The sequence below is a fragment of the Mucilaginibacter sp. SG538B genome (assembly GCF_013376065.1).
Classification (GTDB): Bacteria; Bacteroidota; Bacteroidia; order Sphingobacteriales; family Sphingobacteriaceae; genus Mucilaginibacter; species Mucilaginibacter rubeus.
The window spans coordinates 2015702-2073372 of record NZ_JABMJI010000001.1 but is presented as its reverse complement, the minus strand read 5'-3'; the positions used below and the strand labels follow the sequence as shown (position 1 = coordinate 2073372).

38 protein-coding genes (2 of these 38 running past the window's edge) are annotated in these 57671 nt (G+C 41.9%); 20 read left to right on the top strand and 18 right to left on the bottom strand.

Translation table 11 applies throughout. The features are described from left to right. On the top strand, positions 1-243 hold the 3' portion of the coding sequence (locus FHW88_RS08295) for an MFS transporter (RefSeq protein WP_176624555.1). Its footprint begins 966 nt before the window's first position; 243 of the gene's 1209 nt are visible here — the last part of the coding sequence; the start codon falls outside the window, past its left edge; the stop codon is at positions 241-243. 70 nt (positions 244-313) lie between these two features. Here FHW88_RS08295 and FHW88_RS08290 read toward each other — a convergent pair whose 3' ends face one another. The 6 genes from FHW88_RS08290 to FHW88_RS08265 all read right to left on the bottom strand — a co-directional run bounded on the left by FHW88_RS08290 (position 314) and on the right by FHW88_RS08265 (position 10297). Further along, positions 314-1558, bottom strand: coding sequence for a DUF4998 domain-containing protein (locus tag FHW88_RS08290; RefSeq protein ID WP_176624553.1), 1245 nt, complete (start codon positions 1556-1558; stop codon positions 314-316). A 34-nt stretch (positions 1559-1592) separates the two neighbouring features. Beyond that, entirely contained in the window at positions 1593-2798 is a 1206-nt protein-coding gene (locus tag FHW88_RS08285) for a DUF5000 domain-containing lipoprotein (protein WP_090525436.1), read from the bottom strand. 37 nt (positions 2799-2835) lie between these two features. Then, the gene (locus tag FHW88_RS08280; RefSeq protein ID WP_176624551.1) at positions 2836-4812 is read right to left on the bottom strand and encodes a RagB/SusD family nutrient uptake outer membrane protein; all 1977 of its coding nucleotides are present in this window, start codon (positions 4810-4812) and stop codon (positions 2836-2838) included. Positions 4813-4831: 19 nt separating this feature from the next. Next, positions 4832-8344, bottom strand: a complete 3513-nt coding sequence (locus FHW88_RS08275; protein ID WP_176624549.1) for a TonB-dependent receptor — start codon at positions 8342-8344, stop codon at positions 4832-4834. 239 nt (positions 8345-8583) lie between these two features. After that, entirely contained in the window at positions 8584-9729 is a 1146-nt protein-coding gene (locus tag FHW88_RS08270) for a FecR family protein (protein WP_176624547.1), read from the bottom strand. A 37-nt stretch (positions 9730-9766) separates the two neighbouring features. Next, positions 9767-10297, bottom strand: a complete 531-nt coding sequence (locus FHW88_RS08265; RefSeq protein ID WP_176624545.1) for an RNA polymerase sigma factor — start codon at positions 10295-10297, stop codon at positions 9767-9769. 447 nt (positions 10298-10744) lie between these two features. Here FHW88_RS08265 and FHW88_RS08260 point away from each other — a divergent pair, with 447 nt between their 5' ends. After that, entirely contained in the window at positions 10745-11140 is a 396-nt protein-coding gene (locus tag FHW88_RS08260) for a hypothetical protein (protein ID WP_176624544.1), read from the top strand. Between the two features lie 427 nt (positions 11141-11567). Here FHW88_RS08260 and chrA read toward each other — a convergent pair whose 3' ends face one another. Together chrA and FHW88_RS08250 are read right to left on the bottom strand one after the other, a co-directional pair. Next, positions 11568-12767, bottom strand: a complete 1200-nt coding sequence (gene chrA / locus FHW88_RS08255) for a chromate efflux transporter (RefSeq protein WP_176624542.1) — start codon at positions 12765-12767, stop codon at positions 11568-11570. A 139-nt stretch (positions 12768-12906) separates the two neighbouring features. Next, positions 12907-13248: a tetratricopeptide repeat protein gene (locus FHW88_RS08250; RefSeq protein ID WP_090525421.1), complete on the bottom strand. Its 342-nt coding sequence runs from the start codon at positions 13246-13248 to the stop codon at positions 12907-12909. A gap of 45 nt (positions 13249-13293) precedes the next feature. Here FHW88_RS08250 and FHW88_RS08245 point away from each other — a divergent pair, with 45 nt between their 5' ends. The 4 genes from FHW88_RS08245 to FHW88_RS08230 all read left to right on the top strand — a co-directional run bounded on the left by FHW88_RS08245 (position 13294) and on the right by FHW88_RS08230 (position 17114). Then, complete coding sequence (locus FHW88_RS08245) at positions 13294-14031, top strand: electron transfer flavoprotein subunit beta/FixA family protein (RefSeq protein WP_090525420.1); 738 nt, start codon at positions 13294-13296, stop codon at positions 14029-14031. 29 nt (positions 14032-14060) lie between these two features. Then, complete coding sequence (locus FHW88_RS08240; RefSeq protein WP_176624540.1) at positions 14061-15038, top strand: electron transfer flavoprotein subunit alpha/FixB family protein; 978 nt, start codon at positions 14061-14063, stop codon at positions 15036-15038. Positions 15039-15061: 23 nt separating this feature from the next. Further along, positions 15062-15661, top strand: coding sequence for a bifunctional nuclease family protein (locus tag FHW88_RS08235; RefSeq protein WP_091164922.1), 600 nt, complete (start codon positions 15062-15064; stop codon positions 15659-15661). A gap of 193 nt (positions 15662-15854) precedes the next feature. Further along, a complete protein-coding gene (locus FHW88_RS08230) occupies positions 15855-17114 on the top strand; it encodes a nucleoside permease (RefSeq protein WP_176624538.1) in 1260 nt (419 codons plus the stop codon). A gap of 116 nt (positions 17115-17230) precedes the next feature. Here FHW88_RS08230 and FHW88_RS08225 read toward each other — a convergent pair whose 3' ends face one another. Both FHW88_RS08225 and FHW88_RS08220 read right to left on the bottom strand, forming a co-directional pair. Further along, on the bottom strand, positions 17231-17944 hold the full coding sequence (locus FHW88_RS08225; RefSeq protein ID WP_176624535.1) for a ThuA domain-containing protein: 714 nt from the start codon (positions 17942-17944) through the stop codon (positions 17231-17233). Positions 17945-18084: 140 nt separating this feature from the next. Further along, positions 18085-19794 (bottom strand): GMC oxidoreductase, encoded by a 1710-nt coding sequence (locus FHW88_RS08220; protein WP_176624532.1) that lies wholly within the window; start codon positions 19792-19794, stop codon positions 18085-18087. Positions 19795-19985: 191 nt separating this feature from the next. Between FHW88_RS08220 and FHW88_RS08215 the strand changes: the two genes are divergently transcribed. From FHW88_RS08215 to FHW88_RS08180, 8 genes are all read left to right on the top strand, one after another. Continuing rightward, positions 19986-20831, top strand: coding sequence for an MOSC domain-containing protein (locus tag FHW88_RS08215; RefSeq protein ID WP_176624530.1), 846 nt, complete (start codon positions 19986-19988; stop codon positions 20829-20831). Then, positions 20828-21112, top strand: a complete 285-nt coding sequence (locus tag FHW88_RS08210; RefSeq protein ID WP_090525410.1) for a SelT/SelW/SelH family protein — start codon at positions 20828-20830, stop codon at positions 21110-21112. Before FHW88_RS08215 ends, FHW88_RS08210 begins: the two co-directional genes overlap by 4 nt. Before the next feature lie 117 nt (positions 21113-21229). Further along, complete coding sequence (locus FHW88_RS08205; RefSeq protein ID WP_090525408.1) at positions 21230-21664, top strand: RrF2 family transcriptional regulator; 435 nt, start codon at positions 21230-21232, stop codon at positions 21662-21664. 240 nt (positions 21665-21904) lie between these two features. Further along, positions 21905-23995, top strand: coding sequence for a HEPN domain-containing protein (locus FHW88_RS08200; protein ID WP_176624528.1), 2091 nt, complete (start codon positions 21905-21907; stop codon positions 23993-23995). Further along, complete coding sequence (cobA, locus tag FHW88_RS08195; protein WP_176624526.1) at positions 23995-24780, top strand: uroporphyrinogen-III C-methyltransferase; 786 nt, start codon at positions 23995-23997, stop codon at positions 24778-24780. Before FHW88_RS08200 ends, cobA begins: the two co-directional genes overlap by 1 nt. A gap of 22 nt (positions 24781-24802) precedes the next feature. Beyond that, complete coding sequence (locus FHW88_RS08190; protein WP_255485227.1) at positions 24803-26266, top strand: TSUP family transporter; 1464 nt, start codon at positions 24803-24805, stop codon at positions 26264-26266. A 1-nt stretch (position 26267) separates the two neighbouring features. Beyond that, entirely contained in the window at positions 26268-26978 is a 711-nt protein-coding gene (locus FHW88_RS08185) for a phosphoadenylyl-sulfate reductase (protein ID WP_176624522.1), read from the top strand. A gap of 200 nt (positions 26979-27178) precedes the next feature. Next, positions 27179-29164: a DUF262 domain-containing protein gene (locus tag FHW88_RS08180; RefSeq protein WP_176624520.1), complete on the top strand. Its 1986-nt coding sequence runs from the start codon at positions 27179-27181 to the stop codon at positions 29162-29164. Between the two features lie 49 nt (positions 29165-29213). Here FHW88_RS08180 and FHW88_RS08175 read toward each other — a convergent pair whose 3' ends face one another. Continuing rightward, positions 29214-32162 (bottom strand): TonB-dependent receptor, encoded by a 2949-nt coding sequence (locus FHW88_RS08175; protein ID WP_176624518.1) that lies wholly within the window; start codon positions 32160-32162, stop codon positions 29214-29216. Between the two features lie 334 nt (positions 32163-32496). Between FHW88_RS08175 and proB the strand changes: the two genes are divergently transcribed. The 6 genes from proB to FHW88_RS08145 all read left to right on the top strand — a co-directional run bounded on the left by proB (position 32497) and on the right by FHW88_RS08145 (position 45477). Beyond that, positions 32497-33576: a glutamate 5-kinase gene (gene proB, locus FHW88_RS08170; RefSeq protein ID WP_090525396.1), complete on the top strand. Its 1080-nt coding sequence runs from the start codon at positions 32497-32499 to the stop codon at positions 33574-33576. A 5-nt stretch (positions 33577-33581) separates the two neighbouring features. Continuing rightward, positions 33582-34829, top strand: coding sequence for a glutamate-5-semialdehyde dehydrogenase (locus tag FHW88_RS08165; RefSeq protein ID WP_176624516.1), 1248 nt, complete (start codon positions 33582-33584; stop codon positions 34827-34829). 758 nt (positions 34830-35587) lie between these two features. After that, positions 35588-36676 carry a tRNA 2-thiouridine(34) synthase MnmA gene (gene mnmA, locus FHW88_RS08160; protein WP_090525391.1) on the top strand — a complete coding sequence of 363 codons (1089 nt, stop codon included), beginning with the start codon at positions 35588-35590 and terminating at the stop codon, positions 36674-36676. Positions 36677-36910: 234 nt separating this feature from the next. Further along, the gene (topA, locus tag FHW88_RS08155) at positions 36911-39304 is read left to right on the top strand and encodes a type I DNA topoisomerase (protein WP_176624514.1); all 2394 of its coding nucleotides are present in this window, start codon (positions 36911-36913) and stop codon (positions 39302-39304) included. Between the two features lie 96 nt (positions 39305-39400). Beyond that, positions 39401-39805, top strand: coding sequence for a hypothetical protein (locus tag FHW88_RS08150; RefSeq protein WP_090525388.1), 405 nt, complete (start codon positions 39401-39403; stop codon positions 39803-39805). 65 nt (positions 39806-39870) lie between these two features. After that, positions 39871-45477: an alpha-2-macroglobulin family protein gene (locus FHW88_RS08145; protein WP_176624512.1), complete on the top strand. Its 5607-nt coding sequence runs from the start codon at positions 39871-39873 to the stop codon at positions 45475-45477. 120 nt (positions 45478-45597) lie between these two features. On the opposite strand, the gene FHW88_RS08140 is transcribed toward FHW88_RS08145, so the two are convergent. From FHW88_RS08140 to FHW88_RS08110, 7 genes are all read right to left on the bottom strand, one after another. Beyond that, positions 45598-47367, bottom strand: coding sequence for a glycoside hydrolase family 9 protein (locus tag FHW88_RS08140; protein WP_176624510.1), 1770 nt, complete (start codon positions 47365-47367; stop codon positions 45598-45600). Positions 47368-47617: 250 nt separating this feature from the next. Next, the gene (locus FHW88_RS08135; protein ID WP_176624508.1) at positions 47618-48208 is read right to left on the bottom strand and encodes a porin family protein; all 591 of its coding nucleotides are present in this window, start codon (positions 48206-48208) and stop codon (positions 47618-47620) included. 172 nt (positions 48209-48380) lie between these two features. Next, positions 48381-49811, bottom strand: a complete 1431-nt coding sequence (locus tag FHW88_RS08130; RefSeq protein WP_176624506.1) for a TolC family protein — start codon at positions 49809-49811, stop codon at positions 48381-48383. A 13-nt stretch (positions 49812-49824) separates the two neighbouring features. After that, the gene (locus FHW88_RS08125; RefSeq protein ID WP_176624504.1) at positions 49825-50502 is read right to left on the bottom strand and encodes an ABC transporter ATP-binding protein; all 678 of its coding nucleotides are present in this window, start codon (positions 50500-50502) and stop codon (positions 49825-49827) included. Between the two features lie 373 nt (positions 50503-50875). Next, complete coding sequence (locus FHW88_RS08120; protein ID WP_176624502.1) at positions 50876-53296, bottom strand: ABC transporter permease; 2421 nt, start codon at positions 53294-53296, stop codon at positions 50876-50878. 86 nt (positions 53297-53382) lie between these two features. Then, complete coding sequence (locus FHW88_RS08115; RefSeq protein WP_090525374.1) at positions 53383-55779, bottom strand: ABC transporter permease; 2397 nt, start codon at positions 55777-55779, stop codon at positions 53383-53385. A 90-nt stretch (positions 55780-55869) separates the two neighbouring features. Beyond that, a protein-coding gene (locus FHW88_RS08110) for an ABC transporter permease (RefSeq protein ID WP_176624500.1) crosses the window boundary here: on the bottom strand, positions 55870-57671 show its 3' portion. 565 nt of this gene lie beyond the right edge of the window; the window shows 1802 of its 2367 coding nt (coding positions 566-2367); the start codon falls outside the window, past its right edge — the gene reads right to left on this strand; its stop codon occupies positions 55870-55872.

Below are 57671 nucleotides of genomic sequence, written 5' to 3'. Positions count from 1 at the left end.
CTTGACTTTGTAAACAGCCTGCTTCCCTCCTTCTTTAACGCCGGTATTACATTGGGTACTTTACTGGGTGGTTTTGTGATTGCCCATTATGGTATCCACCAGGTAATCTGGATGACAGTACCACTGCTTTTACTTGCATTTGGCATGAGTTTTATTACCTCAAATGCAATAAAAAAATCAATATCAGCTCAAATTAAGGAAATACCTGAGGACGAACCTGTACAGGTAGCCATTTATGAATAAGCTCAATTGTAAACGATAGCTAAATTAAAGTAAAAAGTCCCTGGCTTACACCGGGGACTTTTTATCATTTTTAATTTTTAAACAGTTTAATATTAAACACCGTAAAATAATTGCCTGGGTTTCCATTACCAACCAGGTTACCCAGAAATCCTATGGACACAACCTGCGGTGAAGAAAGTGTAAAAGTAAAAGTTTTCACATCCCTTGAACTCGGACTGGTTGTACCAGCCTTTGCGCCGTTATACATCTTTACAGATCCCAGCGCTGTTGAAAGGTCTGCGAGTATCGGGATGCCGTTCCCTCCGGCGGCTGCCACACAGTAAACCGATGAATTTGATTGCACTTCCGAATAGGCATCAAATGACACAGTATAACTTCCTGCCGATAGCTGCGAAGACGTAGCCTGATATACTATACCGTTTACAACAGGTGTATTGTTCCATGTTTCCCAGTTAATAGTACCGCCGCCATCAGAACTATAGCCCCCATTGGTACCGCCATCTTTATTTTTGGCCGCCGCATTAGTTACCCAGGGCGCAGCGAGGGTTCCCCAACGGCCATCAAAGGTGTTTCTTTGAAAAGGCCCTGTGTTTAAAAGGTACGCATTAGTTACATCGATTACTTTCTGATCTACGTAATCTGCATAAAAAGTATCGATGGCCGTTTTATTTGGTTTAAAACCTGTGCGGTAACTAAGCGTTTTTCCGGCATTAAATTTAGGCAGAGAGGTGCTTAAACCAGTTGGCTGTGATACAATTACTGTATCGCGTTGTTTATTGGCAGCATCTGTGTATTTTAGTTCCATTGAAACCAATCCGTCATCAGCATTAACGTCAGCCCAGTTAATTAACGCGGAGCCATCTGTTTGTAATTTGACCGCGATTATACCTCTGTTGATAAGTGAACTTTGGTAAAGAGTACCATATACATTAGCAGCCAATGTAACCGGAACGGAAATATGGCCCCCGTTATCAAAAGTGCGGACCTCGAAGGTCATTGTACCTTCAGGTAAATTAGGTATGACCAATTTAGCCGTGTCAACCCCTGATGTACGGGTTACAGGCGTTTCTATCGAATCTTGTTTACTGTTCCAGTATACCCGGTATTTCACAATTTTAGGATCAGATGTAAACAGACCAGTTAGCAAAACACGGTTCTTGCCAGAAAACACCTGAACGGAATCCAGTTTGCCCGGATATATTATTGCCCCATTGGGCTCATATTTCTTTTTATAATCATCCATTTTTGTACAGGCGCTCATAGTGAAAGCAGCCAGCACTAAAAGATAGCATGATGTTATTTTATATAGTTTCATAATTGTAATTAAATTGATAAATGCATCGGCCTTGTTACTTTCCAAACATGGTAAATTCACTGATACTCATAAAGTACGATCCTGTCCAGTTACGCAAGCTCCTGATCCTGATGTATCTGTAAGCACTTAATCCGGCCGGAAAATCAAAGCCCCATCCATCGTGTGCGTATTTATAATCAGCGGCTGTTTCCGTACCTGAAGGTGAACCAGATGGTTTTACTATGTTACAGGTTAACAATTTCGTCCATGAAGCATCCAGCGCGCCATTCACATTTGGCGAATTTGATCCCCATATTTCAAAATCACGCAAATTACCCCTTACATAATATACATTACCGATCTCGATGAATGGATTGAGAATAAAGCGGCTGAATACCCTTTGTTTACCAAGATCGATTGTTACCATTTGCGGGCTTCCGGCACTTTCAACCGTAAAGAGGCAATTTGGCCAACCGCCGGTAAAGTTTCCATCAAAAATTTTGGTTACATCGGTATATGAATACAAGTTGGTTGCGTCGCCTGGCAGCTTGTAAACCGACCAATCCGATTTTGAAAACTGCTCCTCATAAAAAGGTGTAAGATTTAAAAATAAAGTATCGGATTTATTTAAAAATCTATCCCTTACAAAGAATGCGTACTTACGCTCAATAGCCGGCTGACCTCTTACAGCAGCTTTTATTGAGATGCTGTTACTGTAAACATTATCCATACCCTTTGGCTGCACATATAAACCATTGTTAGCGGTATCAACCATTGGTACAATAACCAGGTTATCTTGGGTAAGGTTATCACAAGCAATGTTAAAACCACCGAAAGTAGCAGTTATTTTAAGTGACCGGTAAGCAAGAAGATACGGTGGCGTTAAAGGGTTTGCTGTGACACTAACAGGTGCCGAAACCTTTTCGCTTGAATTTACCGCGTAAAGTTTTATCACATGTGCCAGGGTATCGCCAAAGCCATCAACAGTTAATGTATTGGTGTAGCGTGATGCAATTACCTCGCGTGTTTTACCCGGAGAGGTTTCGTAAACTGCTTTTACGTAAAACAGGTCATTATCTCCGGGTAACGTATAAGTTAAACTGGCTTTACCGTTTTCGTTTTGTACCTGCACGTTGGTAACAACTCCAGGCGGGTTGTTATTAGTTATAGTAGGTTTATTAAGTGTTTCCTGCTTACAGCCTGTTATTATTGTCGCTAACAACCCGATCCAGAAAGCAGCACGTAATTTTATTGTTTCCATGTGAATGTTTTTATTGTTAAACATATTATCGCTATATCTACCAGTTAGGGTTTTGAACCAGGTTTTGGTTAACCAGTAAATCGCTTTCTTTTATTGGCCATAAGTAATCGCGCGGAATCACAAAATGCCGCGAAAAAATCAACCGTTCGCGGTAATATAACTGAGGTGAATTTTCGCTTATTGTCCATCCTGTTACGTTTCCGTTAAGTTCAATACCGGCTGTTTTCCAGCGCAAAAGATCCCAAAACCGGTGACCTTCAAAACAAAGCTCAAGGCTACGCTCGCGCTGAATGATTGCCCGCATTCCCTCTTTCGTAGTATATTTAGTTGGATTAATACTGTAATTAGTCCAGGCATCCTGAACCGTAGGCAGGCCGGCCCGCGCTCTCACGCGGTTTACGTAGGTATATACATCAGCTACAGGCCCCTGAGCTTCATTTAATGCCTCTGAATAAAGCAAATACAGATCAGACAAACGCATTTCGGGCCAAGGGTAATTGATATAGGTAACCGTTGCCCATTCGTAGTGCCAGTTAAGGGCTTTTTTCATATAAAAACCAGCAATTGGTATAGGTGACGATTGCCCAACTTCGGCACCGCGGGCCTTCATCCACCAGGTATCTTCATCGGTTTTAGTTGGGCTGTTGGCCATATACCAAACACCGCGGTCAAATCCAAGGTCGGCATAATAACGTGGCTCCCGGTCAAAATTAAGCCTTGCAGTTGTTTCCCCTTCTTTGATGTTAAAACGCTCGTCATGTGTACCAACCCTTAGCTGAGCTATATCACTAAAGTCAAGCGTTTTATCTTCGTTAATCGGCACCCCGTTTTTAGTGTAGAACATCTTAGCCATTTTTAAGGTAGGGCCAAGTAACGGGCGATTGGCTGACTTTGCGGCATCGGCATTGTTAAAATCGTATTGCCCGGCGCACATCGACTGGAAGAATGAATTATAGTTGATGTTATTATTGGCAGTTAGCCCCCATATCAGCTCTTCATTCCACTTTTCGCTCATCGCGTTTCTTATACCCATTTGAGTCATAGTAGTTTGACTAAGTGGATTAGTAGGTGTAGGAAACGTATAAAGGCGTATATTTTGCGACTCGCAAAAATCAATGGCTGCTTTGCAGGCATCGGCAGCGCGCTGCCATTTTTCGGCACTAAAAGTGGGGTTAAACAACTGCTCGCCATCCTTATTCTTGAATGAATTATAATCCGGGTTGCCATTAAACAACGGGCTCGCCGCCGTTACTAACAATTTGGCTTTCATACTCAAAGCAGCCGCCTTGGTAACACGCCCCAGTTCACTTCCTTCATTCCTGATTGTTAAGGGTAATTTTGCGGCAGCCTGATCATATAACCCGGCTATATAATTTACTACTTCATCAACCGGCCGGCGTTTTACCCGTATATCGTCAATGGACGCGTCAATAGGCAGATTTTTATCGATAATGGGTATTGGCCCATACGCTCTGAAAAGTTGAAAATGATAAAAAGCCTTTAAAAATTGGGCTTCTGCTATCCAGCGCTCACGTGTGTCAATATCCAAGTCCAGCACTTTGCTTTTGTCGCTGACATTTTCAATAAAGACATTACAATCCCGTATAGCCTTATAATTCGCAGCCGCGTCCCTGGTACCATTCATATAATTGGCTATAGGGTCAGACGAGTTTTGGAATCCTCTGGGCAGTTGCAGTACGTTTGTTGACCGTATGTGATTTGCAGGGTCTTCCACCCAAACTTCATCACTGGCGGTAAGCCCAACATTATAAGTGGGATCTGTTTCCGTTGGCAGGTATGAGTAGCAGGTAAACAAATACTTCTCTGCCTCGGTTTGTGAAACAAAGGCGTTGGCTATTGTTGATACGTTATCAGGAACAACATCCAAAAATGATTTTTTACAAGATGTTACCGGTACAATCATTATTAAGGTCATTATTACCAGGGAGATATTCCTCTTTGGTGTTTGACTTAATACCGATTGCTTAATTTTTTGTATAAAATTACTTTTCATATAATTAATTTGAAAGCTTTTAAAATTCTACCCGCAGGCCCACGTTAAATACTTTTTGAATCGGGTAACCCAATCCTGAGGTTCCCATTTCGGGATCCCAAAGCTTGAAGCTACTGAAGGTTAACAGGTTTAAGCCGTTTAGATAGATACGTGCGCTATTCAAATGGATAAACTTGAGTTGACTCTTATTGAAATTGTATCCAAGTTCTGCCGACTTCAGGCGCAGGAACGAGCCATTTCTTAACCACCATGTTGATGTTGGAGAATTTGGTGTAGCGCTGTTGTTGGCTTGTATGGTATTACTTAAGCGTGGCCAAAACGCGTAAGGGTTACGATTATCCTCAGACCAGTGATCATCGGCAATTGATTTTAACAGACCGCTTTGGTTACCTGTATTAAGGCCGTTGTTCTGCAGGCCGCTCACTAAATAAAACGGAGAAATATCTGCTGAATTGATGACAAAAGAAGACCTTGCCGAGCCCTGGAAAAACGCGCTGATATCAAAGTTTTTATACCCAACAGAAAAACCGAAACCGTAGATAATTTCCGGCACTTGCGGATACCCTATCGGCACTATATCCGAACTGGTTATTTTTCCATCGCCGTTCATATCACGGTATTTAATATCGCCGGCTTTATAGTCGCCAAAGCTTTGGACGGGCGAGTTGGCTACCTCTACATTGTCAATAAATAACCGCTCGGCTATAAGGCCATATATCTGGCTTAAGGAATTACCTACTTTGCTCAGGTATTGAAGGTTATTTGGATAAACAGGTTCTTCATTTTTCAACAGCTTGCTCTTAGCATAAGTAAGCGTACCGCGCGATTGGATCCAGAAAGAGTTGTTAAAGTTTTTCTTGTAATCCATAGCAATGTCCACACCTTTACTGGATGATTTACCTGCGTTTGAAGATATATCAGCTTGCAAACCCATAGAGGTTGGGATGGTGCTGCGTACCATTAAAATATTGTCACGTTTTTGTTGGTAGGCATCAACTGTTAAGGTGAAGTTTTTGGCCACAGTTAAATCCATACCGAGGTTAGTTTGCCTTGATTGCTCCCAGGTAATATTCTGATTTTCATAACGTCTGGTAGCTACGCCCGGCCTGCTATATAGGTAGTTGGTACCAAACTGGCCATAGGCGCCATTATTTAAACTAACGTCAGACAAATAGAAAAACCGATCTTCCGGCTTTCCGATCTGATCATTACCTACTAAACCATAGGTAACCCTGAATTTAAGATTATCAATAGTTGAAAGCAATGGCTCAAAAAACTTCTCGTTCGACACTACCCAACCCGCACCTACAGACGGGAAAAAACCAAAACGATGATTACTTGCAAAACGCTCAGACCCATTGTAACCAAAGTTAAACTCAAACAGATACCGGTTATCATAACCATAGGTAAACCTGCCCGATACCCCTTGATTACGTGACGGCAATGATAATTGTAATGTTTTGGCATTACCTGTAAGATAGTTACGCATAGTCCCGATCAGTAACCCGCTAACAGCATGTTTTTGAGCAAAGGTGCGGTTATAGGTTACCGCCGTTTCAATGTAAGCTATGGAATTAGAAACATTTAACGCCGGATCTTGATTATAAGTCAAATATTCGGTTGGCGTATTGCCAATGCTGCTGCCTGCCAAACCGTTATTAAGTAGCGTTAAGCCATTAAACGTTCCGTTAACTACATCTGATTGGTAATAATAAGGACTATACTGACGTGAAACAGTGAAGTATGAATAACGCGTAGTATACGCCATTGCCCTTGCCGATAAACCCTGCGTTATAAAATCAAGCTTTTGACTTAAGCTTAATTGCGCTGTCAGTGTGCTGGTATTTGAGCTTTGGAAACCAGACAGGGATTGCGCATAAGGATTCATATACAAACCGCCACCAGGTATAATGGCATTACCGAAAAGCGGGTGATTTACATATGGCAGCAAATTACCCGGATAAATTGCCGGAAAAGCTACAGGGTTACTCCAAAGGGCGTTTAAAAAAGTGTAACCACCACCGCCGATAGGGCCATGATAACTATCAAACTGGCCTTTTAAGCTCACCACCGCCTCAGTGGTTTTAGTAAGGTTTAAAGTTGTATTTGATAAAAGAGAATATGATTGCAGCTTAATGTTGTTGCTGAAATTGTTAAGGCTGTTCTCGGCCAGGTTGCCATTATCAATATTATAGGTCATGGCCAGATAGTACTTAGCTTTTTCTGACCCGCCGCTGGCGTTCATATTAAACCGTTGGTTATTGGTTTTGGTTTTGATCAACTGCTTGATCCAATTATTACTGGGATATAACAGCGGGTCATCACCTTTTGCAGTATGGTCTATTTTATTTTGCGAATAAGGCAAGATGCCCAGCGGATTACGGGTAAGTACCGCTTCATTAGCCAATGTCATGTAACTAATATTATCGGCCAGATCAATATTCTTAACGTTTGATGATGTTGAATTTTCACCGCGGATATTGAATTTTACAGCCCCCGTCTCACCACGCTTAGTTGTAACCAATATTACACCGTTTGCCCCCCTTGCACCATATAGTGATGAGGCTGTAGCGTCCTTCAGCACCGAAAAGCCCGATATGTCATCCGGTTGAAGCCTTGCCAGATCGGTGGTGCCCATTTCAATACCATCGATCAATATCAGCGGATCAACCTTACCAGCTCCAAACGTACCCACGCCCCTGATAAAGAACTGGGCATTATCAGCACCCGGTTCACCGCTTCTTTGGTAAGAGATCATCCCCGGTACAACGCCTGCCAACATGGTGGTAAGGTTACTTGACGGCCCCTTGAGCTGTTTAGGGTTTATAGAGGTAATCGAACTAACAAGGCTCGCCTTTTTTTGCGTACCGTAGGCAACTACGGTAACTTCTTCAAGGCCATTTTTATCAGCGCCCATTTGCACATTAATTTTATAAACGCCGCCGGCTGATGGAGAATAGTTTGCAAGATCAAATTCCTGCGATTTTGATCCCACAAATGAAAATACAATAATTGAACCTCCGCCTTCCTTTAAATTAAGAGTGTACTTTCCATCCATGTCTGACTGTGTGCCGTTCATGGTTCCCTTAACCTTAACACTTACACCTGGTAAAGTAAGGCCTTTGTCGTCAGAAACAATCCCCTGCACTTTTTTAGGAACGACGGCTCCTGCAGGTTCTTTTTTGGGAGGGTTTACAACGGACGCGGGTTCGCTCTTTTCAATAACAACGAGTTGGTCACGCACTACATAATTCAGGTTTTTTCCTTTCAAAAGAACGCCGAACACTTCTTTCAGTTCAGCGTTTTTAAAATCAACAGTAACCAATTCTTTGTCATTCAAAAGAGTGTTACTGTAAAAAACGGTTAGGCCCGTTTGCTTTTTGATTGATTTAAATACATCGGCCAAACTGATGTTAGCCTTTTTAAGTGTTATTGGTCCAGTACCCTGCGCTTGTACAGCGCTATACCGGGTTACCAATAAAAGAAAAATAAAGGGCAGTATAAGCCGCCGGCTGAATAGAATTCTCTCCATATTTATTGGGTTTACGATTGGTTTTCTCTAAGACCTGTTCCTGCTAAAACGGGTGAACGGAAACAAGAAAAATTGTATTTTTTTTATTACAATGAAAAACAAACATTGTTAATCAACACTATTTCAATGCATTACTAATGCTACCCATTTGACAAACAAGGGCAAATGATTCCCATGGCGCTTAAGGGCCAGGCATTAAATAACCGGGAAACAGGTTGTGGTTTAACCGTGGCGCTTTCTTACCTGATGTGTAAAACCCCTTCCTTTAAAAGGGCCGAAACTCCTGCAGATGCTTTAATATTTTGAATGAAAACTTCAATTGGTTTGTTTTTTTGAATAGCACCACTAAATGCTTCGTCGGCTTTCGCTGGATCGTCAAAAACCACTTTTACATCAAACCAGCGGAGCAGCACATCGCTTATATCGTGAAGTTTAATGTTATGGAAATAATAAATATCATTCATCCAGGCCAGTTCAACAGCAGAATCAAATGGTTGGGTCCGAAACCCAGCCCCCGATGTATAAACAGCTTGGTAGCCAGGTTGTAAAAGCATTTTTTGTTTATCCTGACCGCTTGTTGATACCGAGCCTTCAACCAACGAAGTTACTGTTTCACCGGCATGATAAGTATTTACGTTAAACTCAGTACCTAAAACTTTTACATCAGTTTGGCCTGTATGAACTATAAACGGGTGGGCAGCATTTTTTGCAACTTTAAAAAAAGCTTCGCCTGTTAAGTACACTTCCCTGGTTTTGCCTAAAAATGAAAACGGGAAGCGCAGGCTCGATACAGAATTTAACCAAACCTGTGTACCGTCTGAAAGTACTATCCGGTAGTTTAATTTTGAAGGAATAACGAGTGTGCTCCACTCTTCACTTTTACTATTATCCACCTGGTAACTTAAACCGTTAACACTTTTCTTTAAATGAGCAAACGACATATTGATCACCTTTTTGCTGGTATCAGACAGGTTGATATGCTGCCCGTTTGCCAATCGTAGCTCAATGGCCGGTGTTTTAAGATTCTTTTTTGCAGCAACAAGAGCATTAACAGGCATTTGCCGCCAATAATATCCTGCGGTAAACGCGATGCATAATAAAGCTGCTACAGAAAGCCATTTTACTGCGCCTGCCCAGCCAGGCCTGATCGATCGCACCGGCTTTATTTCGGCCTGGATTGTATCCCAGGCTTTATTTTCATCAATATTATTAAAGAAGGTTTGAGCTTTATTTGAAGTAAGTACCTGTTGCATTTCATCCCACAGTTGTTTAATCCGGGGATCATTTTGTATAGCCTGTTCAAGCAAATGACTGTCTTCCTCACTTATTACGCCTGTAATTTGCTCAATTATCAGTTCCTGAAAATACGCTTTATTGTATGTCATTATTTATAAGACCTCATTATGGATAAAAAGGGTGAACTTATTTGGCACTCTTTAACCCTTCTTTTAAAGTTTTTATTGCCAGTTTTAAATGAGTTTTCAAAGAATTTATGCTAATGCCCATTTCAAGGGCCGCATCTTTATACTTTTTATGCTCATAATGCACCAGCGTAAAAGCCTGCATCCGCTGTATCGACAAATCGGCCAGCACTTTTTCAGGATAAATTTCCGGTACAGGTGTTTCTTCCTCCTCTATTTCGGTAAGTGTATATTTGTAATCTACCAATTTTTTTTGCGTTCGTGTTTCGCTTTCAACTTTTTTGAGGCATCTGTTACGGATTGCTGTAGTTAAATAAGCTTTTAATGACGAATTAATATTGGTATATAATTGTCTTTCCCAAAGATCAACAAAAAAACCCTGAACGGTATCTTCAGCTTCCATTTCATCCCGTAAAATATAAAAGGCCGATACATTAAGCAGCTTATAGTATTTTTTAAATACTGCTTCAAAGGCTTCCTTGTTCCCCAATTTTAATTGCTCAATAATATGAGCATCGTTCAAAATCTCCATGAATTGGTCTTAACTGGTTTATAATTAAATAGGTTGGGCTACTATAGAAAGCTAAATGTAAAAACTTTTATTGTCAAAACAACAATTATTAAAAAAATATTAAAAAATCATCACTTTACTCAAAACCAGGATCTCTAACAAGCCTTTTTTACTAAACGGGCCATTTAAAAGTTAAGATTTATAGCGGAGACATTCTTGATACATCCTAAGAAACGGGACATACTTTGGTTTTGAAAAATATTCAAAAGCAATCGATTTCATTTAGTAATTATTGTAATAAAAACAATTAAAAAATAAAAATAAGGCATTCCTCTTTTAATTCTTTTTAACTTAGGATATCCAGTTCGGCATCAAAATTTATCCGGCTCTTTTTTTTACAAAATGCGCAAAAACACTCGTTCTATTTCGCATTTCATTTAATCCGGCTTTGTTTTTAATTTTGTTTTGATGATAAACAGCTTGCAAATTAAACTTCACAAAGGGCAGCTCGATGAGCTAAAGGATGAACCTGCCAGCTTGTTAAGTTTTCTGAATGTTATATTTAAGCCTCTTTCAGCAAACTACGAACAGCTTAAACATGCGCTTGAGCGCGAATTCAGGCCGGAAGGTTCGCCGGAAGTAACCCGTTTAAATTTCGACAGGATCAAATTTGATGAGAACACAGGCCAGGGAAGTTTCCGGATAGTATTAGATATCGACTATGCGTTCGGCTGCGAAGACCTGGTTACCCATAAAAAAAATCAAACATCAGAATGGACTTTCATCGTTGATTACAAGCTTTTAATTATAAATCTTTGTAGTTCGCCCTTTATTGACAGCCGTAGCACGGCCGAAGAGTTTTAGATCCTCATTTCAGGCCTGCAACAGCCCGGAGCTATAGCGCTTATAAAAAAGGAATAACAAGTGAACATCCACAATGCTGTGCAGATCCGGGTTACGAAAACGGCATATTTAGGTTTGCCCTTGCAAGCTTGCTGCCTCCGGAAAGTTATATTACAGCCATCAACAAAACACAACAACATTTTCCTGCGTTTAGTGATGACGTCAAAATAGATTTCAGAAAAGTCGATTTTGTAAATGAGCAGATCGGCGTTAGGTTGCTGAATGGGGTGCTTATGGCAAATTCACTGCATTTTGTAGCTGATAAACCAAAATTGATAAAACAGTTGGAGAAAGGATTAAAGGTAATTCTCAATTGCTGATTGTGGAATATGATGCCGTTAAAAGTAATCCCTGGGTTCCCTAACCTCCCCTTTAGGGGGCCAGGAGGCTAAAATATTATTCCTAAAACCACGCCGATAATGATCACTATCGGTGTTTTTATTTTGGTAAAATGCAGCACCAGGAACGTACCGACCATTAAGGCATAGGCTGTCCAATTTAAGCCAAAAGGCCTTACCAGTAAAATCAGCGCAGTAGCCATAAAACCTACAGCTACTGCATTTATACCGCTCAGTGAGTTTTTTATACGTGTAATCTTCTTCAGATCCTCCCAAAACGGCACAATAAAGAGGATCAGGATAAGGCCTGGTGTATTGATGCCAATAACAGCAACCAGGCTCCCAATTACCTGCCCCCAAATGCTGTTTCCTTTGTTGCCAAGCGTTATGCCGCCCAAAAACGAAGTAAATGAAAATGTAGGCCCCGGCAAAGCCTGCTGCAAAGCATATCCCGACAAAAACTCCGACCGGCTTAAGTAATGCTTAACCTCAACAAATTCGGTATACATGAGTGGTACCAGCACTTGTCCCCCTCCAAAAATAAGGATGCCGTTGCGGTAAAAGTTTTCAAATAAACGGATTGGTAAACTTAATGGGGACGTTTGATTTACAACCGCACCTAAAGCAGCGAAAAAAAGCAGAATCCCTATAAAGTATGCTACTTTATTAGGATTTACATTTGAATATAGTTTTACCCTCAATTCGTTTTCATGCTGCTGGGTTTCCATGGCCGACGATATAATGCCGCCAAGCAATATGAGTATCGGAAAGGCATAAGCATTTTGAAGGATGAGTGTCACAATCAGTGAACCAATTGCCAGCATGGTGCTGATCCTGGTTTTTAAAAATTTGTTGGCAAATGTATAAGTGGCATAAGCAACTATGCCTACCGCTATAGGCTGTACATAACTGATTACATGAGCAAATTTGGCCTTATTAGCAACCATACTGTAGCTGATAGCCGCCATACACATAATAGTGGCCGAGGGTAGGATCCAAATTAAAAATGTAATAATAGCCAGCCTAAGTCCACCCACTTTCCAGGCTATCCCAACCAGTGTTTGGGTTGACGAAGGGCCGGGCAATACCTGCGATAAGGCGTTAAGCTCCATCAACTCATCTTCGGTAATATATTTTCGTTTTTCAACAAATTCGCGCAGCAAAACAGCAATGTGGGCCTGCGGTCCGCCAAAAGCGGTAAAAGTATAAATTAGCACATCCCGCAGAAATAATAGTTGCCGTTTCTTCATTTGTATATTCGCAGATAGTTTTTTGCAGATAGTTCATAGATCATGGTTCATAGCAGGCAGATCATAGATATGTTCACGAAAAATGGACGAGCCAATACTGCGGAGCTACCATGAACTATTAACCATTAACTATGAACTACTAATAATCGTCATCGTCTTCTTCAAAACCCATTGCCTGCCTATATACTGCCTGCAATTCAGAAAAAGCATGGTTATCGCGCTTTTCTTTTGTCACTTTCATACCGGCTTCATAAGTTTTAATGGCGTCATCCTTTCGGTTTAGCGCTTCATAAAGCTTACCCAAATGATAATAGGTACCTGTATAGCCGGGGTGGTTATTTACCAGGTCTTCATAATAAGCAAGAGCCTTATCTGTCTCATTCAGACGCAGATATTCTGTTGCCAAGGCATATTTCAGAAACTCATCATCCGGTTCATTTTTTATAAATTCCAACAGCTTATTCAATCTGCTTAACTCCATTTTAAACTCTATCTTTTTTAACTAAATTTGCAAAAACCTATTGATATGAAGATTCTGGTATGTATAAGTAATGTTCCTGATACCACCACAAAAATAACTTTTACTGATAATAACACGCAATTTAATACAAACGGCGTTCAGTTTATACTTAACCCTTATGATGAAATTGCACTTGCCCGCGCCATTGAACTAACAGACGGCGGTAAAGGTACAGTAACTGTAATAAATGTTGGGGAAGCAAATACAGAAGCCACTATACGTAAAGCCCTGGCCATTGGCGCTACCGATGCGATACGAATAAACGCTAAACCGCACGATGCCTGGTATGTAGCATATCAGATTGCGCAATATGTAAAATCAAATCCTTTTGATCTGATCCTGACAGGTCGTGAATCTATTGATTATAATGGATCAAAAGTTGCTGGTATGCTTGGCGAACTGCTTGATCTGCCATCGGTATCCATCATTAAAAAATTAGATGCCGCTGACACAGAAGCAACCGTTGAGCGTGAGATTGAAGGTGGTAAAGAGGTTTTAACTATTCCCTATCCTTTTGTAGCCGGTACGGCCGAAGGTGTGGCCGAACCCAAAATACCCAATATGCGCGGCATTATGTCTGCCCGAACCAAGCCACTTACAGTTGTTGAACCGGTTGAGATAAAAACATTTTCGGAGATCATTAGTTATGAAACACCTGCTCCACGCGGCCAGGTGAAGCTTATACCTGCTGATGATACTGCTAAACTGGTTGAGCTGCTGCATACCGAAGCGCGTGTTATATAAATTATGATCTAAATCATTAACAGATAAATATGTCAGTTTTAATATATGCGGAAAATACCGGGGGCAAATTCAAGAAATCAGTTTTTGAAGCCGTTTCTTATGCAAGCGCCATTGCCGATCAAAATAATACTTCCCTTACCGCTGTTTCAATAGGCAACGTTGACGCCACCGAATTAGCTTTATTAAGTAAATACGGTGTAGATAAAGTGCTTAATGTATCAGGAGATAAATTGAAGGAATTTGTAAACCAGGCCTACGCCTCTGTCATAGCCGAGGCGGCCAAAAAAGAAGGTTCGGCTGTTGTGGTACTATCAAACACATTTTCGGGTCGTGGTTTAGCGCCCCGGATAGGTGTTAAACTGGAAGCCGGTGTTGCCGACGGAGCGGTTGCTTTACCTGAACAGACAGGCGGCTCGTTTAAAGTAAAAAAGACAGCATTTTCAGGTAAAGCTTTCGCAACTGTCGAGCTTACCTCCGCCATAAAAGTTATTGCGCTTGTGCCCAACTCTTATAAAGTTGTTGAAACTGGCGGTACTGCCCAGGTTGAGGACTTTAGTGTTGAAACTAAAGCTTCAGACTTTAAGGCGATGATTAAAGAAATCGTTCGTTCAACGGATAAAGTTTCATTGCCTGATGCTGAAATCGTTGTTTCGGGCGGTCGCGGTTTAAAAGGCCCCGAAAACTGGGGCATGATAGAAGAACTTGCCGAACTTTTAGGCGCAGCTACTGCATGTTCAAAACCTGTATCAGATGCTGGCTGGAGGACGCATAGCGAACACGTTGGACAAACCGGTATAGCTGTCAGTCCAAATTTGTATATTGCAGTCGGTATTTCAGGTGCAATTCAACACCTGGCCGGGGTAAGTTCATCAAAAATTATTGTAGTCATAAACAAAGATCCCGAAGCACCGTTTTTTAAGGTAGCAGATTACGGAATTGTGGGCGACGCGTTTGAAGTACTCCCTAAATTAATAGCAGCCGTTAAAGAATATAAAGCTTCAGCATAAATACAGGTGTGATGGGGAATAACATGAAAAAAATAAAGCTTGATATTGTCGGCTTATCGTACAGTCAAACTCAATCGGGCGCCTATGCACTTGTTTTGGGTGAAGTTAGCGGCCGTCGTCGCTTACCTATTATCATCGGAAGCTTTGAAGCTCAGGCTATCGCTATCGAAATAGAAAAAATGACCCCAAGCCGCCCGCTTACGCACGACCTGTTCAAAAGCTTCGCCCAGGCTTACCAGATTGAAGTTCAGGAAGTGATCATCTATAATTTGGTTGATGGGATATTTTATGCCAAACTGGTTTGCAGCGACGGAAAGCGTTCTGTAGAAATAGATGCCCGCACTTCTGACGCTATTGCAGTAGCTGTACGCTTTGACTGTCCTATCTTCACTTATGAATTTATTCTTTCAACTGCGGGCATTGTTATAGAAGGCAACGATTTTGTTTACCTGGAAAATATCAACGAAACGCCCGAAGAAAAATCGGTGAGCGCATCAGTGAGCGGTTATGCTTCTATCAGTACCGAGGAGCTGAAAACCAAACTCCAGGAAGCCCTGGCCGAAGAATCATACGAAAAAGCCGCCAAGATCCGCGATGAACTGAACAAGCGTAAAGCATCCTAATGATTTCGGATTTTCGATTTCGGATTTGCCAAAAGATAATTTATCACAAATAATAATATTAAACAGAAATCCAACCCCGGATTTCTGTTTAACAATCGTAATTTCTACACTTGTAGCTTTCTGATTTACATTTATTTCACTACTTTCCGCTTTTAATTTAACACTGACTAAAATTATTTAAACCCGGTACCATATGAATATTAAGTTCCGCTTAATACTGATGAATTTTATGCAATTTTTTATCTGGGGTGCCTGGTTGCTTACCATTGGTGCATACTGGTTCCAGGATAAACATTGGTCGGGCGCACAATTTGGGGCAATCTTCAGTACCATGGGTATTTCGGCAATATTTATGCCTGCCCTTACCGGTATCATAGCCGATAGGTTTATCAATGCTGAAAAGCTTTACGGTATCATGCATATTTTAGGGGCGGCATCCTTATTTACCTTGCCTTTAATTACCAGTCCTTCCGCCTTTTTCTGGGTAATGCTGATCAACATGATCTTTTATATGCCAACCCTTTCATTATCAATAACAGTGGCATATTCGGCGTTAAAAAGTAACAACAAAGATGTAGTTAAAGATTATCCCCCTATCAGGATTTGGGGAACTATCGGGTTTATAGCCGCATTATGGACAGTGAGCCTCACACATAACGAAACCTCTCCCAACCAGTTTTATATTGCATCGGCCGTAGCTCTTGCACTTGGCATTTATTCTTTTAGTCTTCCTAAATGCCCGCCACTTTCGGCCAAAGCAAATAACAAATCGTTTGTTGATTCATTGGGGCTAAATGCCTTTAAACTATTCAAAGATCCAAAGTTTGCTATTTTCTTTGCATTTTCGATGCTTTTGGGCGCAGCACTGCAACTTACCAATGCGTACGGTGATACCTTTATACAAGACTTTAAAAATATAGCCATTTATAAAGATTCGGTCGGCGTAAAATATCCGGCCATTATCATGTCCATCTCCCAGTTTTCTGAAACGTTTTTCATTTTACTGATCCCATTCTTCCTGCGTAAGTTTGGTATTAAGTATGTAATGCTGTTCAGCATGCTGGCCTGGGTGCTGCGTTTTGGCCTTTTTGCCTTTGGCGATCCGGCAGGTGGTTTATGGATGATTGTTTTATCATGCATCGTTTACGGCATGGCTTTCGACTTCTTCAATATATCGGGCTCGCTGTTTGTTGAAACACAGGCTACTCCTGATATCAGGGCAAGTGCACAAGGCCTGTTTATGATGATGGTAAACGGTTTCGGGGCATTCTTCGGAAGCATCGCAAGCGGCCTTATTATCGATCATTTCTTTTTGCTGCCGGGCGGTGGTAAAGATTGGCATGGGATCTGGCTTACGTTTGCCGGGTATGCTCTTGTAATTGCAATTGTTTTCCCTTTCGTATTCAGATATAAGCACAATAAGGCACTCGTTGAAGCGATACAACATGCCTAGGAACCATAATTTGGGGATTGCCATGATAGTACAAAAGAGAAGGCCCGCGAATTCGCAGGCCTTCTCTTTTTATAATATAATAGGATCAAGAAATCCTTAAATCCTAAAATCATGGTTCATTTCCAACCCATTGCATATTTGATACCACCTAACAGATGGTTCAAATATAATGGATCAGCATATGATTCATCAGTATGACCTAATTCGGTATAAAAAGCCCTGCCGCCATCGAAGTTATGATACCATGCCATTGGGTGATTGTCACCATTTTCGCCGCCGGTGTAACTTTTCTCATCAATTTTAATCAGTACGTGCAGATCATCGCCTATCCATTTATAGTTATACCATTCGTCCCATCGCTTCCAGGTTTCGGGCAGATGTTTAGTGGCAATAAAATTACGGTCGACCACATGTAATGTTGCTTCCTGTTGTTTTGGATGACTTTTAAAATAAGCCCCTACCAGTTTACCATACCATGGCCACTCATACTCGGTGTCTGTTGCGGAATGAACACCAACAAAACCGCCGCCGGCCTTAATATATTGCTCAAATGCAGTTTGTTGGGCATCATTTAAAACATCGCCGGTGGTGTTTAAAAATATTACCGCCTTATATTGTTTTAAATTATCGGTAGTAAACTTTGCGGCATTGGTGGTGCTGTCTACATCAAAATTATTCTCCTGCCCGAGTTTAATTATTGCAGGCACACCTACCGCTATGGAATTATGATGAAACCCTGCGGTTTTACAAAATATCAGTACCTTATCTTTAGCAAGTACCTGGCTTATTAGTGCGCCTATTAAAAGGCAAATGGTAAGTAGTTTTTTCATAGTTGGTGAGTGGTTGATATATTGATTAAGTGAGTATTGAGTTTTATGTTTGATGAATGGTTGATCAAGTGAGTGGTTAATTAAAACTTGACAATTCGTGCCAAACCATTCACCTAATTAACCACTCACTAATCACTAAATTATAAATTCCCTTTCTTCAATTCATCTACAGCAAAATGAGCGGCGCGGGCCGTCATTGCCATGTACGTTAATGATGGGTTTTGACACGCTGATGAGGTCATAGCTGCGCCATCGGTAACAAAGACGTTTTTGGCGTCCCATACCTGGTTGTTGCCATTCAATACTGATGTTTTGGGGTCGCGTCCCATCCTTGCAGTACCCATTTCGTGAATTCCATCGCCAACGTTGTGGCCGCGGTCGTGGGTTTCAATGTTTTTTACACCAGCACTTTCAAGCATCGCTTTGGCTTCTCTTACAATATCAAAGCGCATTTTCTTTTCGTTTTCTTTGATCTCAGCATCCATCGCTAAAATAGGCAACCCCCATTTGTCCTTGCGGGTTTTATCAAGGGTAATTTTATTTTCGTGATAAGGCAGCAATTCACCAAAACCGCTTAAGCCTATAGTCCACGGACCTGGCTCTGTAAGTGCGTCTTTATAGTCGGCTCCAATGTTCAATTCAGCAATCTCACGGCTCCATCCCATACGGCTTGCCGCGCCCTGGTAACCGAAACCACGCAGGTAATCGCGTTTATCACCAAACAGGTTGGCAAAACGCACAACATAAATACCGTTGGCCCGGCGACCGTAATAATATTTATCTTCAAAACCTTCAACCAATCCGCTTGCGCCGAGATTGTAATGATGATCCATAATGTTATGGCCTAACTCTCCGCTGCTGCTGCCCAAACCATCAGGCCAAATTTCGGTAGCCGAATTCATCAATACCCAGGCGCTGTTCAAAGCAGAGGCGTTTACAAAAACGATCTTTGAATAATACTCATAAGTTTGGTTGGTTTCGGCATCAAGCACTTCCACCCCTCTGGCCTTTTTAGTATCTTTATCATACAATATTTTAGTGACGATAGAATATGGCCTCACGGTTAGATTGCCTGTAGCCAAAGCCGCTGGCAATGTTGACGATTGCGTGCTGAAGTATCCGCCAAAAGGGCAACCCTCCCAGCACCTGTTCCTGAACTGGCAAGCCGTACGTCCCGGAATAGCAGCAGTTAAATTGGCCGAGCGACCAATGATCATATGCCTGGTGCCGTTGTAATTTTTCTTGATGCGGGCAGCTACATCTTTTTCCACCCAATTCATATCCATCGGGGGCAAATAATGACCGTCGGGCAGTTGTGGTAAGCCTTCCAATGAGCCGCTTATACCTGCAAATTTCTCTACATGATCATACCAGGGTGCAAGATCTTTATAGCGGATAGGCCAATCAATAGCCCAGCCGTCCTTAGCATTTGCTTCAAAATCAAAATCGCTCCAGCGATAGCTTTGCCTTCCCCATAAAATGGAGCGACCGCCAAGCTGATATGAACGCCACCAGTTAAAGGGTTTGATCTCGGTATACGGAGCGGCTTGCTCGTCGGTCCAGTAATCCATAATAGGTTCGGAAGCTCCCCAATTACGTGAAATTACGGGGCGTTGTTTACGTTGGGCTTGCGTTGGCTTTCCGGCATGATGTCGGTCCCAGGGGTCCTGATTAGCAGTTTTATAATCTTTAATGTGCTCAAAGTTTCGGCCCCGTTCAAGCATAATGGTTTTCAAGCCAAGTTCGGATAACTCTTTTGCTGCCCAGCCACCGCTGATGCCTGACCCTATTACAATGGCATCATAGGTATTATTAGCCTTAGCCTTGCCGTTTATATTACTTAATGGCATAGTTTATAAATTGGTTTTGAGATTGGATAAAACAATTATATTAATTAAAAATCGATATAGCAATCGATTGTGAAGAAAAGTGTGAACCACGATTTATGGGATTGATGGATTACCTTGATAATAAGTTTTATTCAGCCATCATGAAATCCTCTAATCCTGAAAATCATGGTTCTTTTATTTATTTTTACCCCATGCTACAAGTAAGCGAATTATACATCTACCCTATTAAATCATTGGGCGGCGTTGCGGTACAAAATGCGGAGGTTACCCGTCGCGGTTTACAACACGACAGGCGTTGGATGCTGGTTAATGAACACGGGCACTTTATAACCCAACGGGAGTTTCCGCAAATGGCACTGATCAAAACGACAGTAGAAACTGATGGTGTAGCTGTACATCATCATTCGGGCGGGTCATTATTAATTCCATTTAATGGCGAAAGAAACCCCTTACAACAATTTACTGTATGGGACGACACCTGCATGGGACAATACATAAATAATGGATTTGACCAGTGGTTCAGCGAAGCACTCAATATGAAATGCCGCCTCGTTTACATGCCCGATGACAGTGAACGCGAAGTTGACCAGCGCTACGCCAAACCCGGCATTATCACTTCATTTGCAGATGCCTATCCTTTCCTGCTTATTGGGCAGGCTTCGCTTAATGACCTTAACAAACGAATGCCATTGCCTTTGCCAATGAACCGCTTTCGTCCCAATATAGTTTTTACCGGCGGTGATGCTTATAGCGAGGACCTGATGAACCAGATAACAATAGCAGGGATAACCTTCTACGGGGCAAAACTTTGCGCACGTTGTGTGTTAACCACCATCGATCAGCAAACAGCCCTGAAAGCTAAGGAGCCTCTAAAAACCCTGGCTTCTTACCGTATGAAAAACAATAAGATCATGTTTGGACAAAACCTGGTACATGAAAATACAGGCATAATTTCTGTGGGTGACGAACTTAAGGTTTTAAGTACCCATACTGAGGATAGATTTATTGTAGCAAAGCAACCAATCACAACAGCATGAAACCAACTATAATTATTGAATATTGCCCAAAATGCAACTGGATGATGCGTGCCGCTTATATGGCCCAGGAACTGCTTACAACCTTTACCGATGACCTAAATGGGGTTACCTTAAAACCAAGCGAAGTGAGCGGCAGATATACGATAAGCATTGATGAAGAAACGCTGTTTGACCGCAAGCTTGATGGCCATTTCCCAGAAATCAAAGAGTTAAAACAGGCCGTTCGTGATAAAGTTAACCCGGGTAAAAGCCTCGGTCATTCAGACAGGCATCAGTTGTAACTTTTATATAACAATGTCTGTATAAAATATCCTTTCTATATAATCTATAATATTACTCGAAAAAATAGTTAATTTAGAGAATATCTTTATTTACCTTTGTGAGTTTTATTTTAGAAAATGCTTTCAAAAAAAACTAAGTATGCTATAAAGGCACTTGTGGTTCTTGGCAAGAACATGGACCAGCCGCCTATGCAAATTTCGAAGATTGCCGAAATTGAACGAATCCCTAAAAAGTTTCTTGAGCAGATACTGCTTGATCTGCGCAATGCGGGGTTTCTTTACAGCAAAAAAGGAGCAGGTGGTGGCTACAGCCTTAACCGCGATCCCAAAGAAATATTCCTGGTAAGTATCATGCGTATAACCGACGGACCTATTGCCATGGTGCCCTGCGCCAGCTTAAACTTTTACCACAAATGCGATGAATGCCACCAGGAAAGCACTTGCGGCATAAGGGATGTATTTGTTGATGTAAGAGATGCCACACTTAAAATATTAAGCGAAACCAGCATCGCCGATATCATCAAACGCGAAACCACCCTCATCAGCGTTTAATTTTAAAACTTCATAAAACTGTCATAACACAGTTTTTTTAAATTAAATGCTACTTTTTCCGTATACTATATATATATTTGGGAAATGAATCGTGAGAGCATTAATATTACTTGTCTTAACCAGCTGACTTATTGCTATATGTGCAATGAGAAAACGAGGCTGTAAACGTAATATTTAACCATATATGCCTCTTTAGCCACAGCCAAAGGGGCTTTTTTATAAAAGATTAATACATAGAATATGCAGAGCTTCAGAACGGAACTGGAGAACCCTATTGTTGAGAAGGATATTATAGATCTTGAAAAAAAGATCCATGCTTTTCGTGAAGGTAAAATTCATGATGAAAAATTCAGAAGCTTGCGCTTGGCGCGCGGTGTTTATGGCCAGCGTCAGCCAGGCGTGCAAATGGTACGTATTAAACTACCTTTTGGTAAAGTTAGCTTTAAGCAACTATTGAAGATTGCCGAGATTTCTGACGAGTTTGGGAGCAGTAATCTCCACCTTACCACCCGCCAGGACATCCAGATCCACTATGTAAGTCTTGACCGTACACCCCAGCTTTGGGCTAAGCTTGCACAGGATGACATCACCCTGCGCGAAGCATGTGGTAATACCGTGCGTAATGTTACAGCCTCTCCTACTGCAGGTATCGACCCAAAAGAACCATTTGACGTTTCCCCTTACGCATATGCTACGTTTGATTATTTTCTGCGTAACCCGATATGCCAGGAAATGGGCCGCAAATTCAAAATATCTTTCTCGTCAAGCGATGAGGACACAGCGTTTTCATACATTCATGATATCGGTGCTATCCCTAAAATAAACGCCAATGGCGAACGTGGGTTTAAGATCATGCTTGGCGGCGGTTTAGGTGCACAGCCAATTTTAGCCAGTATTGTTGAAGAATTTTTACCAGAAGATCAGCTGATCCCTTATATCGAATCAGTAATCCGTGTTTTTGACCGTTACGGCGAACGCAATAACCGCAACAAAGCCCGTATGAAATACCTTATCCAAAAATTAGGTTTGGATGAGGTATTGCGTTTAACCAAAATCGAGCGCACCGCCAACAAAGTAAAATCATACCCTATCAACTTGGATGCTGTTGATGTCCCGGCTTTACCACCAACTGACAGCTATCCTGAGGTAACCATCAGTAACCCTTTGCGCTATGAGCAATGGCTGGCTACCAACGTTTTTGAGCAAAAACAAAAAGGTTTTTACGGCGTGTATATTAAAGTGCCTGTAGGTGATATCTCATCGGATACTGCCCGTGCACTGGTTAAAACATTAGAACCATTGGTTGGTCACGAGATCCGCATTACTCAAAACCAGGGATTGCTTTTAAAATATGTTCAAAAGGAAGCATTGCCTGCTTTATATGAAGGCCTGGCTAAGCTTGAACTGGCTGCGCCGGGCTTTGATAGCATTGCTGATGTTACTACCTGCCCGGGTACAGACACCTGCAACCTTGGTATCTCCAACAGCATGACCATGGCCCGCGTACTGGAAGATCTGATCTATAACGAATACGAAGACTTTATTTATAACCGCGAAATCAAAATCAAAATAAGCGGTTGTATGAATTCATGTGGCCAGCATGGTTTGGCCCACATTGGTTTTCACGGCAGTTCGCTTAAAGCGGGTGCTAAAGTATTACCTTCTGTACAGGTAATGTTAGGCGGCGGTACCGTTGGCGACGGCGTTGGCCGCGCTGCCGAAAGGGTGATCAAAGTACCTACCAAACGTGCTACCGATGTGCTAAGGTGGTTATTGAACGACTATAAAGAGTTTTCGCCCGAGGGTGAAACTTACCATGAATATTATGACAGACAGGGTAAAGATTATTTTTACCGTTTGCTGAAACCACTTGCCGATTTAACTACTCTTACCGATGACGAATATATTGACTGGGGGCACCAGGAAACATTTGTTACCGCTATAGGCGTAGGTGAATGCGCCGGTGTGATCATCGACCTGGTAGCTACCCTCCTGTTTGAATCGGAAGAAAAATTAGGCTGGGCTAACGAAGCTTATGCTGATGGCCGCTGGGCTGACGCTATTTATCATGCTTATAATGTCTTTGTTAGCTCAGCAAAAGCGCTATTGCTTGACAAAGCCGTTAACAGCAGTACGCAAATTGGCGTGATCCGCGAGTTTGATGCGCAATACGTTGAAAAAGGCGAGTTTGAATTGAACGGGAGCTTTAATGATCTGGTATTACAACTCAACCAAAATGAGCCGTCGCAAGAATTTGCCACAACATATTTAGCACAGGCTACAGAATTTTTAAGCAGAAGCAAGGATAAGAGAGAGGCGCTTGTACAATAATGACTGAAACTAATAAAAATATAAAAGAACCACGCATCACACTGGTGGGTGCCGGTCCCGGCGACGCCGACCTGATAACCGTGAAAGCCATCAAAGCTTTAAAAACAGCTGATGTTGTTTTATACGATGCGTTGGTTAATGAAGAACTGCTTGAATACGCTCCCGAAACATCAACAAAAGTTTACGTTGGCAAACGTTCAGGCGATCACACCTTTTCGCAGGAAGCTATTAACAACCTTATGGTTGATTATGCCAAAAACTATGGCCATGTGGTTAGGTTAAAAGGCGGCGATCCATTTGTATTCGGTCGCGGATACGAGGAACTCATTATTGCTGCAGCGCATAAGATACCGGCTTCAGTTATTCCTGGCATCTCAAGCTCGATAGCCGTGCCCGAATTACAGCAGATCTCTGTTACGCATCGTGGTTTAAGCGAAAGTTTCTGGGTTGTTACAGGCACTACTGCAAACGGCAAGATCTCTAACGATCTTATTGATGCTTCACGCTCAAATGCTACAGTGGTTGTATTGATGGGGATCCATAAGCTGGCCGAGATCGCTGAAATATTTAAGCTGCAAGGCAGGAACAAACTACCTGTAGCCGTTATCCAAAGCGGATCGACAGATGATGAAAAAATAGCTGTTGCTACAGTAGATACAATTGTTAATGCTGTTGAAGAAAGCAAGATCTCATCGCCCGCAATTATTGTTTTAGGCGAGGTAGTGTCGCTTCATCCAAAATTCCAACTGATACAAGAAGTTTATGACGTTGTTGCCCGGGGATAGGAGTTTAACCAATATTCAGGATATGAAACAGGAAGGCAATCAGCTTTTCCCTGTTTTTTTAAAACTGAATGACTTGCATACTGTGCTTATAGGCGGCGGTAATGTTGGTTTGGAAAAACTTACCGCTGTGCTTAATAACAGCAACAGCGCGAGGGTAACCGTTATTTCGCGCGAGTTTTTGCCCGAGGTACACACACTTGCATCGCAATATCCGGGCATCCGCATTATACAAAAATCATTTACCGACGACGACCTGAACGACGCCGATATTGTTATCGCTGCTACTAATGATAGTGAGCTTAACAGCTATGTCCGCAGCGCAGCTCACGACCGAAAGCTACTGATCAATGTAGCCGATAAGCCTGCATTATGTGATTTTTACCTGGGATCGATAGTGCAAAAGGGTGACCTGAAATTAGCCATATCTACCAATGGAAAATCACCCACTGTGGCAAAACGATTAAAAGAAGTATTAAATGAAAGCCTCCCTGCTGAACTCGACATTACTTTGCAGCAAATGAGCGAACTAAGAAATACCCTTGAAGGCGATTTTGCCGACAAGGTAAAAAAACTAAATAGCGTAACCTCCGTATTGGTTGAACCAAAACCTGTTAACCGGAAAAATTTCATTTGGCTAATTTGGTCAACCATTATCATATCGCTGGCCATTGGTATAACGGCACTTTATTTCAAGGAGCCGAACTTTAAGCACTTCGTAACCGGCATCGATCCTATCTTTTATTATTTTTTAGGTGCCGGGTTTGTATTTGCAATGATCGACGGCGCCATTGGTATGTCATACGGAGTTACTTCAACCACATTCTCTCTTTCTATGGGTATCCCTCCGGCCTCGGCCAGCATGGGCGTACATCTTTCCGAGATCATGAGTTGCGGTATAGCCGGTTGGATGCATTACCGAATGGGAAACATCAATTGGAGATTATTTAAATTACTGGTTATTCCGGGTATTTTAGGCGCGGTTACCGGAGCGTATTTGTTATCATCACTTGAGCATTATAGCATGTATACCAAGCCTGTTGTGTCGGTTTATACGCTAATATTAGGTATAGTGATCTTCAGAAAAGCATTTAACACACAAAAGAAAAAATCGGCAGATAAGGTAAAACGCATTTCGCTGCTTGGTTTAGGCGGTGGCTTCATTGACGCTGTTGGCGGCGGTGGCTGGGGATCAATCGTGCTATCAACCCTGATAGCCGGTGGCCGGAGCCCACGTTTTTCGTTAGGCACTGTTAAGCTTTCACGTTTTTTTGTGGCAATGATGGGCTCAATAACCTTCATAGCCATGGTAAGCAGCGATCACTGGCAGGCTGTCGGAGGGCTTATCTTAGGCAGTGCGCTTGCTTCACCAATTGCGGCTAAGATCTCTAACAAGATCTCAGCAAAAACTATCATGGTGGCGGTATCGGTAATCGTTATCCTCATCAGTATCCGTTCTATTATAATGTTTATTACTAAGGTTATATAAAATGAGCACCGCATTACAACAACTACAAGGTGTAACCACCGGACTCTCGCCCGTTGAAGCCCTGACTAAACTGGCAGAGCTTTTCCCCGGCGAAGTTGTATTTTCAACCAGCTTTGGTTGGGAAGACCAGGTGATCAGTCACATGATATTTGCCAATAACCTGCCTATAAAAGTATTTACTCTTGAAACCGGCAGGCTTTTCCGCGAAACGTATTCGGTTTGGGCGGCCACAATGAACCGGTACCAAAAGCCTATACATGCCTACTATCCGAATAATGAACTATTGGAAGAGATGGTAAGCAAAAAAGGCCCAAACAGCTTTTACGAGTCGGTTGAAAACCGTAAGGAATGCTGCGGGATCCGTAAAATAGAACCGCTTAAACGCGCTTTAAAAGGCAACAAAATTTGGATTACCGGCATTCGCGCAGAGCAGTCGGTTAACCGCCACGATATGCACGACCTGGAATGGGACGAGCAAAACCAACTGGTAAAGTTCCACCCTATTTTTAGCTGGACGCTTGACGAAGTGAAAGCTTACATTAAACAATACAATATTCCATATAATTCACTGCATGATAAAGGCTTCCCAAGCATCGGCTGTATGCCATGTACCCGTGCCGTAGCCGAAGGTGAAGATTTTCGTGCAGGCCGCTGGTGGTGGGAAGATCAATCCAAAAAAGAATGTGGTTTGCATGAGACAGCAAAACTTTGATTTTAGGATTAAAAGATTGCCTTGAAAACTATGCAAGTTGAAGTAATCAACCAATTCATGAAAATCCTCTAATCAGGCAAATCAAGGTTCAAGACGCTTTTTTTATACGTAGGTCAATTGGTTGAAAAATCAGTTGGCCTTTTTTATTTAATAAATTAAACGCACTATCTTAGATTAAGATTAACCTAATCTCTTATTTCATGCAAGCAAAAGAAACTAAACTCCAAGACATTATAGAAGGCACTAAACAGTATGTAATTCCATTATTTCAACGTACTTATAGTTGGACAATTAAAGAATGGGATACATTATGGAAAGACTTATTAGAAATTAATGAGTTAGAAACTCCAAGGACTCACTTTATTGGCTCTATTGTTAATATGCCTACAACCTCCGTACCAGAAGGAGTTGCGAAATATCTGCTTATTGATGGTCAACAAAGAATAACAACCATATTTATATTGCTTATTCTTTTAAGAAATAAGGCACGGGAGAATCAAAATAATAGATTCGCTGATGAGATAAACAACACTCTTTTAGTAAATCAGTATAAAGATGGAGTAGACTATTTTAAGCTACTGCCAACCCAGGTTGATAGAACAGCTTTTCAAAATTTAATCAATGGGAGTCCAAACGAGATTGATAATCAACTAACAAAAGCGTATGTATTCTTTGACAAAAAATTTCGCCAACAAGAAATAGAATCGGATAAATTAAAAAAAATAATTACAACTTATTTTTCCGTCGTAAGTATCGTGCTTGACTCTGATGATAATCCGTACTTGGTATTTGAAAGTTTAAATGCTAAAGGACGCGCATTATCTCAGTCGGATCTAATAAGAAATTATTTTTTCATGAGAATCCATATCGATAGCCAAGAAGAAATATACAACACCTATTGGCTTCCAATGCAAAAATCTTTAGATGATAACTTAACCGAATTTATCAGACACTTTTTAATGCGAAATGGAAATACAATAAAACTGGGAGATGTCTATTACTCTTTAAAAGAAAGTGTTTCTGTCTCGAATGCGATAGATTATTTACGAGAGCTAAAAAAGTTTTCTGTTTATTACAAACGTCTCATAGAACCGGATGAAGAGCCAGAAAATAATTTAAAAAAATATTTCAAAAGGTTAAATAGAATTGAAGTAACTACCGCATATCCATTACTTCTAAATTTTTATGACGATTATGAAAAGAAAATAATATCAAGAGGCGAATTTGTAGATATTTTAAAAATTCTTGAAAATTATTTGATCAGACGATTTGTTTGTAATGTTCCCTCTAATCAATTAAATAAAATCTTTCCGTCAATATACCCACAAGTTATACCTAAATATTCAGAAAACATCGTTGAAGGACTTAAAACAGTTTTGCAAGGTAGAGGATATCCAAAAGATAATGAGTTTTCTTTGAGATTCAAAGATGCAAAATTCTATGGAGCAGGTGATAGGCAGATAAAAACGAAATTGATATTAGAAACCTTCGAAGAAGGTTTCGGCCATAAAGAAGTAATTCCTTTCAACAATCTATCAATTGAGCATATAATGCCTCAGACAATTTCTGAGTGGTGGCAAAATGCCCTTGGTGACGATTGGCAAGAAACACACGATTTATATTTACACACTATTGGAAATTTAACATTAACCGGGTATAATTCAGAGCTGTCAAACGAGTCATTCACAACAAAAAAGCAAACTCTAACTGAAAGTCATCTTGAATTAAATAAATATTTCGAGAATAATTTGACTTGGACGAGGAAGGATATCGAAGAAAGAGCTGAAGTTTTAACACAAAGAGCTTTAACCATTTGGGGTTTCTTTGGAAGTGACAATTCTTCACCCACTGATTTAACAGAAGTTACGGGAACAAGCCCAATTTCGTTAACTATTCTCGGTCAACAAATTCCGGTGGAAAGCTGGAGGGACGTAATGGAAAAAACTTTAAACGTCGTGGCCGATCTTGAACCTGCCAAATTTGAAGTATTGGCCTATAATTTTCCACGATACATTGGCAAAGACAAGAGTAGATTTAGAGCAATCAGAAAACTCGAAAATGAGTATTTCATTGAAGTGAATTTATCGGCCCAAAGTATTCAACGCCTATGTTATCAGGCTATGGAAACAATTGAGCTAACATCAGAAGATTGGAATGTAAATGTAAAACCAACGCAAAACGGGTGAAGAAGTTCCCCACCCGTTCACAAACTAATATAAAAGGTAATAAAAGCGCTTATTTGTTATTATTATTGCCAGCAAGTAATCCATCAAGCGTTACCGATACATAATACAAGCCACCGATGGTTGGCCCGCCGGCGTATTGGTAATACCTTTTATTAAAGATATCGGTAGCACCTAATTTAAAGGTTGCGTAGTATGAAGGTACGCGGTAAGTAACCTGTGCATCAACTGTTTTAATTGAAGGCACGGTACCTGTAACCAGCGGACTCTCCCACAGGTATGACTGCTGCCATTTGTAAACCACGTTGAAGCCGAAGTTTTTAACCACCTCACGGTTACCGAATGATACATTGCCCGACCACTCAGGGGTATTGAAGCCTGTAACAAAAATATCTGAAGCTGTTTGGGCTTTCAGCTTATTGAAGCTCACGTTACCTGATACTGTATAGTGCTGGTAGAAATTGTAAGTGATACCTGCCGAAGAACCATAATTATGATAGATGTTTTTAGCATTGGTATAAACGCGGTATCTGCTTTGCCCCTGGCTGGCTGCGTTACTTGATGTGCCTGTCGTGGGATCACGGTTAATGTCAAGCATGGCTAATACAGCTGCGTCTGAACCTACGGTAGCACCGTTTGGCACAAAAACTTGTACCTGGCCAAGGAAACCATCATAACGGTTGGTGTAAGCGTCAATATCGATGAACACTTTATTGTCGGCTACGATACCTTTATAACCTACCTCGAAAGAAGTAATTTGCTCCGGGCGGGCAGGTGGCAGGTCCGCTACTTTTAACAGGTTGCGGTTAGCCAAAGCTGCCTGGTCTGAGCCGCCTGCAGCGTTTACTGCGGCATTGAATGCCACTACAGATGTTTGGGTATAGCTATTACCAAGGTATCCTAAGCCTTCGTTAATGAATGGTAAACTACCCACACGTTTTACGCGACCGTTATTTACATATGATAAAGCCTCAAACAATGAAGGGAAACGATAACCATTCTGGAATGTAAACCTGAAGTTATGGTTTTGATTAACGGTGTAAACAGCAGCTAAACGCGGTGTAAACTTAGGATCGAAGTATGGATTGCGGTCCCAACGGATAGAGCCGAATACTTTCAGTTTTTCGTCAAAAAAGGTTTTGGTAATCTGGGTAAATGCACCGTATTTTTTATAGATAACGTCTTTACCGAAAGAGCCATCAGCCAATGGGGTATTCCTGTCTGCAATAGGACGGCTGAAATCAACGAAGTTATTGCCATCAGGTGTAATACTGTACACACGTACATCAGCACCAACCAACAGGTCAACAAATTTAACCTTCCTGCTCAGGTCCCACTGGGCCTCGCCGTTGTACATATGGCTTTTTTGCCATAGAGCTGCACCGCCTGTTTCCGGGGCGTTGGGGATCAGGCTCGACTTAATATCCCAGTTATTGATACCAATGATGGTTTTGCGTAACGCGTCAAACTCAGGAGTGCCTGGTTCAACCCGGCCTTTATCGGCGGCAGCACGTGCAGCTTGTTCTGCCGCAGCAAGATTTGCGGAAGTAAGCACACCGCCATTGTAGGCTTTTAAAGCATTACCATATAGAGTGGCCCAGGCCGAGTTACTTGCATGTTTAAGATCAAGGTTATCAGCAAGCGGTTTTACGTTAAATGAGTTGCCGGTATTTTCTATTGATTCATAACCACGAACCAGGAAATCTTTTCCTTTTAACTCAATTTTATGATTCTGAACTGTTGCGCCTTGTAACGAGATTTTGTTACCGCGCTGAAACACGCCATCAAGTCTGCCATAGCGATAAGTATACGACAAGATGGTGTTTGGCGATAATTTATAAGATAAAGTTCCATCCAATTTTAAGTTTTTCACGTGTGGGTCAACCAGGTCAACTTCATTGTAGCCTGTACGGGCAACGGTAAGATTAGGGCGGGCTTTACCATCAACGGTGATACCTTTTATTGATACGGTATTACTACCTGCAAGGGCATCATCACCATATTTGTTCCAGCCATCATAAGCAGCGTTACTGGTACCGGTTAATTCAGGATAAGCAGGATTAGCTGATTTAAGGTTGGTTGGGTTTTGATCATTACGGGTATCTGATTGCCAGTCCTGACCTTGCATATAGCTAAAGTTTACTTTCACCGCAAACTTATCGTTAAAAGCTTTGGCATAGCGCAAAGCATCCTCGGTAAGTGAACTTGCCCCTAAGCGGTCTTTACCAACATGGTTTAAACCCTGGCGATGGTAAAAGCTTAAGCCCTGGTATTTGAATGGATCTTTAGTAAACAGATTTGATAAACCATTGATAGCGTTGGTACCATAAAGGGCAGCAGCAGCGCCCGGGGTGATCTCCACACTGGCAATATCCAGTTCAGTCGGCCCAATGGCATTGCCAAGCGGTACACCTAATGTAGCCGACTGCATATCAACACCATCAACCAGTTGCATAAACCTGAAGTTGTTGGGACTGTTGAAGCCACGGGTATTAGGCACTTTGAGGGTGATACTGGTGGTTGTCATCTGTACGCCTTTCACGTTCTCCAAAGCATCATAAAAACTTGGGCCGGGCGATTGTTTTAACGCCGTGATACTCAATTTTTCGATAGCTACGGGCGAGCGAAGCAATTTTTCCTCCTTACGGGATGCCGTTACTACCACCTCATTAACCAACAATGATTGCGTAGTAAGCGTAATATTTACGGCACTATTGGCATTTTTAATGTAAAACTCCTGCGGCTGATAACCGATCGCGGTAAAAACAAGTGTATAGGGCAATTTGACACTGGTAGTTAATGAAAACTTACCGGTAGTATCTGTTGATGTTTTATTGGTTGTGCCTTTAATAGATACGGTTGCCCCTATCAGCGGCTTACCCTGATCGTCGTTCACTTTTCCGCTCAATATATATGAGCCGTTAAGCTGTGCATAACTTATACCCGGCAATAGTACCAGGAAGAGCACAAGTATTCTAACTAAGTTTGTAAAAATTTTCATGAAGTAATTTGTGGTGGTGGTAATTAAAATTGTGATTTTGGGTTGTGTATTATCGTTGATGGAGGTTATGGCTCAACAACAACACATTGCAGTTAGGAGCTGCATTTTTAACTTGGACAGAGCGGCACTAAAATGATACATTGTCTATAGAATTAGTCGACAAAAATATAAATTTAATACTAACTGTCAAGCTTTTCTGTCTGTTTTTTTAAATTTTTGATGGCTTTCGCATCATTTCACTATAAAATCCATCACTTTACTGGATATTTCAAAATAAACAACGCCTAATTTCTCCCAAATTTGTAATATTGAAGCCTCAATCTGTACTGCACTAATGGCTTTCAATTATCAACGCATCGTTATCAAAATCGGCTCAAATGTTATTACCCAGGAAAACGGGCTCCCCGACCTTCCGCGAATAACCCATTTGGTTGACCAGATAGCTGCGATAAAAAAGCAAGGCATTGAAGTGATACTAGTTTCATCAGGCGCTGTAGCATCCGGTCGCAGCCTAATTACGGTTGCCGAAAAATCAGATGCTGTTGCGGCCCGGCAGGTATTGGCCTCCATTGGGCAGGTAAAATTGATCAATACCTATTCACATTTGTTTGAGCAGTTTCAGATATTATGTTCGCAGGTTTTGGTTACCCGCGAGGATTTCAGGGACAGGATGCATTACCTCAATATGAAAAACTGCCTTGAGGCGTTGCTGCAATATGAGGTGATCCCTGTGGTAAACGAAAACGACGTGGTATCGGTAACCGAGCTTATGTTTACCGATAATGATGAATTGGCAGGCCTTATAGCATCTATGCTAAACGCTAATGCGCTCATCATCCTCACCAACGTTGATGGTATTTACAATGGCGATCCCAAAGCAGCAGGTTCGGCAGTAATAGACGAGGTTAGCGGTAATGAACTCGATTTTTCAAGCTTTGTATCATCGGGACGTTCGCAATTTGGCAGAGGTGGCATGATCACGAAGTCAACCATGGCGCAAAAAACCGCCCAGCTTGGTATTTCGGTGCACATCGCCAATGGCAAACGGGACCAGATTTTAACCGATGTTTTGGAAAACCAGGTTACACATACCCGCTTCATTCCCAATAAAACAGCATCAGGCAAAAAGAAGTGGATTGCCCATTCCGAAAAATCAGCAACGGGCAGTGTACTCATTAACGCCGGCGCAAAAGCCGCGCTCATCTCAAACAAGGCAACCAGCTTATTGCCGGTTGGCATAGTGGGAGTAATAACCGACTTTAAAAAAGGCGATATTATTAAACTGATAGATGATACCGATAAGCTTATTGGTTTAGGCATTGCCGAATATGGTGCCGATAAGGCCCGCGAACGTGTAGGCCAAAAAAACCAAAAGGCACTGGTACATTATGATTATCTTTACTTACAAGGCTAAACACCATGAATTATAACAGCTATTTTGATAAAGCACGTGAAGCAAGCCGCAAAGCCTCCCTCGCCCCTTCCGCAATCAACGGAATTTTGGAGGATGTTGCTGGCGAGGCGATAGCTCAAACCGAATATATCCTGGCCGAAAACCAGAAAGATCTTGACCGAATGGATCCGGCTGATCCTAAATATGATCGCCTGAAACTTACCGCCGATAGGATAAAAGGTATTGCAAGCGATATGATAAGCGTCGCAAAATTGGATAGTCCGCTTGGAAAACAACTTTCGGCTACCGAAATGCCTAATGGCTTATCGATATCAAAGATACGCGTACCGCTTGGCGTTGTTGGTGTTATATATGAAGCCCGCCCCAATGTTACTTTTGATGTTTTTGCTCTTTGCTTTAAAACAGGTAACATCAGTGTATTAAAAGGTGGTAGTGATGCCGATTTCTCCAACCGGGCCATTATCTCCGTTATCCATAAGGTATTGATAAAGCATGGCGTTGATGTTAATGTAGTTACCCTGCTCCCTGCCGACCGTGAAGCCACTACCGCCTTATTGACAGCTATTGGTTATATCGATGTGCTCATCCCAAGGGGAAGCCAGTCGCTGATTGATTTTGTGCGGGATAATAGCAAGGTACCGGTTATTGAAACAGGTGCCGGTATTGTGCATACTTATTTTGATGAATCGGGCAACGTAGAGAGAGGTGCTGAAATTATTGCCAACGCAAAAACCCGCCGGGTAAGTGTTTGCAACGCCTTGGATTGTTTGATAGTCCATTCGGCACGCTTAAATGACTTGCCGCAACTGGCACACATCCTAAAGGAAAAAGAAGTAGAGATCTTTGCCGATGAACGGGCCTTTGAAGCACTAAGAAGTAATTATCCTTCCAACCTTTTGCATAAAGCCAGCCCAGAACACTTTGGTACCGAATTTCTTTCGATGAAGATGGCTATTAAAACGGTAAGTTCATTTATTGAAGCGTTAGAATATATCGCTGTAAACAGTTCAAAACATAGTGAAGCCATTATCTCTGAAAATGCAGAAAACATTGCTAAATTTTTAAATGATGTGGATGCTGCAGCTGTTTATGCAAACGTATCAACAGCGTTCACTGATGGCGCCCAATTTGGTCTTGGCGCCGAGATTGGCATCAGCACTCAAAAACTTCATGCCCGCGGTCCTATGGGCCTGGAAGAACTTACCAGTTACAAGTGGATAGTTAAAGGCAACGGACAAACACGTAATCCGTAAGACATCCTGTAAAACCATATGCATAAAAAAGGTGCTTACTCTGTGTAGTAAGCACCTCAACGTGTTTATTCGTATTGTTAAGCGTTACTTTATTAAGTAGTTGGCTGCTGCAATAAAGCAAATAATCACTAAAATTACGCCCTGTAATTTTTGTTCTAAAGTCAATTGAGTTAACATTGTTTTATTAATTAGGATATAGCAAATTTATAATGTAATAGGTCCGTTACAATAGGCAGCATCACTTTTACGTTATTTTTAATAAATAATGTTGCTTGTTTTTATAATAGTCAACTCTACATTTATTATTTAAAATTTTAGCAACAAATGTCTTTTAATGTTGAAATTAGTGTATCACCTACACCTGTTACAAACACACTTTTTACAACGAAATGAACTCCCGGAGCGCGCGTTTAATTCCTTTTTTTAATCAGCCCTTTTTACACCAAGTAGATTAAATTTTATCAATTATTATACAATATTAATAGTATGTTAAGGAAATAGCTATTGGGGTATTTTAACTTATATTAAAGAAACAATAAAACTAAAGACGACGCAATCAGGATTTATGAGCTGTATTTATCCAGAATTTGTTTTGAATATGATCATCACTTTTGCTTAATATAATCTTTATAAAATACTGGAATACAGCATTAATTAACTATTAATTAATACAAAGCAATAGTTATCTCAACACATTTTACCCTATACTGACCAAGCTTGTGTTAACATAAAAATCAAATAGGTATCTTTGCAGCATTATGAGTAAGCATGGCAGGATATTAGTGGCAATGAGCGGCGGGGTTGATAGTTCGGTGGCGGCAGTGATGCTGCATGAACAGGGCTATGAAGTTATTGGTTTAACCATGAAAACCTGGGACTATGCCTCATCGGGCGGCAGCTCAAAAGAAACCGGCTGTTGTAGTTTAGATAGCATCAATGACGCGCGTGCCCTTGCTGTTGGTTACGGTTTCCCTCATTATATATTAGATATCCGTAATGAGTTTGGCGATTTTGTGATCGATAACTTTGTTGATGAATATTTAGCCGGCCGCACCCCTAACCCATGCGTTTTGTGCAATACCCATATTAAATGGGAAGCATTGCTAAAACGTGCTGATAAACTCGATTGTGAATTTATTGCTACCGGTCACTATGCCAATATCCGTTTGCAGGATAACGGCCGTTACGTGATATCAAAAGGTAAGGATACCAATAAAGATCAATCGTATGTATTGTGGGGGGTGTCTCAAAAAAATCTTGCACGTACTAAATTCCCGTTGGGTAGTTTTTCAAAGCCCGAGATCAGGCAAATGGCACTTGATATGGGGCAAATAGAGCTTGCCGGCAAAAGTGAAAGCTACGAGATCTGTTTTGTACCCGATAATGACTACCGCTCATTTCTGCGCCATAAAGTAGAAGACCTTGACGAGCGCATAGGTCCGGGTAATTTTGTACTTACCAACGGCACCGTAGTAGGCAAACACCAGGGTTATCCTTTTTATACCATTGGCCAGCGTAAAGGCTTGGGCGTGGCATTAGGTCATCCTATGTTTGTTACAAAAATCGATCCGGCTACCAACACAGTTGTTTTAGGCACCGCCGACGAGCTTGAACGCAAACAAGCCTGGGTAAAAAACCTCAACCTTATTAAATATGAAAATATAAATGAGCCGCTCGAAGCCATTACCAAAATCCGTTATAAAGATGCCGGAGCGCAAAGCACCATTCTTCAAATGGGCGAACATATGAAAGTTGATTTTCATCATAATGTATCAGGCATAGCGCCGGGCCAATCAGCTGTATTTTATGAAGGGGATGACCTTGTTGGCGGCGGTTTCCTGATGTAAAGAGCCCTTTTCCTGCAATCTTTTGAACTTAACAACATGAACCGCCTTAGCGGCTTGTTATCATTTTGTTAAAATGAGTTTAGTTATTTTGCAAGAATATAATTTCCAAAGACATTTTTTCATAAAATTCTCAACTTAAAACATATTTTGCCTTCAACTTTTACACCTTTTACCAAAAACTAATTGGTGTTTCGCTTACTTTATGTTTTATTTGCAAAAACTAAAACTGATTAGATGGCCAAAAACTTACTGATAGTTGAATCACCAGCGAAAGCTAAGACCATTGAGGGATACCTTGGTAAGGACTTTACCGTAAAGTCCAGCTATGGGCATATCCGTGATCTGGTTAAGTCGGAAGATGCAATTGATATAGCTAATAACTTTAAACAAAAATACGAGGTACCCGCAGATAAAAAGCAGGTAGTTAGCGAATTAAAGAAGTTAGCTAAGGAAGCCGAAATGGTTTGGCTCGCATCGGACGAGGACCGCGAGGGTGAAGCAATATCCTGGCACTTGTTTGAAACGCTGGACCTAAAAGATGCGCATACCAAACGCATCGTATTCCATGAGATTACCAAGCCGGCCATTTTAAAAGCAATAGATACACCACGTAAAATTGATTATAACCTGGTTAATGCCCAGCAAGCACGCCGTGTTTTGGACAGGCTTGTAGGTTTTGAGCTTTCCCCGGTTTTATGGAAAAAGGTAAAACCGTCGCTTTCAGCGGGTCGCGTACAATCAGTTGCGGTAAGGCTTATTGTTGATCGTGAACGTGAAATCAATAAATTTAAATCAGAAGCATCATTTAAAATTGTAGCCATATTTGGTAAAGGCAAAGAAGCATTTAAAGCCGAATTGCCAGAGCGCTTTGCAAAACAGGAAGATGCTGAAAAGTTTTTACAGGATTGTATTGCGGCCGATTTCGATGTAAAATCGTTAGATACCCGCCCAACAAAGCGTTCGCCAGCTGCGCCGTTCACTACCTCTACCCTTCAACAGGAAGCAAGCCGTAAACTTGGTTACTCAGTAGCGCGGACTATGCAGGTTGCACAAAGGCTATACGAATCTGGTTACATTACCTACATGCGTACCGATTCGGTAAACCTGTCTGAACTGGCTTTAAATTCGGCTGCAAGCGAAATCGTATCGGCCTATGGCGAAAAATACCATCAGCAAAGAAGATATAAAACCAAAAATGCCAGTGCACAGGAAGCGCACGAAGCGATCAGGCCAACATATTTCAATAATCATTCTATCGATGGTGAATCGGCAGAAAAGCGCTTATATGAGCTAATCTGGAAACGCGCCATCGCCTCGCAAATGAGCGAAGCCCAGTTTGAGAAAACCACAGCAAAAATCAGCATCTCAACCCGTAATGAAGATTTAATGGCAAACGGCGAGGTAATGAAATTTGATGGCTTCCTGAAAGTTTACCTCGAATCGAAAGATGAGGAAGACGAACCACAACAGGACGGTGAAAATGCCATACTGCCTCCTTTAGCCAAGGGTCAGCGTTTAGCATTACAGGAAATGTCGGCTACAGAGCGTTTTTCACGTCCGGCGGCACGCTACACTGAGGCGAGCTTAGTGAAAAAGTTGGAAGAGCTTGGTATCGGGCGTCCGTCAACCTACGCTCCAACTATCTCAACCATTCAAAACCGTGGTTATGTGGTTAAGGAAGAACGCGAAGGTAAACAGCGTAATTTCCGGGTGTTAACATTGAAGGCGGGCAGCATCACCAAAGAGGAAAAAACAGAGAACACCGGAGCCGAACGTGGCAAACTGTTCCCTACTGATATTGGTGCAGTTGTTAACGACTTCCTGGTACAATACTTCAAGGATATTGTTGATTTTAACTTTACCGCCAGCGTTGAAAAACAATTTGACGAGATAGCGCAAGGAATGAAAGAGTGGACTGCAATGCTCCATGATTTTTATAATCCATTCCATAAAGAAGTTGAAAGCACCATCGAAAAGGCCGACAAAGCAACCGGCGAACGCGAATTAGGCATCCACCCGGAAAGCGGAAAAAAAGTCTCTGTTCGGATAGGCCGTTTCGGGCCATTTGTACAGGTTGGAGAGAGCGCTACAGACGAAAACGAAGAGAAACCCCTCTATGCAAGTCTTCGGAGCGGACAGAGTATCGAGACCATCAGCCTTGAAGAAGCACTTGAGCTATTCAAGCTTCCCAAAGTTGTGGGCGAGTATGAAGGCAAGGTAATGAAAGTGGCCATCGGCCGTTTCGGGCCTTACATCAGCCACAACAGCGCTTTTGTATCTTTACCTAAAGAGATCGACCCGCATGATGTTACCGAAGAACAAGCCATTGAGCTCATTAACCTTAAGCGAAAAAAAGATGCTGAAAAGTTAATCAAAGCTTTTGATGAAGATCCGGATGTAAAAGTATTGAACGGCCGGTGGGGGCCCTATATTGAATTCGGCAAACTGAACGTTAAGATCCCTAAAGATAAAGATCCTTTGACCCTGACCTACGAGGAATGCAAGGCACTCGCCGATGCAACACCGAAGGATGCAAAAAAAGGCCGCTTTGGTAAAGCTGCTGCCTCAGCTAAACCTACTGCAACTAAAGCACCGGCCAGGAAAAAGGCGGCAACTAAGAAGAAGTAGTGAATAGTTAATTGGGTTGATTAGGGAAATGGTTCTAATCGCATCTTTACTAAACCACTCACCTAATCAGCCTAATTAACCCAATCAACCAAAAGAATGAAAAAAGACCTGCCCGAAAATAATGTAAAGGATATTGCTATCGCGGTAGCATTAGAGAGCGAGAGCGTGGAAAGTAAGGTATGGTATGTATATCTCATTAACCTTAAAAACGAGCCGATCGAAAACGTGCTCATAACCTCAAAAGGCTATGGGGAAAAGGACGGTGAACAGGTAAAAACCTCCACCCTGAGGCATATGATCCCTGTTGTTGACAGCAAAGCATATAAGCTTATCGAGCCTATTGATGAGCAAACCTTCGGCCTTAATAACGAATATTGGCTCAGCTATTATATAGGCAAAGACATTTTCGACAAGAAATTTATATTCCTTCCTGAAAGTATTGTGGAGATGAATTTTATCAAGATCCCGGTTTTAAATAAGCCCGGGGTTATGATAAAATAATTTTCGCTTTAAATTATTTATTGTCATAAATTTCATAATTTACCTGATAATAAATAAACCTATTCATGGAAAACGGATACAATCAATTCCGCAAACGCCGAACCTTAATCACTGTTGTCACTACCATTGCTCTTGCATTACTCATCGTATACCTGGTAGCTCATGGCCATAAAAAAACAATAGTTGATCCTGCTTTCAGCAAGTATATCGAGTCGTATACAACTGGTGTTATTTCCAAACAGAGCCCCATTCGTATCAGGCTGGCCAATGACGTGCAGGTAACGCACCAACAAAATGAGGAAATAACCGAAGATCTTTTCAACTTTTCACCGGCTATAAAAGGAAAGGCTATTTGGACGGATGCACGAACCATCGAGTTCAGGCCCGATGAAAAGCTCGACCCCGGTAAAAACTATACTGCCGATTTTAAATTGGGCAAGCTTATTGAAGTGTCGGATCATTTTGAGCACTTTAAATTTAATTTCCAGGTTATTCAGCCCGATTTTACGGTTTCATTTGTTGGCATGCAAACTGCAAGCAGCACTTCAAACACCGAAATGAAACTGACTGGCGATGTTCAAACAGCCGATGCAGAAGATCCATCGGCTGTTGATAAGATCCTCACACCCAACTACGCATCTCCGGTAAAAATAAACTGGGAGCATGACGCTGCCCACAAAAACCATCATTTTACCATAGCCGGCTTAACCCGTATTGCAGGCAAAGCCAATCCACTTACTATTAAATGGGATGGCAGCAGCATTGGCGTAGATAAAAAAGGTAACCAGAATTTTGAAGTGCCCGCCATTGGCGATTTTAAGGTACTGAATATCCGCGCTGTGCAGGACAATGATCAGTATGTTGAAGTACAATTTTCGGATAATATTTTGGTTGGCCAGGAGCTTAACGGGCTTATCACAATCAATAATATAACTGATCCTGCTTATAGCATAGATGGCAGCCTGGTCAAAGTTTACGCACCTGATCGTCTGCAGGGGGATTACACCATATCTGTGAACGAAGGCATTAAAAACACGCTCCTTAAAAGGATCACGAAGGGTTATACCGCTAATTTATTCTTTGAAAATCGTTTGCCTGCAGTTACTATCCCCGGCAAGGGTGTGATCCTCCCCGATTCGGGCCGCATTATGATGCCGTTTGAAGCAATTAACCTGAACGCGGTTGATGTCACCATCATCAAGATCTACGAAAACAACGTACCTCAATACTTTCAAAGCAATGGTTTTGACGGCAGTGCCGAATTAAGGCAGGTTGGTAAGCCCATAGTGCAAAAAACTATCCGCCTGGATAATGATAAAGGTCTTAACCTGCACAAGAAAAACCGCTTTATGCTTGATCTTGACCAGATGATCCGAACTGAACCCGGCGCTATCTATCGCGTGGTAATCGGTTTCAGGCGATCGTACTCGTTGTTCAACTGCAAGGTTTATAGCGGTAAAGTTCAAAAAGATAACGGTGATAGTGACGAAGGCGAATACTATGGCGGTGAATACAGCGACAATTCATCAAAAGTAAGCGACGAGGACGACGACTTCTGGAAACGCTACGACAATTACTATCCCGAAGGGTATAACTGGCAGGAACGCGACGATGCGTGCACAGATTCGTATTATAGTAAGCAACGCTGGGCTACCCGAAACATCATATCCTCAAACATTGGTCTTATTGCCAAACGTGGCAATGATAACAGTATGCTGATAGCTGTTACTGATATACTTAGTGCCCAGCCGATGAATAACGTGGATTTGGAATTACTTGACTACCAAAAACAGGTGATTTACAAAACAACCAGCGACGGCGATGGGCTTGCCAAATTCGACCTGAAGCGTAAACCGTACCTGTTGGTAGCCAAAAAAGGCATACAGCGCGGTTACCTAAAGCTGGATGACGGAAGCTCTTTACCTCTGTCAAGATTTAACGTTGGCGGTGAAGAAGTGCAGAATGGCCTCAAAGGATTTATTTATGGCGAACGCGGCGTTTGGCGCCCTGGTGATTCTATTTATACATCCTTTATTCTGGAGGATAAATTAAAAACTCTTCCTGCCGATCACCCTGTTGAGTTTGAATTATATGACCCAAGTGATAAGCTTTACAGGCGCATCACCCAAACCAAAAGCTTAGATGGATTTTACAGTTTCCATACAGCGACGGAAACCTCGTCCCCTACCGGTAACTGGACAGCTAAGGTTAAAGTTGGAGGCGCTACTTTTGAGAAAAAAATAAAAGTTGAAACCATAATGCCTAACCGGCTTAAGCTTAGCTTGTCTTTCGGAGAGGCATCTGAATTAACCAAGGGAAACAATGCCAATGGTAAGCTGAGTGCTCAATGGCTGTTTGGTGGTGCGGCGCAAAACCTAAAAGCAAAAGTTGACGCTTATTTATCGGCACAAAACACCAGCTTCAAAAAATATAAAGATTATGTTTTTGATGATCCTACACAGGCCTTCAATACCCAGGTGCAAACCGTTTTTGATGGCAAACTGAGCGAAACAGGCACAGCCGACGTTAATGCTAACGTTAATGTAGAAAAACAAGCCCCAGGGCAGCTTCGTGCAAACTTCCTGGTTAAGGTATTTGAACCGGGCGGCAACTTCAGCATAAACCAGGTTAGCCTGCCGTACAACGTTTATCCCGGCTACGTGGGTATTAAAACGCCGGAAGGCAGCGACCTGTCGGGTATGTTGGTTACTGATAAAGACCATTTAATTGACATAGCCGATGTGGACGTAAATGGAAACGCCCTGCCGGGCAGCCGTGATGTGCAGGTTGAACTATATAAAGTGCAATGGCGTTGGTGGTGGGATCAAACCGGCAATGAAATGAGCAACTTTACCCAGGATAAGTATAATAAACTCATCAAAACTGAAACCGTAAGGCTTACGGGTGGCGCAGGGAAATGGAAGCTGCACATCAACAAAGCCGACTGGGGCCGTTACCTCATTAAAGTAAAAGATGAGCAAACAGGCCACTCAACAGGTAAGATCATTTATGTCGACTGGCCAAACTGGTCGGAAAGGTTACAATCAACAAATCCTACCGAAGCAGCAATGTTATCTTTCACTTCAGATAAACAGACTTATAAGGTTGGCGATGAGGCAACTTTGACTATTCCAACAGGAGAAGCTGGTCGAGCACTGATTAGTTTTGAAAACGGCAGCAAGGTTTTAAAAACAACCTGGATAGATACGAAAAAGGGACAAACCCGATATACATTTACTGTTGATGGAACAATGGCACCGAACGTTTTTGTTAACGTTACCTTGCTTCAAAAACATTCGCAAACGGTTAATGACCTGCCCATCCGCATGTATGGTGCTATTCCGCTGCAGGTCGAAAACCCCGAAACTATCCTGAAACCAATTATCAGCATGCCTGATAAGATCAGGCCCGAAACACAATCGGCCATTACTGTATCAGAGGCATCGGGCAAGGAAATGACCTACACCATCGCTATTGTTGATGAAGGCTTGTTAGATATTACCAACTATAAACTGCCCGATCCGCATGATACCTTTTATGCCCACGAAGCATTAGGCGTAAAAACCTGGGACCTGTTCGACTATGTAATAGGCGCGTTTGGCGGCGGACTGGAACGGATTTTAAGCATCGGTGGTGACGGAAACCTTGGCAACAACAAAAACGTATCTGTAAACCGCTTTAAACCCGTTGTGAAATTTCTTGGACCTTTCCACCTCGATGCCGGCGAAAAGCAAACACAACGCTTTATACTGCCGCAATACGTTGGTTCTGTTAAGGCTATGATAATAGCAGGTCACAATGGCGCTTATGGCATTGCCGAAAAGGCCGTAGCCGTGAAAAAACCTTTGATGATCCTGGCTACCCTACCGCGCGTACTTGGCCCTTCCGAAAGCATTCAACTGCCTGTTACTGTATTTGCAATGGAAAACAATATTAAAACCGTTAACATACAGGTGCAAAGTAATGCCTTCAGCAATTTGGGCGGTAATAATCAAAAGACTCTCACTTTTGACAAGCCCGGTGACCAAATGGTAACTTTTGATTTAAATGTTAAGGATTTTGTTGGCGTAGGTAAAGTAAAAATAATTGCCAAAAGCGCTTCGGAAACAGCTGCTTATGATGTTGATCTTAACGTTCGCAACCCTAATCCGCCGGTTACCCGCATTATTCAGAAAGAGCTTGCGCCGGGCGAAGTATGGAATACCGATTATCAGCCGGTTGGCATCAACGGTACTAATAAAGCCACGCTTGAAGTAGCTTACATCCCGCCATTGAACCTTTCAAAACGTTTGGAGTACCTGATTGAATATCCGCATGGCTGTGTGGAACAAACCACATCATCGGCATTCCCCCAGTTATACCTGAACCAGTTGCTTGACCTTTCACCAAAACAAAGGGCCGAAACCGACCGGAATATTAAATCCACCATTAACAGGCTCAATGGCTTCCAGGTACAGGGTGGTGGTTTAAGCTACTGGCCTTACGGCGGCGAAGCCGATGAGTGGGGAACCAATTATGCGGGGCATTTCATGTTAGCGGCACAGGCAAAAGGCTTCAGCATGCCGATAAGCTTTATTGACCGCTGGAAGAAATACCAGAAAGAAAAGGCCCTTAGCTGGGCGCCACGCAAGCAACCATATTATTACGAGGATGACCTTACCCAAGCCTACCGCTTATATCTGCTGGCACTGGCCCGCTCGCCCGAAATGGGCGCAATGAACCGACTGCGTGAGTTTGCGTTGCTGAGTGATGCAGCGGCCTGGCGACTTGCAGCGGCTTATAAGCTTGCAGGACAGCCCGAAGTTGGTTTAAGAATGATTGCGAGATTATCAACTACCGTTAAACCATACAATAGTCTTTATGGCACTTATGGATCTGATTTAAGGGATGAGGCAATGATACTGGAAACCCTTACCCTGTTAGGCCAAAAACAAAAAGCGGCCGGATTGGTGCACACCGTTGCTGCGCGTTTGTCACAGGATGATTGGTACAGCACCCAAACTACAGCATACTCGCTGATAGCATTGGCCCAGTTTTACGGGCAAAACAAACCTGCAGGCAAACTTGAATTTAACTATGCAGCAGGAAGCGCCAAAGCCACCATTAGTACAAGTTCATATTTATGGCAAGGGGCGCTGGCTGGCAATGGCGGTAAAGTATACCTTAAGAATAACAGCAATAATAAACTGTACATTAGGCTGATACAAAAAGGACAGCCATCATCAGGGCAGGATACCAAATCAATCCTTAACCTGGATGTATTACAGATGCGTGTCGGTTATTTCTCGCTTAAAGGTAAGCCTATTGACCCATCATCATTAAAACAAGGGACCGATTTTGTAGCACAGGTAAACATCAAAAACCCCGGTAAACGCGGCAGGTACGATAACCTGGCCCTCACCCAGATTTTTCCGTCGGGCTGGGAGATCCTGAATACCCGGCTGCTTGGCGACGAAGCGTTTAAATCATCACCATCTGATTACCGCGACATCCGTGATGACAGGGTGAACACATATTTCAGTTTATACGAAGGGCAGGAATCAACCTATTATGTAATGCTTAATGCAGCATACACCGGTAAATATTATTTACCAGCTGTTTATTGCGAGGCGATGTATAATAACCAAATCAGCAGCTTATTGAAAGGACAATGGGTTGAGGTGGTGAAGTAACGATAAATTCAGACTTATGAAGTTTTAGAGACCTCGTAAGTTCTTAAAAAACAAAAAGCGCTTCTATTTAATTCTGGAAGCGCTTTCTTTTTACAGATATGGGCTAATGTTTCATTATCTCTAAGGTTGGCTTGCTAACTTTTGTTGCAAAGCCTCTAACGCATTAGCCAGATAAGCCAGCGGCGCATTCCAGTTTATGGCTATTTCATTGGCGGCGTAAGCGTGCTCATCATCAATATAAGCCTCATCGGGCACTTTTGACGGCACTTTGACACCATCCTGCATACCAGGATTGGGGCCGCCAACAAGCAGGCCTGGTATTGGGTCAACTATACCGTCAGTTGCAGAAGGCCTGTGGTGCGGATGCATTGGCGTTTTAGTACCATACCCTGTTACAAAGGAATAACCCGTGCCGTTACGGCCAAGCAGGTAGTCAAGATTTGCTAAAGCATAATCCAGGTATTTTTTATCGCCCGATAACTTGTAAGCCTGGATAAGCAGAACTCCCTCGTTTGCGGCCTCGGATGTGCTGCCCCAGCCAAAATGCCTGGCGGATTTAGTCATCACTGTCTGATAAGCGTTTGAATCAACCCCATTAATCATATCATCGGCCGTGTTGATAAGCCGCTTCCTTATTTCCGGTAACGCGGGGACGGTTTTCCCTGTTATATAATTTTTGATCAGCGTATAATACCCCAACAGCCTAACCTGCGACCATGTAGCTACCGGCATCCGGCTATCAGGCAAAAGATTAATATTTTTAAGATAGTCAACCTCACCGGTGCTGACTGTCAGCTCGGATGCCGCCCAGATAAACTCGTCGGTAAAGTTATTATCGCCATAACCGCCTGTAGTGATCTTCGGTTCAAACTTTTGGTTCATTTCATCCTGCCGGTAGGCGACCATCGGATTTTTACCAGCCCAACTCCAGGCTTTTTGAGCAGCATTGATACATGAATCGGCTAAGCCCGGTAGCTCGTTAGGATACTGTTTAAAAACGCGGGAAGCTTGCGCCATAACAGCGGCAAAATCAAGCGTGGCCGCAGTACCTTTTTGTACCACATAACGTGGCGATGTGTCTTTATCGGGCATTTCAAACTTATCAAAAGCAGCATTGGTAAGCTTATGGTATACGCCGCCATCGGCGGGATCCTGCATAGTCAGCATCCAACGCAGGTTCCAAAGCACCTCATCTAAAACGTCCGGAATTTTATTGCTGCTTTCGGGGATATTAAGCTTAACTGTTTTCATGTAAGCGGGAAAATCCTCATATAAAGAAAGCAACGTACTTGTTGTAATGCCACTGTTCACAATATACTTGTTATAATCGCCGGCATCATACCAACCGCGCGGTGATGAGATTATTGAGCCAGCCTTCCGCCCTTCACTTTCGGCAGATGGATGGATTAGTACAACCATATCAGGATGACCTGCGGCCCGGTGCCATTTGCCGGCATACTTTTCGGGTAAGGGTGTACCCGAGCGCATAAAATAATAGGCTTTGATAGCAGCGGCTGCCACAGCTTTATGAATCGAGGCTTTAACCTCAAAGGGATAAGAATAACCTGCAGATGGGACATAAAATACATACCTGCCGGGCTTGCCGAACGTGGTAAAGTCAGCAAATTGAACAATATGACCGGCAAAGTTTGGTTTAAGCGATGGTTTAAGCTTACCGGTAAATACTGTTTGCTTTTTAATGGTTTGGATAAAAAACTTTCCTCCTCTGTCACTTAAAACAATGGCCTTTTTAATGGCGGCAGGGTAAAAGCCGATTTGATTGAGGCGGATCGGCCTCGAACTTGTATCGGTTTGAGCAGAAGCATTGTTTCCTATCAGCGATAGCGCAAACAAAAATTTGTAAAATGAGATTGAAAGGTATTTTTTCATCTGCCCTGAATTTTAGGAAACGTCCGAAACCCGCGTTTAACCAGGTAACTGGCGCATAAATGGTAGATAAATATAGGTGTATATTGTACAATAAGTATAATACTATTCTATCAAATAAAAGCTAAAATATAATACTATATATACAATCGATTGCGTAACTAAACAATAAGAAAGTTTACACTCCGATCTAACGCAAAAAAGACCCGCCGTTACCGGAGGATCTTTCAGTATTTTTTGAGGGACTGGGAAATTATAACGAGAACAATTTATAAGCAACAGCAAGGCTAAACAAGCTAACACGTGTGTGTGAATTATCGTTGCCATAAGCTATTTTATTTAAACCACCTTCGTAACGAAGATCGATAGACAGGCTACTGATATCAACACCTGCGCCTACCTGTATTGCGTAGTTCGCGTCTTTATACCTTAAAGCTGTTGCATCATTAAATGCGTCCCTATCTCTTCCGGTTGTAAATGAAAGCACCGGCCCACCATAAAACCTTCCACCTAAACCTAAAGCACCAACTTTGGCACCTACAAGTAATGGAACATCAAAACTTTTAAAGCTTTGTTTATTTGAAACACCTCCATTATTTACAGTTACGCTTTTATTGGTATAATAAAGTTCGGGTTGAAAAATTAAGCCCAGGCCACCTATCCGTGCCCATGCACCAGCCTGGTAACCTGCTTTATTATCGTTGTTAAAAACGCCGTTTGAGGGAAACGTTGAATAGTTTAAACCGCCTTTAAGGCCGAAAGAAAAGCTCGGGATTACCTGGGCTTTTGAAACGCCAACTGACAGTAAAAAAATAGATAAGGAAAGTAAAATTGCTTTTTTCATTTTTTTTAGGTATTTGAATGATGTATTAAGTCTTGGCAAACCTTATTGTTTGCAAAACCGCTGCTAAATTAGAAATATCCGGCTAAACCCAACTGATAATTCAGTAAAGTTTAACCGGATATTTAACTTATAATTTTTAATAAAAGTATAGGCTTTGTTAGTCTTGTCGCATTTACAACGCTAATTTTCCCTGGTAATAATCAAGGATTTTGTTGTAAATGTAACAGTCATAGCGGGCGTTGATCATGTTTATCTTTGATTTATCAAGGTTATTTTTTGCTACTACGTAATCTACGGAAGTTAAAACACCTGCATTGAACCGTATTTCGGCAGTACGAAATGATTCGGCGTAGGCTTTAACCTGCTCAAGGAGCACAGTATACCTGTTATAGGCCGATGTCATGTTAAGATAAGCCTGTTCAACATCCTGTTTCAGCTTAATTTTAGTATTTTCCTCTATGTATTTATAATTGAGTAAATCGATCTTGGCTTTGGCCACTTTATTGTGATTTTGGAAATAATTTAAGATCGGGATCTTTAGACTTACACCAAACTGTGTACTGTAATTATTTTTAAACTGGTCATAGTAGCCGATATCTTTATTTATATAATTGGCCTGCGTAGTTAAAACTGGTTGCTTACCACCTGGCGTATTTATAAAGTTGCCGGTATTTACGGTGGATGAGTCGGTGAACACCGAGGTCTGCGCAGCACTTGAATAATTGGTGTACAGACCGCCATATAACGAAACATTTGGCAGCAAAGCCCCTTTAGCTACGCTGACTGCTTTTTCGGCACTTTGACGGCGAAGCGTGGCGGCTTTAACTAAGGCCAGTTGCTGCAACGCTGTATCGTAAACCTGATCGGACGTGAGCGCAGTTTGATTTGAAACGTCCTGTGCGTTAATTGGCTGCAATACGATATTTTTATTGTATGGGATATTAAGTATTTGCAGTAAACTTAATTTGGCACTTTCCAGCGCACTGTTGGCTGCAACAACATTCAGCTTATTATCGCCCAGCGTACCCTGCAGATCGTAAAGATCGGACGGCAATTTATTAGCACCGTCCTTTTCTAAAACAGTTAGCCTTTCAACCTGCTTTGCCGAAACATCAACCTGGTTTTTAACCTGTGCCAACAACTCCGTATTATCCAGTACAAGCAAATAGGCAGTAATCACATTAATAGTAACCAGATCTTTAGCCTGCTGCAAATCCATTTTACCGGCCTGGTAAGCCAGCGAAGTTTGCTTGATAGCATTTACGTTTTGCAAACCGCCAAAAAGCGTAAGATTCGACTCGAGACTGTAGTTGCCGTAAGTTAATGATTGATTTACATAGGTATTTGTAAAGGGGTTAATATTACGCCCCTGGTTTATACCGTGGTTTATATTAGCATTTAAAGTTGGCAGCATGTTTTCTTTGGCCTGCATAAAATCAATACGGGCACTTTGAGCCTTTAATTCACTTTGCTTTACATCAAGGTTATTTTTTATAGCAATATCAATGCATTTCTGCAACGAAAGTGATGTATCAGATTGGGCAAACGCTTTTGCCGACGACAACGTAACAAGACCGAGAAATAGTAATTTATAGTATCGCATTTTATTATTGAGTTCAGAGTTTTCTTGATGAATCGATCCTACCGTCCAGCAGATCGATAATGCGCGAACCGTATTCGGCATTTTTTTCGGAGTGGGTAACTTGTATAATGGTCACACCATCTTCCTTATTCAGCTTACGGAATAGTTCCATAATCTCCTCCCCTTGTTTTGAGTTGAGGTTACCGGTTGGTTCATCGGCTAATAACAATTTTGGTTTTGCAATAAGCGCGCGCGCTATGCCCACAAGCTGCTGCTGTCCGCCCGATAACTGTGCCGGGAAAAGATCTTTTTTGCCAACAATGTTAAAGCGGTCGAGCATATCGGCAACCATGGCTTTACGCTCAGCGCTTTTAAAATCCTGGTAAATAAGTGGGGTTTCAATGTTTTCATAAACGGTAAGCTCGTCAATTAAATGGTAAGCCTGGAAAACGAAACCAATATATTGCTTGTATAAAGCCGAGCGTTGTTTTTCTTTAAGCTGATGCACCGCATGACCTTCAAAATAATGGTAACCGTCTGATGGTTCGTCGAGCATACCTATGATATTAAGTAATGTTGATTTGCCCGAACCTGAAGGGCCCATGATCGAAATAAATTCACCCTCGTCAACCTCAAGGCTAAGATCATTAAGAATGATGTTTCTGTTGCCCCCTACCTGGAAATACTTTGAAATATGCTGCAGTGATAACATTTTTAATTATTGAATTAGTTTGTTAGTAAATAAATGAGTTAAACAATAATACTCATCATTTTGCGATTAACATATCAATAACATACCAAAGTTATATCTAACTAATTATCAACAAATTAAACCATCCTATCAAAACTTCACTGTACGCTTATGTAACAAGATGCGTACGGTTATGATACAGTGTTTTTTGAAGAGAAAGGTAAAAGGCAAAAGGTGAAAGGTATTTTTTTTCGCAAACAGGTAGTGGCGGCGGGATCCAAAACTTCGGTGCTCTACAGAGCTTAAGTAAAACAAAAAGCTGAAAGGTATATTTAACATTACATCAACGCTAATAAACCTTTCAGCTTTCGCCTATTACCTTTCACCTAAATAATCAATCTCCAGACCGCAAACTGTTAACCGGGTTAGCAAGCGCGGCCTTAAGTGATTGCACACTCACGGTAATAAAGGCGATAAGTATGGCCACTGTGCCTGCAGCTATGAATACCCATATTTGTATGCTGATCTTATAAGCAAAGTCCTGCAGCCACTTGTGCATGACATACCAGGCTATTGGTGAGGCGATGATAACCGATATAATTACCAGTTTCAAAAAATCGCCTGAAACAAGTTTCACTATACTGAAAACGCTTGCACCTAAAACCTTACGTACCCCAACTTCTTTTACCCTTTGCCTGGTTGAAAATACCGCCAGGCCAAATAAACCCAAACAGGAAATAAAAATTGTAACCAAAGTAAACGCAGTTAGTATTGAACCTATGCGCTGCTCAACCTTATACATGTCATCAAATTCCTGGTCGAGGAAGTGATATTCAAACGGTGTGGCCGGGTTAAAGGCGGCCCATTTCTCTTTTACTGCAGCTAGGGTTTTACCAATATTATTTCCAGAGGTTTTGACGAGTATTTTACCAAAATAATCTTCAGTAAACATTACAATTGGGGTAACTTCCTGATGCAGGGATGCAAAGTTGAAATTTTGTGCAACGCCCCTGACTTCGCCAGTACGGCCGTTTAGCCCAATGTGTTTGCCTATCGCTTCTTCGGCTTTCCAGCCCAAAGCTTCAGCAGCCTTTTCATTGATGATAAAACCATAATAGCGCTTGTTTTGATCGGGATCGGTAGCGCGTGTTTCATCGGCATTAGTAAAATCTATGCCTTGAACCAGTTTGATGCCGAGTGTTTTCAAGAAATTCTTTTCTACCGGCAACGCGGTTACCGAAAGATTATAGTCGCTGTTTTTGCCATCGGCCTTGTTAATACTATATCCGCCGTGAACATCAACCGGCGAGTCATACGACGCGGTAGCACCAAGCACTCCCGGCAATTGAGTTACCGCATTATTAAATGATTGGACCTCTTTTAACGATTCGCCACCAAGATCCAGTACCATTACCTGCGACCGGTCGATACCAATATTCAAATGCTGAATGTATCGCAGCTGGCTGCCGGCTATAACCGTACAGATCATAAAGAACACAGATACAACAAACTGAACTATAACCAACGATCTGCGTAAAGATTTACCACCTGTAGTATTTGTAAGCTTTCCCTTTAAAGTAACAATGGGGTTAAATGAGGATAAATATAGCGATGGATATGTCCCGGCTAAAAATGTTACCGATACAGATAAACCCAGTAACGCTATGATCAACCAGGAGGTATTCCAGGTTTGAAAGCCTAACTGCTGGCCCGAAAAATCGCTGAACCATTTAAAACTTATATTGGCCAAAAACAAACCACCTAACAGCGATACAAGCGTAATCATCGCCGACTCGATAATGAACTGAACAAAAAGCTGGGTACGGGCTGCACCCATTACCTTTCTTACCCCTATTTCGTGACCGCGCTCAATGGATTTCGCCGTTACCAGGTTTAAGAAATTAACACATGCAAGCAGCAATAAAATAACAGCAACCGCACCTAAAATGTAAATATATTTGACATTGCCGGATGGTGTTAGCGGGTATGTAGCTGCCGATTTCAAGTGAACATCAGTTAAAGGTTCCAACTTGAACCACATTTTATGCCCCTGCCTAAAATCATCTTTAAACATCTCGGCTACGTAGCTGTTCATTTTTTGCTCAACCGAGGCCATATTAACACCCGGTTTTAACAGCAGGTACGAATAATCATTAGCCGAATCCCATTTGCGTGTTTTAGCATGTTCCGAGCCGGCATACGAGCCAATCATATCAAATTTGATCTGCGAGTATTCGGGCACATCTTCCACCACACCGCTAACCATCATGTTTTGCTTGTTATTAACCTTCAAAACCTTGCCTACGGCATCCTCGTTGCCGAAATATTTTTTTGCCGTAGAAGCGGTGATCACCACAGCCGACGGGTCTCTAAGCGCGGTAGCGGCATTACCTTTCAAAAACTTAAAGCTGAAGATCTTAAAGAAAGGCTCATCAGCTAAAAAGAACCGTTTTTCGTTAAATAATTTGTCCTGGTATTGCACCGGGTTGTTATACCGGTAAATCCGTACACCATCCTCAATTTCCTGTAATTGCTGTTTAAATACGGGCACAGGCGCAGTTGGCGTTACCGATACTGACTTAGCTTCAGCATCGTCTGATGATTTATAATTATAAACCATACGGACTATCCTATCGGCTTTTACGTGAAACCTATCGTACCGCAGCTCATTTAACAAATAGGTTGCTAATAATATAAAGCAGCCTATTCCAACTGCCAATCCCGCAATACTTATGAGTGAAGTAACCTTGTTGATAACCAGGTTACGCCATGCTGTTTTTATATAGTTTTTAATCATTTCCTTTATTTCATTCATTTGGTCATTAAGTCATTAGGTCATTTTTTGCTTAGCGTGTCTATCAATGACTTAATGACGCGCAAGCAAAATGACTCAATGACAAATTATTCGGAACGTAAACTTTTAACCGGGTTAGCCACCGCCGCTTTTATAGCCTGGAAACTTACCGTTGCAAAGGCAATAACCAGCGAAGTAAGCCCGGCAATACCAAATATCCACCAACTGATATCAATACGATAGGCAAAGTCCTGCAGCCACTTGCTCATGACATAAAATGCGATAGGCCAGGCAATGACATTGGCAATCAACACTAGTTTTACAAAATGGCCCGAAAGCAGCATCACAATGTTTTGTACCGATGCCCCCAATACTTTGCGTACTCCGATTTCTTTGATTCGTTTTTCGGCTGAGTAAGATGCAAGGCCGAACAGCCCCAAACAGGATATGATAATGATAAGTCCAGCTAAGATACTTACTACGGTACTTATCTGGTTGTCAACGCTGTAAACTTCTTTAAAATGATCATCAAGGAATTGGTATTCAAAAGGCACACCCGGAAACTCTTTATTCCAGGTTGACTGGATGAATGCTACCGCTTCCTTAGCTCTGCCGCCGTTGATCTTAACTGACATTTGGTTAAACCCTTTACCATTTACCAGGAACAGCGTTTCAATTTTATAATGCAGGGAATTGAAATTGAAATCCTTGGCTATTCCGGTAATCACGCCCAACGAATCAAAACCAAATCTTTGCCCCAATAAGGATTCCATATTTTTCCCTTTATGATCTTTCAACAACTCCTTAGCCAGCGCTTCATTGATGATATATTGTTTCCAAACCGCAGAAGTATCGGTAGAAAAATTTTTACCCATCAGCAGTTTGATCTTATACAGATCAAGGTAGTTATTATCAACCACCAGCAATGTTGAAGTAAGCTGGCGCAACGGCGAATCACCAAGTTTAAATGAGATACCTGTTTGGTCAAGGTGGCTACCCAAAATATCCTGCGATGCAGTAACTCCCTGCACCATCGAGTTGGAAAGCAACTCCTGTTTAAACAAATCATATTTGTTTTGCGGGATCAAACCCAAAGGAACATTAACAATCTGATCGCGATTAAAACCGGGATCTTTTTTCTGCATAAACTTAAGTTGCCTGATAACCAAAACCGTAGCTATCATTAAGATTACAGCACTCGTAAACTGGCCAACAACCAAAATATTACGCAGTGGCACCTTATTACCTCCTGCTGAAGTTAAAGCCCCTTTTAATACCTTGACCGGCTGAAATGACGACAGAAAGAGTGCAGGATATATACCGGATATAATACCGACAAGCACTGTGCTTATAAACACCACTCCGATAAGCATTTTGTTATCATGCAGCGGCAAACTGATATCGCGCTGGCTCAAACTATTGATAAACGGAATGGCAAGGGTCACCAAAACACATGCAAAAACTAAAGCTATCAGGGAAAGTAACACCGTTTCGCCCAAAAACTGCATGGCCAGCTGAATACGCCCTGCGCCAATAGACTTGCGTACGCCAACTTCTTTTGCCCGCTCCGATGACCGCGCGGTTGAAAGGTTAATGAAATTAATACAGGCTATTACCAAAACAATGATCCCTATAACTGTAAACAGGTTGGTGATATGTTTATCAAATTTTTGATAGTTGATATAATCCAGCCCTATATCAGCCGAGTTAGCGTGAACATCTTTCAGGGATAACAAGAATAGCTCATAATTTTTAGGGCCGTCTTTACCTTTATATTTTTGAAGATAGGCTGGAAACTTCTTTTCAAGCGCCGCTACGTTGGTACCAGGGGCCAGTTCAAGATAGGTATTTAACCAGTTGCCGCCCCAGTTGGTAAACATCCATTTCTTATAAATACTGCTGAACGAAAACAGGCAATCAAACTGCAATTGTGAGTTTTTGGGCACATTAGCCAATATGCCGGTAACCGAATAGGTGATGGTATCCTGCCCGTAATTGGTAACCGTTTTACCAATCGGGTCATCATTGCCAAACATACGTTTTGCGGCATCTTCCGTCAATAAAACGCTGCGCGGTTTTAATAAGGCAGTTGCCCTGTCGCCCCTTAGCAGTTTGAAATCAAACATTTTCAAAAAAACCGAATCCACAAAGAATACCTGTGGCATGTACACACGTTTAAGTCCGTTATTGAGCGGAAACTTTTGCTGCCAGCGAACACGTGTAAAGTTTTTTATTTCCGGAAAATCGGCTTTAAGTGTTGGCCCCATTGGGAACATAGATAAGGCAACTTTTTGCGTGGCTCCCATTCCCTCAAACTTTTGCACCTCGTTTAAGCGATAGATATTTTTAGTATGCAGGTTATCAAAGCTTTTTTCGTAATAAACAAAAAGCGTGATTACGATGCAGGCTGCCATACCAACGGCCAACCCAAAAATGTTGATAGCCGAAAAAACCTTGCTTTTCCGGATATTCCGCCAGGCGGTTTTGAAGTAATTCTTTATCATTTACCCCTCCTAACCTCCCCAAAGGGGAGGAATTATTAATATTATTTAGTATCACTTAGAGCCCTCTCCTTTGGAGAGGGTTGGGTGAGGTCATTCGCTTCTTAAACTTTTAACAGGGTTAGCAATTGCAGCTTTAATAGCCTGAAAACTGATAGTTAACAGTGTGATCAAAATAGCCGCTATTGCCGATATAATAAACACACCTGGCTCTACGGTTACCCTGTAATCATATTTTTGTAGCCATCCCTGCAAAAAGTAAAATGCTATAGGTGATGCTATCACGCAACTGATGAGCACCAGCAGCACAAAATCCTTCGACAGTAAAAACCATAGCTGACTTACAGTTGCACCCAATACCTTGCGCACACCAATTTCTTTGGTGCGTTGTTCGGCGATATATGCAGCCAAGCCAAAGAGACCGAGGCAGGATATAAAAATAGCCAAACCGGCAAATATGCCTGACAACTTACCCACCAACACTTCCTGACCAAACTTGCGGTTATAATCATCATCTACAAAACGATAGGTATAGGGATAGGCCGGACTATATTTTGAAAACACCTGCCCAATTTTATCAATAGCATCATGCGGGTTCACTTTGGGCGAGAGGCGGTAAATCATGTTTTGATGCGGATCATTATTATACACAAACATGGTTGGGTCGGCCTGTGCAAACGGCGATAACATCAGCGCGTTTTTAACTACACCAATTATCTTGCGCTGCTTACCTCCATAAGTTATTACCTGGCTTATCGGATCACCTTTAAGGCGCAGGCGCTTAACCCCCGCTTCATTAAAAATGATATTCAATGAATCGGACACAACGTTATTATAATCCCTGCCGGCAAGCATTTTCATGCCCACCGTCTTGAAATAATCATTAGCTACAGCTATTACGCCCATTTCAACGGTTTCGCCGGCAAATTTACCAGGCCATTGGTCAAGGTTGTTGTGCATGTTAATATCTGTAATGGTGCTTGATGCTGTGGAGATACTTTCAATCACGCCGCTTTGCAATAATTCATTTTTAAAAGCGGAATAGTGCTTACCCAAATCTTCATTGGCATTAGTGGCTATTAACCTATTAATATCGTATCCCGGCGGGCGGTTTTTTGCATATTGAATTTGCCTGTAAATAACAACTGTGCTTATGATCAAGGCTATTGAACAGCTAAACTGCATCACTACTAAAACTTTACGCGAATACGATGCTGAGCGGCCAACCTGAATAGTACCTTTTAATACCTTAACCGGATTAAATGACGAAAGATAAAATGCAGGACGACTACCGGCTACCAAGGCTGTAAGTAATACGCACCCTATGGCAATCAGCCAAAAAATTGCGCTGTTAAAAGGGATGGCAATAGTAGTACCGGTGAGCGAGTTAAACGGCCCGAGCGCTATTTGAACAAAAAGCATTGAGCATATAAAGGAGATCAGTGTGATCAATGTAGATTCTGTCAAGAACTGGAATATCAGATGCTGACGTTGTGATCCGATAGCTTTACGGATACCTACCTCGCGCGCGCGTTTCTCAGACCGGGCAGTTGTGAGGTTGATGAAATTCACACAAGCTATCAGTAGTACCAGTACACCAACAATACTAAAGGTGCGTACATAATCAATAAAACCACCTGCAGCAACTCCATTTTTATAATCGGACAATAGATGCCAGTCGACCATCGGCTGCATAATTACGTCAGAGTTTTCGGCATTTATATTTTTTTCGCCTTTTTCGATATGAAGGATCTTTGGGGCCAGTTGTGCGTACGTTACACCTGGTTTTAGCTTTGCAAATAGCTCGAAGCTATTGTTACCAAAGCTATCGTGGGCGTCTTTCATGTAAGGCTGTTGCTCCATCAAACTGAATGGAATAACATATTTAAATTGAA

Excerpts from the sequence above, each read along its gene's own strand:
- FHW88_RS08205 (WP_090525408.1), top strand. The coding sequence starts at position 21,230 with ATGCTTTCAAAAAAAACTAAGTATGCTATAAAGGCACTTGTGGTTCTT.
- FHW88_RS08190 (WP_255485227.1), top strand. The coding sequence starts at position 24,803 with ATGAAACAGGAAGGCAATCAGCTTTTCCCTGTTTTTTTAAAACTGAAT.
- FHW88_RS08290 (WP_176624553.1), bottom strand. The coding sequence starts at position 1,558 with ATGAAACTATATAAAATAACATCATGCTATCTTTTAGTGCTGGCTGCT.
- FHW88_RS08145 (WP_176624512.1), top strand. The coding sequence starts at position 39,871 with ATGGAAAACGGATACAATCAATTCCGCAAACGCCGAACCTTAATCACT.
- FHW88_RS08140 (WP_176624510.1), bottom strand. The coding sequence starts at position 47,367 with ATGAAAAAATACCTTTCAATCTCATTTTACAAATTTTTGTTTGCGCTA.
- FHW88_RS08180 (WP_176624520.1), top strand. The coding sequence starts at position 27,179 with ATGCAAGCAAAAGAAACTAAACTCCAAGACATTATAGAAGGCACTAAA.
- FHW88_RS08285 (WP_090525436.1), bottom strand. The coding sequence starts at position 2,798 with ATGGAAACAATAAAATTACGTGCTGCTTTCTGGATCGGGTTGTTAGCG.
- FHW88_RS08210 (WP_090525410.1), top strand. The coding sequence starts at position 20,828 with ATGAAACCAACTATAATTATTGAATATTGCCCAAAATGCAACTGGATG.
- FHW88_RS08220 (WP_176624532.1), bottom strand. The coding sequence starts at position 19,794 with ATGCCATTAAGTAATATAAACGGCAAGGCTAAGGCTAATAATACCTAT.
- cobA (WP_176624526.1), top strand. The coding sequence starts at position 23,995 with ATGACTGAAACTAATAAAAATATAAAAGAACCACGCATCACACTGGTG.
- proB (WP_090525396.1), top strand. The coding sequence starts at position 32,497 with ATGGCTTTCAATTATCAACGCATCGTTATCAAAATCGGCTCAAATGTT.
- mnmA (WP_090525391.1), top strand. The coding sequence starts at position 35,588 with ATGAGTAAGCATGGCAGGATATTAGTGGCAATGAGCGGCGGGGTTGAT.
- FHW88_RS08275 (WP_176624549.1), bottom strand. The coding sequence starts at position 8,344 with ATGGAGAGAATTCTATTCAGCCGGCGGCTTATACTGCCCTTTATTTTT.
- FHW88_RS08165 (WP_176624516.1), top strand. The coding sequence starts at position 33,582 with ATGAATTATAACAGCTATTTTGATAAAGCACGTGAAGCAAGCCGCAAA.
- FHW88_RS08230 (WP_176624538.1), top strand. The coding sequence starts at position 15,855 with ATGAATATTAAGTTCCGCTTAATACTGATGAATTTTATGCAATTTTTT.
- FHW88_RS08250 (WP_090525421.1), bottom strand. The coding sequence starts at position 13,248 with ATGGAGTTAAGCAGATTGAATAAGCTGTTGGAATTTATAAAAAATGAA.
- FHW88_RS08125 (WP_176624504.1), bottom strand. The coding sequence starts at position 50,502 with ATGTTATCACTGCAGCATATTTCAAAGTATTTCCAGGTAGGGGGCAAC.
- FHW88_RS08175 (WP_176624518.1), bottom strand. The coding sequence starts at position 32,162 with ATGAAAATTTTTACAAACTTAGTTAGAATACTTGTGCTCTTCCTGGTA.
- FHW88_RS08240 (WP_176624540.1), top strand. The coding sequence starts at position 14,061 with ATGTCAGTTTTAATATATGCGGAAAATACCGGGGGCAAATTCAAGAAA.
- FHW88_RS08245 (WP_090525420.1), top strand. The coding sequence starts at position 13,294 with ATGAAGATTCTGGTATGTATAAGTAATGTTCCTGATACCACCACAAAA.
- FHW88_RS08200 (WP_176624528.1), top strand. The coding sequence starts at position 21,905 with ATGCAGAGCTTCAGAACGGAACTGGAGAACCCTATTGTTGAGAAGGAT.
- FHW88_RS08150 (WP_090525388.1), top strand. The coding sequence starts at position 39,401 with ATGAAAAAAGACCTGCCCGAAAATAATGTAAAGGATATTGCTATCGCG.
- FHW88_RS08270 (WP_176624547.1), bottom strand. The coding sequence starts at position 9,729 with ATGACATACAATAAAGCGTATTTTCAGGAACTGATAATTGAGCAAATT.
- FHW88_RS08135 (WP_176624508.1), bottom strand. The coding sequence starts at position 48,208 with ATGAAAAAAGCAATTTTACTTTCCTTATCTATTTTTTTACTGTCAGTT.
- chrA (WP_176624542.1), bottom strand. The coding sequence starts at position 12,767 with ATGAAGAAACGGCAACTATTATTTCTGCGGGATGTGCTAATTTATACT.
- FHW88_RS08185 (WP_176624522.1), top strand. The coding sequence starts at position 26,268 with ATGAGCACCGCATTACAACAACTACAAGGTGTAACCACCGGACTCTCG.
- FHW88_RS08115 (WP_090525374.1), bottom strand. The coding sequence starts at position 55,779 with ATGATAAAGAATTACTTCAAAACCGCCTGGCGGAATATCCGGAAAAGC.
- topA (WP_176624514.1), top strand. The coding sequence starts at position 36,911 with ATGGCCAAAAACTTACTGATAGTTGAATCACCAGCGAAAGCTAAGACC.
- FHW88_RS08265 (WP_176624545.1), bottom strand. The coding sequence starts at position 10,297 with ATGGAGATTTTGAACGATGCTCATATTATTGAGCAATTAAAATTGGGG.
- FHW88_RS08235 (WP_091164922.1), top strand. The coding sequence starts at position 15,062 with ATGAAAAAAATAAAGCTTGATATTGTCGGCTTATCGTACAGTCAAACT.
- FHW88_RS08225 (WP_176624535.1), bottom strand. The coding sequence starts at position 17,944 with ATGAAAAAACTACTTACCATTTGCCTTTTAATAGGCGCACTAATAAGC.
- FHW88_RS08280 (WP_176624551.1), bottom strand. The coding sequence starts at position 4,812 with ATGAAAAGTAATTTTATACAAAAAATTAAGCAATCGGTATTAAGTCAA.
- FHW88_RS08130 (WP_176624506.1), bottom strand. The coding sequence starts at position 49,811 with ATGCGATACTATAAATTACTATTTCTCGGTCTTGTTACGTTGTCGTCG.
- FHW88_RS08215 (WP_176624530.1), top strand. The coding sequence starts at position 19,986 with ATGCTACAAGTAAGCGAATTATACATCTACCCTATTAAATCATTGGGC.
- FHW88_RS08260 (WP_176624544.1), top strand. The coding sequence starts at position 10,745 with ATGATAAACAGCTTGCAAATTAAACTTCACAAAGGGCAGCTCGATGAG.
- FHW88_RS08120 (WP_176624502.1), bottom strand. The coding sequence starts at position 53,296 with ATGAATGAAATAAAGGAAATGATTAAAAACTATATAAAAACAGCATGG.